The organism is Bradyrhizobium sp. USDA 4449 (assembly GCF_054056275.1).
In genome coordinates, this window is sequence record NZ_JBSRYD010000001.1 from 3,701,792 (window position 1) to 3,759,462 (window position 57,671).

At 58.8% G+C, this 57,671-nt stretch carries 46 protein-coding genes and 5 pseudogenes (1 of these 51 cut by a window edge); 42 read left to right on the top strand and 9 right to left on the bottom strand.

Features of this window, described 5'->3' with window-relative positions:
• The first annotated feature begins 29 nt into the window (after positions 1-29).
• Complete coding sequence (locus ACVIIW_RS17220) at positions 30-1,010, top strand: aldo/keto reductase (protein WP_456701807.1); 981 nt, start codon at positions 30-32, stop codon at positions 1,008-1,010.
• A gap of 180 nt (positions 1,011-1,190) precedes the next feature.
• On the opposite strand, the gene ACVIIW_RS17225 is transcribed toward ACVIIW_RS17220, so the two are convergent.
• Positions 1,191-2,144, bottom strand: coding sequence for a 3-keto-5-aminohexanoate cleavage protein (locus ACVIIW_RS17225; RefSeq protein WP_456701808.1), 954 nt, complete (start codon positions 2,142-2,144; stop codon positions 1,191-1,193).
• 116 nt (positions 2,145-2,260) lie between these two features.
• Here ACVIIW_RS17225 and ACVIIW_RS17230 point away from each other — a divergent pair, with 116 nt between their 5' ends.
• The 13 genes from ACVIIW_RS17230 to ACVIIW_RS17290 all read left to right on the top strand — a co-directional run bounded on the left by ACVIIW_RS17230 (position 2,261) and on the right by ACVIIW_RS17290 (position 17,707).
• Entirely contained in the window at positions 2,261-3,169 is a 909-nt protein-coding gene (locus ACVIIW_RS17230; RefSeq protein ID WP_456701809.1) for a LysR substrate-binding domain-containing protein, read from the top strand.
• A 187-nt stretch (positions 3,170-3,356) separates the two neighbouring features.
• The gene (locus tag ACVIIW_RS17235) at positions 3,357-4,634 is read left to right on the top strand and encodes a ribulose-bisphosphate carboxylase large subunit family protein (protein ID WP_456701810.1); all 1,278 of its coding nucleotides are present in this window, start codon (positions 3,357-3,359) and stop codon (positions 4,632-4,634) included.
• Positions 4,631-6,016, top strand: coding sequence for a four-carbon acid sugar kinase family protein (locus tag ACVIIW_RS17240; RefSeq protein WP_456701811.1), 1,386 nt, complete (start codon positions 4,631-4,633; stop codon positions 6,014-6,016). The genes ACVIIW_RS17235 and ACVIIW_RS17240 overlap by 4 nt, the downstream gene beginning before the upstream one ends.
• Before the next feature lie 82 nt (positions 6,017-6,098).
• The gene (locus tag ACVIIW_RS17245) at positions 6,099-7,979 is read left to right on the top strand and encodes a TRAP transporter large permease (protein WP_456701812.1); all 1,881 of its coding nucleotides are present in this window, start codon (positions 6,099-6,101) and stop codon (positions 7,977-7,979) included.
• A gap of 59 nt (positions 7,980-8,038) precedes the next feature.
• Positions 8,039-9,064 carry a TRAP transporter substrate-binding protein gene (locus ACVIIW_RS17250; RefSeq protein WP_456701813.1) on the top strand — a complete coding sequence of 342 codons (1,026 nt, stop codon included), beginning with the start codon at positions 8,039-8,041 and terminating at the stop codon, positions 9,062-9,064.
• A gap of 27 nt (positions 9,065-9,091) precedes the next feature.
• Complete coding sequence (locus ACVIIW_RS17255) at positions 9,092-9,877, top strand: SDR family NAD(P)-dependent oxidoreductase (protein WP_456701814.1); 786 nt, start codon at positions 9,092-9,094, stop codon at positions 9,875-9,877.
• A gap of 59 nt (positions 9,878-9,936) precedes the next feature.
• Positions 9,937-11,352, top strand: a complete 1,416-nt coding sequence (pyk, locus tag ACVIIW_RS17260) for a pyruvate kinase (RefSeq protein ID WP_456701815.1) — start codon at positions 9,937-9,939, stop codon at positions 11,350-11,352.
• A gap of 104 nt (positions 11,353-11,456) precedes the next feature.
• On the top strand, positions 11,457-12,113 hold the full coding sequence (gene otnC / locus ACVIIW_RS17265; protein WP_456701816.1) for a 3-oxo-tetronate 4-phosphate decarboxylase: 657 nt from the start codon (positions 11,457-11,459) through the stop codon (positions 12,111-12,113).
• 121 nt (positions 12,114-12,234) lie between these two features.
• Positions 12,235-12,738 carry a hypothetical protein gene (locus tag ACVIIW_RS17270; RefSeq protein WP_456701817.1) on the top strand — a complete coding sequence of 168 codons (504 nt, stop codon included), beginning with the start codon at positions 12,235-12,237 and terminating at the stop codon, positions 12,736-12,738.
• Between the two features lie 333 nt (positions 12,739-13,071).
• On the top strand, positions 13,072-14,199 hold the full coding sequence (locus tag ACVIIW_RS17275) for a substrate-binding domain-containing protein (RefSeq protein ID WP_456701818.1): 1,128 nt from the start codon (positions 13,072-13,074) through the stop codon (positions 14,197-14,199).
• Between the two features lie 47 nt (positions 14,200-14,246).
• Positions 14,247-15,827 (top strand): sugar ABC transporter ATP-binding protein, encoded by a 1,581-nt coding sequence (locus tag ACVIIW_RS17280; protein WP_456701819.1) that lies wholly within the window; start codon positions 14,247-14,249, stop codon positions 15,825-15,827.
• Between the two features lie 16 nt (positions 15,828-15,843).
• A complete protein-coding gene (locus ACVIIW_RS17285; protein ID WP_456705182.1) occupies positions 15,844-16,818 on the top strand; it encodes an ABC transporter permease in 975 nt (324 codons plus the stop codon).
• Positions 16,819-16,855: 37 nt separating this feature from the next.
• The gene (locus tag ACVIIW_RS17290; protein ID WP_456701820.1) at positions 16,856-17,707 is read left to right on the top strand and encodes an NAD-dependent epimerase/dehydratase family protein; all 852 of its coding nucleotides are present in this window, start codon (positions 16,856-16,858) and stop codon (positions 17,705-17,707) included.
• A gap of 87 nt (positions 17,708-17,794) precedes the next feature.
• Here ACVIIW_RS17290 and gcvA read toward each other — a convergent pair whose 3' ends face one another.
• Positions 17,795-18,688: a transcriptional regulator GcvA gene (gcvA, locus tag ACVIIW_RS17295; RefSeq protein WP_456701821.1), complete on the bottom strand. Its 894-nt coding sequence runs from the start codon at positions 18,686-18,688 to the stop codon at positions 17,795-17,797.
• A gap of 220 nt (positions 18,689-18,908) precedes the next feature.
• Between gcvA and ACVIIW_RS17300 the strand changes: the two genes are divergently transcribed.
• The 9 genes from ACVIIW_RS17300 (at position 18,909) to ACVIIW_RS17340 (ending at position 29,953) form a co-directional block, all read left to right on the top strand.
• Positions 18,909-19,748 (top strand): transketolase, encoded by an 840-nt coding sequence (locus tag ACVIIW_RS17300; protein ID WP_456701822.1) that lies wholly within the window; start codon positions 18,909-18,911, stop codon positions 19,746-19,748.
• Positions 19,745-20,761, top strand: a complete 1,017-nt coding sequence (locus ACVIIW_RS17305) for a transketolase family protein (protein ID WP_456701823.1) — start codon at positions 19,745-19,747, stop codon at positions 20,759-20,761. The genes ACVIIW_RS17300 and ACVIIW_RS17305 overlap by 4 nt, the downstream gene beginning before the upstream one ends.
• Positions 20,752-21,696, top strand: a complete 945-nt coding sequence (locus ACVIIW_RS17310) for an NAD(P)-dependent oxidoreductase (RefSeq protein ID WP_456701824.1) — start codon at positions 20,752-20,754, stop codon at positions 21,694-21,696. Before ACVIIW_RS17305 ends, ACVIIW_RS17310 begins: the two co-directional genes overlap by 10 nt.
• Positions 21,693-22,547, top strand: a complete 855-nt coding sequence (locus tag ACVIIW_RS17315; protein WP_456701825.1) for an alpha/beta fold hydrolase — start codon at positions 21,693-21,695, stop codon at positions 22,545-22,547. The genes ACVIIW_RS17310 and ACVIIW_RS17315 overlap by 4 nt, the downstream gene beginning before the upstream one ends.
• A 65-nt stretch (positions 22,548-22,612) precedes the next feature.
• Complete coding sequence (locus tag ACVIIW_RS17320) at positions 22,613-23,626, top strand: TRAP transporter substrate-binding protein (protein WP_456701826.1); 1,014 nt, start codon at positions 22,613-22,615, stop codon at positions 23,624-23,626.
• 40 nt (positions 23,627-23,666) lie between these two features.
• Positions 23,667-25,508, top strand: coding sequence for a TRAP transporter large permease (locus tag ACVIIW_RS17325; protein ID WP_456705183.1), 1,842 nt, complete (start codon positions 23,667-23,669; stop codon positions 25,506-25,508).
• A 60-nt stretch (positions 25,509-25,568) separates the two neighbouring features.
• The gene (tkt, locus tag ACVIIW_RS17330; protein ID WP_456701827.1) at positions 25,569-27,581 is read left to right on the top strand and encodes a transketolase; all 2,013 of its coding nucleotides are present in this window, start codon (positions 25,569-25,571) and stop codon (positions 27,579-27,581) included.
• A gap of 120 nt (positions 27,582-27,701) precedes the next feature.
• Positions 27,702-28,421, top strand: a complete 720-nt coding sequence (locus ACVIIW_RS17335) for a haloacid dehalogenase type II (protein ID WP_456701828.1) — start codon at positions 27,702-27,704, stop codon at positions 28,419-28,421.
• 50 nt (positions 28,422-28,471) lie between these two features.
• Positions 28,472-29,953, top strand: coding sequence for an aldehyde dehydrogenase (locus ACVIIW_RS17340; RefSeq protein WP_456701829.1), 1,482 nt, complete (start codon positions 28,472-28,474; stop codon positions 29,951-29,953).
• A gap of 172 nt (positions 29,954-30,125) precedes the next feature.
• Here the strand turns inward: ACVIIW_RS17340 and ACVIIW_RS17345 are convergent, their stop codons facing one another.
• The gene (locus ACVIIW_RS17345; RefSeq protein ID WP_456701830.1) at positions 30,126-31,757 is read right to left on the bottom strand and encodes a GMC family oxidoreductase; all 1,632 of its coding nucleotides are present in this window, start codon (positions 31,755-31,757) and stop codon (positions 30,126-30,128) included.
• Positions 31,758-31,974: 217 nt separating this feature from the next.
• On the opposite strand from ACVIIW_RS17345, the pseudogene ACVIIW_RS17350 reads away from it, so the two are divergent.
• Positions 31,975-33,060 (top strand): annotated as a pseudogene (locus ACVIIW_RS17350) (MFS transporter); the annotation flags it as partial.
• A 237-nt stretch (positions 33,061-33,297) separates the two neighbouring features.
• Here the strand turns inward: ACVIIW_RS17350 and ACVIIW_RS17355 are convergent.
• Positions 33,298-34,041, bottom strand: a complete 744-nt coding sequence (locus tag ACVIIW_RS17355; protein WP_456705184.1) for a GntR family transcriptional regulator — start codon at positions 34,039-34,041, stop codon at positions 33,298-33,300.
• 368 nt (positions 34,042-34,409) lie between these two features.
• On the opposite strand from ACVIIW_RS17355, the gene ACVIIW_RS17360 reads away from it, so the two are divergent.
• The 14 genes and pseudogenes from ACVIIW_RS17360 (at position 34,410) to ACVIIW_RS17425 (ending at position 49,860) form a co-directional block, all read left to right on the top strand.
• Entirely contained in the window at positions 34,410-35,525 is a 1,116-nt protein-coding gene (locus tag ACVIIW_RS17360; protein ID WP_456701831.1) for an isocitrate/isopropylmalate dehydrogenase family protein, read from the top strand.
• Positions 35,522-35,821, top strand: a complete 300-nt coding sequence (locus tag ACVIIW_RS17365) for a putative quinol monooxygenase (RefSeq protein WP_456701832.1) — start codon at positions 35,522-35,524, stop codon at positions 35,819-35,821. Before ACVIIW_RS17360 ends, ACVIIW_RS17365 begins: the two co-directional genes overlap by 4 nt.
• Positions 35,822-36,167: 346 nt before the next feature.
• Entirely contained in the window at positions 36,168-37,151 is a 984-nt protein-coding gene (locus ACVIIW_RS17370) for a D-2-hydroxyacid dehydrogenase (protein ID WP_456701833.1), read from the top strand.
• Between the two features lie 67 nt (positions 37,152-37,218).
• A complete protein-coding gene (locus ACVIIW_RS17375; RefSeq protein ID WP_456701834.1) occupies positions 37,219-38,844 on the top strand; it encodes an NADP-dependent glyceraldehyde-3-phosphate dehydrogenase in 1,626 nt (541 codons plus the stop codon).
• 491 nt (positions 38,845-39,335) lie between these two features.
• Complete coding sequence (locus ACVIIW_RS17380; RefSeq protein ID WP_456701835.1) at positions 39,336-40,874, top strand: aminoacyl-histidine dipeptidase; 1,539 nt, start codon at positions 39,336-39,338, stop codon at positions 40,872-40,874.
• Positions 40,875-40,921: 47 nt separating this feature from the next.
• Entirely contained in the window at positions 40,922-42,070 is a 1,149-nt protein-coding gene (locus ACVIIW_RS17385) for a sugar ABC transporter substrate-binding protein (RefSeq protein ID WP_456701836.1), read from the top strand.
• Positions 42,071-42,126: 56 nt separating this feature from the next.
• Positions 42,127-43,659 carry a sugar ABC transporter ATP-binding protein gene (locus ACVIIW_RS17390; protein ID WP_456701837.1) on the top strand — a complete coding sequence of 511 codons (1,533 nt, stop codon included), beginning with the start codon at positions 42,127-42,129 and terminating at the stop codon, positions 43,657-43,659.
• Between the two features lies 1 nt (position 43,660).
• A complete protein-coding gene (locus ACVIIW_RS17395) occupies positions 43,661-44,638 on the top strand; it encodes an ABC transporter permease (protein WP_456701838.1) in 978 nt (325 codons plus the stop codon).
• A gap of 38 nt (positions 44,639-44,676) precedes the next feature.
• Positions 44,677-45,599: pseudogene (locus ACVIIW_RS17400) on the top strand (SMP-30/gluconolactonase/LRE family protein).
• A gap of 45 nt (positions 45,600-45,644) precedes the next feature.
• Complete coding sequence (locus ACVIIW_RS17405) at positions 45,645-46,394, top strand: SDR family NAD(P)-dependent oxidoreductase (protein ID WP_456701839.1); 750 nt, start codon at positions 45,645-45,647, stop codon at positions 46,392-46,394.
• 46 nt (positions 46,395-46,440) lie between these two features.
• Entirely contained in the window at positions 46,441-47,442 is a 1,002-nt protein-coding gene (locus tag ACVIIW_RS17410) for an MBL fold metallo-hydrolase (protein ID WP_456701840.1), read from the top strand.
• Positions 47,443-47,536: 94 nt separating this feature from the next.
• Positions 47,537-48,817 carry a glycerate kinase type-2 family protein gene (locus ACVIIW_RS17415; protein WP_456701841.1) on the top strand — a complete coding sequence of 427 codons (1,281 nt, stop codon included), beginning with the start codon at positions 47,537-47,539 and terminating at the stop codon, positions 48,815-48,817.
• Positions 48,818-48,950: 133 nt separating this feature from the next.
• Positions 48,951-49,343: a LysR family transcriptional regulator gene (locus ACVIIW_RS17420; protein WP_456701842.1), complete on the top strand. Its 393-nt coding sequence runs from the start codon at positions 48,951-48,953 to the stop codon at positions 49,341-49,343.
• Positions 49,258-49,860 carry a LysR substrate-binding domain-containing protein gene (locus ACVIIW_RS17425; protein ID WP_456705185.1) on the top strand — a complete coding sequence of 201 codons (603 nt, stop codon included), beginning with the start codon at positions 49,258-49,260 and terminating at the stop codon, positions 49,858-49,860. Before ACVIIW_RS17420 ends, ACVIIW_RS17425 begins: the two co-directional genes overlap by 86 nt.
• A gap of 17 nt (positions 49,861-49,877) precedes the next feature.
• Here the strand turns inward: ACVIIW_RS17425 and ACVIIW_RS17430 are convergent, their stop codons facing one another.
• The 5 genes and pseudogenes from ACVIIW_RS17430 to ACVIIW_RS17450 all read right to left on the bottom strand — a co-directional run bounded on the left by ACVIIW_RS17430 (position 49,878) and on the right by ACVIIW_RS17450 (position 53,284).
• Positions 49,878-50,588 (bottom strand): dihydrofolate reductase family protein, encoded by a 711-nt coding sequence (locus tag ACVIIW_RS17430; protein ID WP_456701843.1) that lies wholly within the window; start codon positions 50,586-50,588, stop codon positions 49,878-49,880.
• Positions 50,585-51,279: pseudogene (locus ACVIIW_RS17435) on the bottom strand (SDR family NAD(P)-dependent oxidoreductase). Before ACVIIW_RS17435 ends, ACVIIW_RS17430 begins: the two are co-directional and overlap by 4 nt.
• A gap of 157 nt (positions 51,280-51,436) precedes the next feature.
• Positions 51,437-52,615, bottom strand: a complete 1,179-nt coding sequence (locus ACVIIW_RS17440) for an MFS transporter (RefSeq protein WP_456701844.1) — start codon at positions 52,613-52,615, stop codon at positions 51,437-51,439.
• The gene (locus tag ACVIIW_RS17445; protein WP_456705364.1) at positions 52,546-52,839 is read right to left on the bottom strand and encodes a hypothetical protein; all 294 of its coding nucleotides are present in this window, start codon (positions 52,837-52,839) and stop codon (positions 52,546-52,548) included. The genes ACVIIW_RS17440 and ACVIIW_RS17445 overlap by 70 nt, the downstream gene beginning before the upstream one ends.
• 34 nt (positions 52,840-52,873) lie before the next feature.
• Positions 52,874-53,284 (bottom strand): hypothetical protein, encoded by a 411-nt coding sequence (locus ACVIIW_RS17450; protein WP_456701845.1) that lies wholly within the window; start codon positions 53,282-53,284, stop codon positions 52,874-52,876.
• 71 nt (positions 53,285-53,355) lie between these two features.
• Here ACVIIW_RS17450 and ACVIIW_RS17455 point away from each other — a divergent pair.
• The 4 genes and pseudogenes from ACVIIW_RS17455 to ACVIIW_RS17470 all read left to right on the top strand — a co-directional run.
• A pseudogene (locus tag ACVIIW_RS17455) lies at positions 53,356-54,206 on the top strand (IS91 family transposase); the annotation flags it as partial.
• Positions 54,207-54,587: 381 nt separating this feature from the next.
• Positions 54,588-54,984, top strand: a pseudogene (locus tag ACVIIW_RS17460) (IS66 family transposase); the annotation flags it as partial.
• A 266-nt stretch (positions 54,985-55,250) separates the two neighbouring features.
• Positions 55,251-56,060 (top strand): effector protein NopP, encoded by an 810-nt coding sequence (locus ACVIIW_RS17465; protein ID WP_456701846.1) that lies wholly within the window; start codon positions 55,251-55,253, stop codon positions 56,058-56,060.
• 1,055 nt (positions 56,061-57,115) lie between these two features.
• Positions 57,116-57,671, top strand: partial view of a methyl-accepting chemotaxis protein gene (locus ACVIIW_RS17470; RefSeq protein ID WP_456701847.1) — the start only. 1,337 nt of this gene lie beyond the right edge of the window; only the first 556 of its 1,893 coding nucleotides appear in the window; it begins with the start codon at positions 57,116-57,118; the stop codon falls past the right edge of the window.

Here is a 57,671-nt window from a genome sequence, read left to right on the forward strand (position 1 = left end):
GGACTAACAAGCCAGCAAGGGTATCGCTCATGGATTACATGCGTTTGGGCCGCTCGGGCCTCAAAATTTCGCGGATCGTACTAGGTTGTATGAGTTACGGAGTAGGAGATCGAGGGAACCATCCCTGGACACTCGGTGAGAGCGAAAGTCGGCCGTTCATACAGAAGGCTCTCGACTGCGGCATCAATTGCTTCGATACAGCTAACGTATACTCAGACGGTACGAGCGAGGAGATCGTCGGCAAAATTCTAACGGAAATGGTGCCGCGAGACGAGATTGTGATCGCTACGAAGGTCTACGGTCGTATGCGGCCAGGGCCAAATGGGGTGGGTCTTTCGCGAAAGGCAATTCTAGCCGAAGCGGAGGCCAGTCTCCGCAGGCTCGGCACCGACTATATCGATCTCTACCAGATCCATTTTTGGGACAACGACACGCCAATCGATGAAACGCTCGAAGCGTTGAACGATCTCGTGCGCGGCGGTAAGGTCCGGTACATCGGCGCCAGCAACGCCTATGCTTGGCAATTTGCCAAAGCTCTCTATCGGGCCGACGCCAACTCTTGGGCACGCTTCGTGTCGATGCAATGTCACCTGAATCTCCTCTATCGAGAGGAGGAACGAGAGATGCTGCCGCTTTGTCGCGACGAAGGCATCGGTGTGATCGCTTTTAGTCCGCTGGCTCGCGGACGCCTTACCCGCCCCTGGACTGAGAAAAGTGCCCGTTCCGAGACGGACAACATAACGTCCCAGTTCTATGGACACGCCGAAGCGGCCGACCGGAGTATCGTCGACGTGCTGTCCGACATCGCAACGGAGCGTCGGGTAGCACCAGCGCATGTAGCTCTCGCCTGGGTGGCGGGAAAACATGGCGTAACGGCGCCGATCATCGGCGCAACGAAGCCTCAGCACTTGGACGATGCAGTTGCGGCCTTAGGTCTGAAGCTGACGTCCGAGGAAATTGCGCGGCTCGAAGAGCGCTATGTGCCTCACAAAGTTGTCGGCTTGAAGTGAGATAAAACCGAATCCAACGTCGAGGGAAGCGATCGGCAGATCAGAAGCAAAGCGATAAAAAAGTGCCGGGATCGACGAGATCCCGGCACAGTCAGGGAGAGCCCTCGGAACAGCGGAGCGAGGCTGGTCGTTCGCTTTAAGTCAGTGGTCTGCGGCTGAAGACGAGCAACAGGAGCGGCTTCAAGAGATCTCAAGCATCTCCCGGACGTCGTCAGGAGACGCAATCTCGCGACCGCAACCCGTTGCGATGACGCATGTCCGACGGACGAGCTCCTCGTTAGTCGGACAGCCATATTCGATATAGGGATAGTCGCCGATGCCCGGAGCGATGTTGCCGCCGCGCCTGGCCACTCCTTCGCACATAGCCAACAAGTTTCCGCCAACGATGTTGGCAGTCCAACTGTGGCGAGCATGCTTCGGTAAAAACGGCAAGAATGCATCCAGCCCTTCGATCGTGCCGGGATGGCCTGTAAGATAGGGGCCGTCGGTCATGTTGAGCAGGAAATAACCCGGTTCTGCTACAAGTCCCATTTCCATAAATGCGATCGCACGACGAACAAACCCGATCGACCAGCAGGTCATCTTTGGCTTTACGCCGGCGGACTTGAGAGAGCGAAAATAGTGCTCCACGGCGGAAGTGCGGTTTTCATAGATGCGATCGGAGTGTTCGAACATGAGATTGTTGCGATCGAACACGTCAAGATTGCTACTTCCGGTATCGATTGGGACAATATCGGGTTTGGTCTCCGGATCTTTGGCAAGCTCAAGAATGCAATTAATGCGCGCGTTCGGGTCAGTGTCGTTGGCAAAAAAGCCAAGCGTCGGCAGTATCAGTATGTCGCATTTCTTCCTGACTTTGCGAATGATCTCGGCGTTCTTCTCAGCCGTGTGAAGGGGCGCACCATCATCAGCTCGGGCGTGAAAATGCAGGATCGACGCGCCGGCCTCGCGACAGCGGGCCGCCGTTTCGGCTATTTCATCCGCCGTCCATGGCACGTGTGGGTTTCCATCCCGCATCGCGTATTCGTTCACGCGAGCTTCGACGATCATCTTTCTCAGCATTTGTTCTCTCGCGAGGTGCCGGCGGTGCTCGAGATCTCGTTCACGGCTGCCTTCCTCGGATGGATCAGCCATGGACGAGTTTCCGCAAGCAAGACTATGGCTCCGACGCAGAATGCCCAAACGACTTTTAGCAGCCCCCTTGTGACAAAAGCTCACAATGGCTAAACTTTGAGCTTTCGGGGTATCGGATGGTGCGTCCCAGGCCTTCGCTCAATGCGCTGCGTGCCTTCGAGGCAACGGCGAGATTGCGCAGCATGACTGCGGCGTCGCTCGAATTGTCTGTCACGCACGGGGCGATCAGCCGCCACATCCGATCGCTCGAGGAATTGCTTGGCGTACCGCTCCTGGTGCGAGGGTCGTCCTCCACAGATCCGACGCCGGAAGGGGTTCGCCTGGCGGAAGGACTGTCCGGCGCATTCAGCCTCATTGACGCTAGCGTAGAGCAGATCTTACCGGGACCACTGACGGTTTCATGTTCCGCCACCATCATGATGTATTGGCTGATTCCCCGCCTTGCGGCCTTTCACGAAGCTCATAGGGGCATCGATCTCCAGTTCAATCTGAACTACGATCAAGTGGATTTCATCCGTGACAAGGTCAGTATCGCCATCCGTTCCAGTACCATCGCGCCGCCGCGAGAGGTAGTTCTCAAGGAGCTTGCGCGAGAGTGGATTTCCCCGGTTTGCGCAGCTTCCTACGCAAAGGCCAACAACATCCAGGATCCGAACGATATCGCAGGTTGCCGTTTGTTGGGTACGCGGACGCGCCCCGAGGCGTGGGCAGATTGGCTCGATGAAATGCGGTTGAAGCAAGATATCCGCATTCAAGAGTCCTATGATCATTTCTATCTTCTCATCCAGGCAGCGCTATGCGGACTTGGGTTGGCGCTGGTCCCGACGATGTTCGTCCTTGAGGAGATCCACAGTGGACGACTGGTTGCCCCCTTCGGGAGCATCCCAGGTAAACGCACTTTGATGCTCTGGACGGCGCCGCATGTCGCAACTCGCCCCGAGAGCAGGGCGGTCTCCCAATGGCTTGCGCGCGAAATGTCGGCGACGGTGAAGAGCTGTGCAATGCTGGCTAGCGCTGGGGCCTAGAGAGGCGCGTCCGAAGCCTCCCAGAACTCGGCGCTCTGTGAGTTTTCCTCACAGGTCGCTTCACGAATATCGTTTGCCGTCAGGCCGTAGCCGGAGTGAAGATATCGTCATCCATCATCCGAAACGCTTCTTCAGTCGTACGGATGAATGAGACGAACTCCGGGAAGAAACGCAGCAGGGCGTCACAATGCGCAGCGACAATCCGCGATCCGAATTCACGGCGCGTTACCTGGTCGAGACTGGCGATAGTCTCGAGAGGGCGGCGGAAGTCATCGCGGGAGAGCAGTCGAGCGGGACATTTCTCTCCTTGCCCGGCGAAACGGACGAACTGAAGAAGAGGTCGCGCGCACGGGTGGTACGGGTAACCGAACTGCCATCCGTCGACACTCCGACCTTGCGTAGCGCCTTCGTCGAGCGGAGGCAGAAATCAAAGGCGTTTCGGCGCGGCGAGATCGAAATCGCGTTTCCGATCGATAACGTAGGCCGCAATATCCCGACGCTATTAGCGACAATTGCAGGCAATCTATTCGAGCTCGGCGAGACCACAGGGCTTCGGCTCCTCGATATAGGCCTGCCGGACGGCTACGCAGCCACTTTCCCCGGCCCGAAGTTCGGCGTTGATGGCACCCGGCGGCTGGCCGGCGTTTTTGGTCGGCCGCTCATCGGTACTATCTTGAAGCCAAGTATTGGCATGTCTCCGTCCGAGACTTCCTCGCTGGTCGACAAGATCTGCGAAGCCGACATCGATTTTCTCAAGGATGACGAGTTAATCGCAGACCCGCCTTACGCGCCGTTCGAAGAGCGTTTGAAGGCGGTTTTTCCTGTGATCGAAAGGCATGCCGACCGGTTGGGGCGTAAGCCAATGTACGCGATCAACATCAGTGGTTCGATCGACGACATGCGACGTCGCCATGATTTGGTGTTACAGGCCGGCGGAACGTGCGTGATGGTCAGCGTCAATTGGTGCGGCTTCTCCGCGATTGAACACCTGCGAACATATACTGATCTTCCAATTCATGGCCATCGCAATGGATGGGGTTTATTTACCCGCCATCCATGGCTGGGCTTCGATTTCCTGGCATTTCAAAAACTGTGGCGACTGACGGGCGTCGATCATCTGCACGTCAATGGCCTCAGGAGCAAATTCTGGGAGCCGGATGATTCTGTCATCCAGTCCGCAAGCTCATGTCTCGCCGCGTTTTCTGGTGTCAAACCGATGATGCCTGTCTTCTCTTCAGGGCAGTGGGCGGGGCAAGCCGGAGACACATTCGAGCGTCTTGGAAGTGTAGACCTCATGCATCTCGCCGGCGGTGGAATCATGGGGCATCCCGGCGGTATCGCTGACGGGGTTTTGAGCTTGCGCGAAGCCTGGGAAGCGGCGGCCCAGGGTATACCCGTGGCCGAATACGCAAAATCACATGCGGCGCTTCAACTCGCGCTGTCCAAGTTCGGGGGCGCATCGTGACGCAACCTCGCTATCGGTTGGCATTCTATGGCGACGACTTTACTGGATCGACGGATGCCCTTGAAGTCGTCGCATTTGCTGGGCTCCGCGCTGCTCTCTTTCTCCGGCCTCCAAGCCCTGACGTCTTGAAGCATTTCGGGGACATCGACGTGGTCGGCCTTGCCGGTGTGAGCCGCAGCATGTCCCCCCGGGAGATGAACGAGCATCTGGAAAAGGATCTACGCTACCTTGCATCTCTCCGTGCACCGATCGTGCACTACAAGGTATGCTCAACCTTTGACAGCTCGCCGGAGATTGGCAGCATCGGTCGGGTGATCGAAATCGCGAAGTCTATCTTCGGTGACCCAGTTCCGATCGTTGGTGGCACGCCATCGCTCCAAAGATATTGCATCTTTGGAAATCTGTTTGCCCGATCGGGAACCGATGGGAATGTCTATCGCATCGATAGGCATCCGGTCATGAGCGTTCACCCCGTGACGCCCATGAATGAAAGCGATCTGGCCCTTCACATTGCCCGGCAGGCAACTCTCAGAATCGAAAAGCTGACGTATCCCTTCTTAGACCAAGGTCATGACGCGGCCGCTCGGCAGTTCAATGATTTGACTGAGGGTGGGGCCGACGCCATCCTGCTGGACTCCGCGAATGCGTCCCAGCTTACGCAGGTCGGCCGACTTCTCACTGAATGGGCTGGGATTAGCGGAAGCGCATTTGTGATTGGACCGTCGGGTGTGGAGTATGCCCTGACGCAATGGTGGCAGGAGGCCGGTGAGATTCCTCCCGCCTCCAGCACCTACGGCAACCCGGCTTCGGTCGATCAGGTCCTGGCCGTGTCAGGTAGTGCCTCGCCCGTGACAGCGCTACAGATCAATGCCGCCGTGCGGGCTGGATTCGCAGAGGTACCACTCGACGCTGCTGCTCTACTCGATGATAGCCGACATGAGACAGCCGCGAGGCAAGTCGTCGAACGTACCGTCGCGCTGCTCAAGGAAGGCCGCAGCGTCATATTACACACCGCTCGTGGTCCCGATGATCCGCGCATCGCAAGGATGATCGATATGCTGGTTAGCGGCGGCATGTCACGAGAATTGGCCAAGCATGAAGGTGGCAGAGACCTTGGCCGGAAGATGGGGCAGCTCGTCAGTGACATCCTTGAGATGGTACCCTTAAACAGATTGCTGTTATCAGGAGGCGATACGTCGAGCCAGGTTGCACAGCTATTGGACATCGATGCTCTTGAAATTGATTCTCGCGTAAGCCCCGGCGTCCCACTCTGCCGAGCGAGATCAATCCGCGGACGTCTGGACGGGCTTCAGATTGCATTCAAAGGCGGCCAACTGGGCGACGAAGAGTTCTTCAAGCGCGGATGGCTGGGCCGGGTTTGATAAGAACGCAAAAGAGAAGATGCCGATGCGTGTCCGAACGATCGCTTCAGGCGGCGCAGCCGTGCAGGAGGGCCCGGGCGCCATGACCTCGCATACGCTCTTGCTAGAGGAGACGGAGAGCTCACGGCAAAACGTCCTGCATACAATCGCTGGCGGCGCCGACAAGCTGCTTGGCTACATTCTTGAGGCCTTTGTCACCATCCTGCTTACGGCCGAGATTCTGCTGCTGTTTGCAGGAGTTATGGCAAGGTACGTTTTCCTCAAGCCCATCATTTGGTCGGACGAGCTGGCTTCCATGCTGTTTCTCTGGCTCGTGATGCTAGGGTCCGCCATAGCGTTGCGACGCGGCGAGCACATGAGAATGACGGCGCTATTCGCGTACGTGTCTCCCAGAATGCGGGCTCACCTCGACGCAATCGCGCTGGCCGCATCGCTGTGCCTCGTCATCCTACTGTTCCCAGCCGCGCTCGAGTATGCACTCGAGGAAGCCATCGTTAGAACACCAGCGATGGATCTCTCCAACGCATGGCGAGCGTCCGCCGCTCCTGTCGGCTTCAGCTTGATGGGCATGTTCGCACTCCTTCGCCTCGTGCGGCTCGGTGATGCAAGACAGGTTGTCAGTGCGCTCGCCTTCGTTGCGCTTATCGTCGGGGTATTTTGGCTGCTTAAGCCTCTCTTTGCGCCTCTTGGCAACGCAAATCTCATAATCTTCTTTGTGGTAGTAGTGGCCTGCGCCGTCTTCGCGGGCGTACCGATCGCCTTTTCCTTTGGTCTGGCAACGTTCGGCTATCTCATGCTTACGACCAGAACCCCGCCGCTCATCATCGTCGGCCGCATTGACGAAGGTGTCAGCCATCTGATCCTACTTTCGGTCCCATTGTTCGTGTTTCTTGGTCAGCTCATCGAGATGACCGGCATGGCGCGAGCCATGGTTGCGTTCCTGGCCAGCCTATTGGGTCACGTGCGCGGGGGCTTGTTGTACGTGCTCGTTGGAGCGATGTACCTTGTCTCAGGCATTTCCGGATCGAAGGCCGCTGACATGGCCGCGGTGGCACCGGTCTTGTTCCCGGAAATGAAGCGTCGAGGCGCGAACGAAGGCGACCTCGTCGCGCTGCTGGCGGCGACAGGGGCTCAAACAGAGACGATTCCGCCCAGCATCGTTCTTATAACAATCGGCTCGGTCACCGGTGTCTCCATTGCGGCTCTGTTCACGGGCGGACTACTTCCGGGCATCATCCTGGCGATCACCCTCTGTTGCGTCATCGCATGGAGATACCGCAGCGAGGACCGCAGCCTCGTCCGCCGCGCCTCGGCAAAGGAAATCGGCAAGACATTCCTGCTTGCGGTGCCGGCAATTGTTCTGCCTTTCGTCATCAGATCCGCTGTCATTGAAGGTGTGGCGACGGCCACCGAAGTCTCAACCATTGGAATATTCTACTCGATCATCATTGGCGCTCTATTTTACAGGCAGTTCGACTGGCGGCGCATCAAGCCGATGCTCGTGGAAACGGCGAGCTTGTCCGGCGCGATCCTCTTCATCATCGGCACTGCGACGTCTATGGCTTGGAGCCTGACGCAATCGGGCTTCTCTCGCTCTCTCGCGGTTGCGATGAAACAGTTGCCGGGCGGGTCAATAAGTTTCATGGCAGTCTCGATCCTGGCCTTCGTCATACTTGGCAGTGTGCTCGAGGGTATTCCCGCCATCGTTCTTTTTGGTCCATTGCTTTTCCCAATCGCTCAGGCCGTCGGGATCAATCTAGTTCACTATTCGATGGTTGTCATATTGGCGATGGGTGTGGGTCTCTTCGCGCCACCGTTTGGCGTCGGCTACTACGCCGCGTGCGCAATTAGCCGGGTGAATCCTGATGCCGGGATGAGACCGATCCTTGGCTACATGTTGGCCTTATTGATTGGACTTGTGATCGTGGCGTCGATCCCCTGGATTTCAACGGGGTTCTTGTAAGCGCAGAGCGCGCGACGAGTGATCTCTAATCTAAGCAAGTAAACACATTGGAGGGAATGATGAAGAGTGTTGATCGCAGGACGTTATTGCAAGGAGCAGCGTCGGTAGCGTTGGCCGCGGGTGTCGGATTGCCCGTCAAGCCTGCGCGGGCTGCAGCGGAGTTTCGGCTCCGATGGGGGTTCGATCTCGCCGAATCGCACCCGATCACGGCGCGAGCTCGCGAAGCGGCCGATCGCGTGTTGTCTGAAACGAAGGGCCGGGTCGAAATCAATGTGTTTCCCAACAACCAACTCGGCGGCGACACGGACATGCTGTCGCAGCTGCGCGCTGGCGGGCTCGATCTGTTTCTCAATTCCGGGATAAACGTGCTCTCGACAATCGTTCCATCAGCGTCGATCTACGGATTGGGATTCATCTTTCCGGACTACGATGCTGTCTGGAAAGCGATGGACGGGGAGCTTGGCGATGCGTTGCGAACCAATATTAGCAAGGCAAACCTCGTGCCGATGACAAAGATGTGGGACAATGGTTTCCGCAACATCACGACCAGCACAAAGCAGATCAATACCCCGGCGGATCTGAAGGGCGTCAAGATCCGTGTCCCCGTCGGCGCACTGTGGACTTCTATGTTCCAGGCCTTCGGTGCCGCGCCGACAGCGATCAATTACAGCGAGCTTTACTCCGCGCTCCAGACAAAGATCGTCGACGGACAGGAAAATTCGCTGGCAAACATCTTTACTGCCAACCTGTTCGAAGTTCAGAAATATTGCGCTCTGACTGGCCACATGTGGGATGCGTTCTTCTGCGTGGCCAACAAGCGGAATTGGGAAGCCATCCCGCAGGATCTTCGTGACATCATCGCTACGGCCATCAACGATGCGGCCATGGCCGAGAGGAAGGATATGGCCGTGCTGGCCACGTCCTTGCGCGGTGATCTGACAAAGAAAGGCCTAATCTTCAATGAGCCGGACGTCGGCGCTTTCCGCGATGCACTTCGCGCAGCAGGCTTTTACAAGGAATGGCGGACCAAGTACGGCGAGGAGCTGTGGACGACGCTTGAGCGCACGACCGGGAAACTAACGTGAAGACGAAGAATTAGGAGCTGGACTGATATGAGATTGAATAACAGGGTGGCGCTCGTCACCGGAGGGGCGCGGGGCATCGGCTTTGCGATCTCAAAGGCGTTGGCGCGCGAGGGAGCACGCATTGTAATCGCGGATCTCAACCTCAATGGCGCGAAGGCGGCGGCGAACTCTCTCGAACATGCCGACCGGGATCACTTGGGGCTACGAGTGGACGTGGCGGATCAGGGGTCGGTAAGCGAACTGATGGACGAAATGGTCCGCCGCTGCGGGGGAATTGATATCCTGATCAACAACGCTGGAATTGGTGGCAACACGCCATTCCTCGATATCAAGCTCGAGGATTGGCAGCGTATGATCTCGATCAATTTGACCGGCGCGTTCATCGTAGCGCAGTCGGTGTCGCGCCAGATGGTCAAGCAAGGCCGTGGTGGCAAGATCATAAATATCGCGTCGCTCTCGGGGCAGCGCGGTGGGAATGGACGGGGAGCGTATGGTGCAGCAAAAGCCGGTTTGGAGTTGCTGACAAAGGTCATGGCGGTCGAACTTGCTCAGTACCGCATCAACGTCAACAACATCGCTCCGGGAGCAATTGAAACCGAGATGGCCAAGACCGCGCACGATCCGGCCACGCGTCGGGCCTATGAATATCTCATTCCAATGAGCCGCTATGGAACTCCTGAAGAGATCGCCGACGCAGCAGTCTTTCTGTCGTCGGATGAGAGCAGATATGTCCACGGTCACACGTTGAATGTCGACGGCGGCTTCCGTGAAGCTGGCCTGATGTTCGGGCCGGACAAGACCCCTCCGCGGTAGTTAGTCCTTGCAGGGCTGCTTCGTCGGAGCGAGCCCGGTATCATTGGGAGGCTATTCACGTGCGCCGAAGCCGCCGAGCGAAAATCGTAGCAACCGTCGGGCCAGCGTCCTGCGAGCCTGAGATGCTTCGGACTTTGTTCGAGGCTGGCGTCGATACCTTTCGCCTCAATTTTAGTCACGGGGCAAAGGAGGATCACGCCAAGGTACACGCGGCGATACGCGCTCTCGAAATTGAAATGGGCCGGCCGATAGGCATCTTGCTGGACCTCCAGGGGCCGAAGATCCGGATCGGCACATTACGTGATAGGAGCTTGATGATAGCGGCCGGTGAGACCATTCGATTTGTCCAAAAAGGCGCACTTGGCGATCGGACTGCTATCCCGTTGCCGCATCCCGAAGTGTTTGCGGCGGCGGCACCTGGTCACGACCTGCTGATCGACGATGGTCGGCTGCGCGTTCGCGTCAAGTCGCTCTTCAGCGACAGTCTCGAAGCCGAGGTAATCGTTGGCGGGAAGCTTTCCGACCAGAAGGGCGTTAACCTGCCGGGCACAATCCTCGACGTGTCTCCACTCACCCCAAAAGACCGATCCGACCTCGACTTCGGTCTTCGGCTCGGCGTCGACTGGGTCGCGCTGTCGTTTGTGCAACGACCGGGAGATCTCCTCGAGGCGAGGGGGCTCATCGGAGATCGGGCAGGGCTCATTGCGAAAATCGAGAAGCCGGCTGCGCTCGATCGGATCGATGACATCATCGGCTTGTCCGACGCGGTCATGGTGGCGCGCGGTGATCTCGGCGTGGAAATTCCCCACGAAGACGTCCCCGGCCGGCAAAAGGAGCTGGTGCGAGCCTGTCGTTTGGCGGTTAAGCCTGTGATCGTAGCCACCCAAATGCTGGATTCTATGGTGTCCTCGCCGTCGCCGACGCGCGCAGAAGCGTCCGATGTCGCCACGGCCATTTACGATGGATCCGACGCCGTGATGTTGTCAGCGGAGTCAGCCGTCGGCCGATATCCACGCGAGGCGGTGGAGATGATGGATCGCATCATCTGCAGCACCGAACGTCACAAAATGTATCGTTCCATCGTCGATGCCTTGCGTCCCGACGAGGAGCAAACGCCGCCTCACGCCGTGGCCGCAGCTGCGGCCGGCTTGGCGTCGGCGATCCATGCGGCGGCCATCGTCGTGTACACGTCCGGAGGCACGACCGCAGCACGCATCGCCCGCCGCCGTCCAGATGTGCCTGTGCTTGCCGTTACGCCGAGCTCGCACACCGCTCGTCGTCTGTGTCTTCTCTGGGGGACGCACAGCGTGTTCTCATCCGACGTGAGCAACTATGAGGAGATGGTGTCGCGCGCTGTCTCTACCGCGGTCGGGGAGCGTTTCGCAGAAGCCCTGGACCACGTGGTGATCGTTGCGGGTATCCCGTTCGCGCAAGCTGGAACCACGAACAATATCCGCGTCATCGCAGTACCGTGAATCTTTGAAGGGGCCCGTCTTTGAAGGCGGGCTGCGACCGGCCAGATCGGATTCACTCGAATGTGTGACGTAGACGCCGTAAGTCGACGAATGGCGGACCGACAGTGAGCGATAGCAAGTTGCGAGATGAAATCTGCCGCTTCGGCCGCTCCCTGTTTGAGCGCGGTCTCACGCCGGGATCGTCCGGCAATATCAGCGTCGGGCTCAATGACGGCGGCTGGCTAGTGACGCCCACCAACGCATCGCTCGGATTCCTTGATCCCGATCGGATCACACGGCTAGACGCGCAGGGAAGGGTCCTATCGGGGGATACGCCGACGAAGGAAGTCCCGTTGCACGCCGCGCTGTACCAGACCCGAAGTGCGACCCGCGCCGTGGTACATCTTCATTCGGCTCATTCGGTCGCGGTCTCGATGTTGCCCGAGGTTGATCCGCGCGCCGTCCTCCCGCCGATGACCCCCTATTACCTCATGAGATGTGGTCGGACCGCTCTGGTGCCGTACTATCGGCCAGGCGATCCTGCCGTTGCGAACGCGATCAAGGGGCTTGGGGGGAAGTATTCCTCCGTCTTGCTCGCCAACCATGGCCCTGTGGTTGCGGGCGATACGTTAGAAGCTGCCGTCTTCGCAACCGAAGAATTGGAGGAGACCGCGAGGCTCTACTTGCTGTTACGTGGACTCAACCCCCGCTACCTATCGCCGGAGCAGGAACAGGATTTGGCGAAGACCTTCAAGCTCTCATTTCCGGATATTTCCCACTAGGGGGGGTCATCAAAAACTTACAAAGAACCGAAGGGAAGAAGTTGGCTGTTGCATCGACGTTGGAGTGGCCCCTCGGGCCGACAGCGCCGAATCGTTCTCACCCCCACTGAGGGAGCGCGCTATGTCCTGGAAGTCGAGTTGGTGCATCGTGGCCAACAAGGGCCGCACGGTTCAACCGGAGTTTCAACGTCTTGTCGTAAAAGGCATAGGCGCTTCTGCCTTCGCGGCCGACAGCGGCCGATTTCGCAAGCTGTGCCAGCCTGACCTCGTCCTCGATGTGATCCGGAAGGTTGCGAACGCTGTTCAGGGTTTAAGGCCGCGTTGGGTGCATCGCACCCGCGACGCCGAACCAGAAGGAAATCAGGGCGATGCGAAAAGCGGAGCGCAGTTGCAGACCACAGTGGATTCTTTGCGTACCCATACTGCCGCCATCAACGCGCTCACAGCGACGATCATTAATGCTCAGGCGGCCTTGAATTGGCTGAGCGCTCAACCGCCAGACCTGGAGGAAGTCCGGCGAGCGCTGGATGCCATCGCTAACGACGGTAAGCGAGCGGGCGAGCTCGTCCTTCAACTTCGTGCGCCCATGTATAGGACCCTGGTGGATGATGTTCTTGATCCTTGAGCTGATACCCCTGGAGTCGCCAAGCAACGTCGCCTTTTGATCCTGCTCAAGCCTCCGGCAATGTGCGCTTGGCCTCGCTGCTAAGCAGCAAGGCAGACAGCATCCGCGTCCTGTCTCGGTTTCGCGTACAAGCGCCCGGGCTTGTGCAGCTTCTCCGCGCGCGCGGCGCCGGCGGATGGAGGGCACTGCCGCGCGCACTCGATGCATCTTTCTTGGTTCGCCACGAATCGGAAACGCTTCACGACTTCTCGTTCGGGATTGACAGCAAGCCTACGCGTCCATTAATGTATGCATTAATAAGTACATCGACGATTGCGTGATGGGAGGGATCTGATGGTTAATCTGTTCTCGAAGAAGTACGTCGTTGCTGCCGTTGCTGTCGCACTTGCCGCGATCGTGGCGCCGCCGGCTCATTCGGCCGATATCGCGCCGGCGCTCAAGGAAATCGAAGAGCACCCTGCGCCAGGGCCGAACGGCGAGAAGCCGGTGCTCGCGAGTGACATCAAGCTGACCGCCGACGAGATCGCGAAAGTAAAGTCGATGAACGCGACTGCGGCTATCGTGATGCACTATACCGCGTCCGATTGGGCCAAGGCTCAGATGGCCGGTCAAAAGGCGGCTCTCGACGAACTGGGTATCAAGATCATCGCAGTGACCGACGCCGGCTACAAGGCCGAGCAGCAGGTTTCCGATATCGAGACGGTCATGGCGCGTAAGCCGAATGTGATGATCTCGGTACCGGCCGAGCAGAGCGCTACGTCAGCCGCCTACAAACGAGCTGCTGCTGCAGGCATCAAGATCGTCTTTCTCGATCAAACCGGAGCCGGCATGGTGCCCGGAAAGGAATACGTAAGCCTCGTCTCCTCCGACAACCGCGGTATGGGGAAGGCAGCAGCGCTGCTCATGGCCCAAGCGCTCAACGGCAAGGGGAATATCGGATTGATCCCGCACGCATCCGACCTGTTCGCCACAAAGGAGCGTGTGGTCGGGTTCAAGGAGGCGATCAAGGCCTATCCGGAGATCAAGGTAGCAGTGGAACAGGGAGTGGGTGGGCCCGACTTCGCCGGTGAATCCGAGCGGATCGCGTCCGGAATGCTCACCGCTCATCCCGAGTTGAACGGGATTTGGGCGGTTTGGGATGTGCCAACCGAGGGCGTGTTGGCCGCGGCGCGTGCGAGCGGACGCGCACCCAAAGATCTGGCAATCACGACTTGCGATCTCGGGGTCAATATCGCGATTGACATGGCCAAGAACGGCTTCGTTCGCGGCACCGGATCACAACGGCCCTACGGAGCGGGCTACGCCGAAGGTATGCTCGCCGGCTATGCATTGCTTGGCAAGGAGGCGCCGGCTTACGTGGTTCTTCCCGCGCTCGCGGTGTCAAAGGAGAATCTCGTCGCAGCCTGGCCCAAATCCAATGGCACCGAGCCGCCCAAGGTGGTCACGGACGCGATGAAGTAGCAGGGCACGAGACCCGCCTCGATTTCCTCGACGTGAGGATCAGCGTAATGACCAAAGATACCGCCGCGGTCGAGATGACTGGAATCAAGAAGGCCTTCGGCGGACTCAATGTCCTCCGGGGCGTAGACTTCTCCGTCGATCGCGGCACGGTTCATGCGCTGATGGGAGAAAACGGCGCTGGTAAGTCCACGCTGCTCAAAATTCTTCAAGGTGTACTTGCGCCGACCGACGGCTCCATCTGCGTTTTCGGTCGGCCAATGAGCACCCATAGTCCCGAGATGTCTCGATCTTTGGGAATCGGAATGATCTTTCAAGAGCTGAGCCTCATTCCTTCCCTCACCATAGCGCAGAACATCTTTCTCACGCGAGAACCGCGACGATTCGGCATCTTCGTGGACGACCGTGCCGCGGCGACAAGAGCGCACGCTTTGATGGCCGAATTGGGACTCGATCTCGATCCGAACAGCCCGGTCGGGAAGTTGAGTGCCGGTCAGATGCAAATGGTCGAAATCGCGAAGGCGATCTCGCAAAACGCGCGGGTGCTCATCATGGACGAGCCTACCTCTGCGCTCAGCGCGTTCGAGGTGGAGCATCTGTTCGGCGTGCTGAAGCGCCTCACGGGGGACGGCGTCGCCATCATCTACGTTTCGCACCGCATGGACGAAATCTATCGCGTCGCCGAGCATGTGACGATTCTTCGCGATGGACGCAACGTCGCGACCGCCTCTCTGAAGCAGATGCAGATTCAGGATCTTGTCGAGCACATGATCGGCAAGCGCGTCGGGGCATTCGACTGGCGTCCACGGACCGTCGATCGTTCCCGACCGCCGGTCCTCGAGCTGCGCAACGTTTCCGGGGCGGAAAAGCCGATAGACGTCTCGTTCAAGCTGCACGCGGGAGAGGTGCTCGGTATCGCTGGCTTGCTCGGATCCGGACGGAGCGAACTTGCGCGCGTCATGTTCGGTATCGACCGGAAAGTCTCCGGCGACATCAGGGTCAAGGGGAGGCAGATCGAGATCGATCGGCCGCGCGCCGCAATGGACGCAGGGATCGCGTTGATACCGGAAAGCCGATCGCGCGAGGGGTTGATCGTTGCCCATAGCGTGCGAGCCAACCTCGCTCTCCCGAGGATCGACGATCTCGCTCGGGGGCCTTTGATCGACAATGCCGTGGAAACGGCATCGACTGAAAGTATCGTTCAGAAACTGAGAATCAAGGCTGAAACGGACGCTATCCCGGTGCGGACTCTCTCCGGCGGGAACCAGCAGAAAGTCGTGCTGGGCAAATGGATGGCCACTGACCCCGATATCTTCATTCTGGACGAGCCTACAGCAGGCATAGATGTTGGCAGCAAGTCGGAAATCGTCGAACTCATTCGCGGGTTAGCCGACGAAGGGCGCGCCGTCGTCATGATCTCCTCCGAGATTGCCGAACTGCTTGCAGTAAGCGACCGGGTCCTCATCATGAGTGACGGCCGTCTCGTCAGAGAAGTAACCAGGGACGAGATATCCAGTTGGACGGAGGACCAGGATCCGTCCGGTTCGGATGGTGGAACGCGCATCGCAAAGGCCGAGCACGGCTTGCAAGTGTTGATTCAAGAAGTCCGGCTCAATGCTCCAGCGCGCTGAAGAGAATGGCACGACGATGACAACAGCGTCCATAGATCCAGCCCGGAACAGGCGGAGCTTTTCGCTCATTGCTAACTGGAGGCAGTATGTCGTCTACATCGGCTTCGCCGTAATCTTCGCAGTCTTTGCGATTGTCTTGAGCGATCGCGGATTTCTGTCGACGAACAATCTGCTGAACATCACGCGCCAGACGGCAATCATCTCCATCATGGCGATGGCCATGACGTTCGTGTTGTGCGCCGGCGAGATCGACCTGTCGGTGGGCGCAATCGCCGGCCTGGCATCCGTCATCTCCAGTATGGCACTTAGTCGCTACGGCTTGATCCCCAGCGTCCTGGCCGGTCTCGCCACGGGTTTGCTCGTGGGGGCGGTAAACGGCGGACTCACCGCCTGGATCGGTATTCCTTCCTTCCTCGTAACCCTGGGGATGATGGGATTCGCGCGCGGGCTGGGTATGTGGACGAGCGGAACCTCGCCCGTGCCGGTCATCAACGATACGTTCATCGCGATTTTCGGCTCGGGCAACATTGGTCCCGTGCCGGTATTGGTGTTTTGGGTCGCTGTACTTGGGACCGTTGCTCACATCACGCTGCGTAGGACGCCTTTCGGTAGAAAAATCCTAGCTACTGGCGGCGGCGAAACCGCAGCGCGCTACAGTGGCGTCAAGACGCGCACCGTGAAATTCCAGGCGCTTATGATTACAGCAACTGCGGCATCGATCGCCGGAATGCTCTATGCGGGGCGACTCCAATCAGGGCGTTTTCAGCTCGGGGAAGGAGACGAATTGTCCGTCATTGCAGCCGTCGTTCTGGGCGGTACCAGCCTGTTTGGCGGAGCCGGGACCGTGGTGGGATCGATCGTCGGGGCTCTGCTGATTGGTGTGATCAACAACGGCCTGATTCTGTTGGGTCTCGATTTCAGCCAACAACTTATGGCGCGGGGCGTACTGATCGTCTTAGCCGTGGCGCTGGGTCGCAACCAGCGCTCTTGATCGGTCGAGAGCTTACTAGTCGAGAAGGAAAGTGCAGATGACCTTGGTGATCGTGACCGGCGGCAGCGGAAAACTGGGCAGGGCCTGCGCCCGTGATCTACTGGACCGCGGTTACAGCGTGATCAACGCCGACGTTTCGCCCCCTGAGCAGCGCATCTGCCCCTTCGTCGAGGTTGACCTCACCAGCCTGGACCGCACGGTCGAGCTACTGTCAGGTATGGATTGGAACCACAATCGTCGCGTCGACGCGATCGTGCATCTGGCAGCTATTCCGATGCCGGGCGTCAAGCCCAGCGGCGAGGTTTTCAGAATAAACACCTTGACCACGTACAACGTTTTCGAGGCCGCGCGGCGTCTTCAGATACGGAACATCGTCTGGGCCTCGAGCGAGACTCTGCTCGGCCTCCCGTACGAGAATCCGCCCCCTTACTTGCCGGTCGATGAGGACTATCCTGCGCGACCGGAGACCGCCTACTCGCTCTCCAAGGCGGTTGGAGAAGAGTTGGCGCGCCAATTTTGCCGGTGGGATGGCGAAACCAAGATTATCTGCCTCCGCTTCTCGAACGTAATGGATCCCTCTGAATACGCCGACTTCCCCTCGTTCGATCCGGAAGTCCGCAAGTTCAATCTATTCGGTTACATCGACGCACGGGACGGGGCGCAGGCCGTTCGGCTGTCGCTCGAGTCCGACTTGAAGGGAGCGGAGGTCTTTGTGATAGCAAATCAGGATACAGTCTTTGCTACGCCGAGCGCCGAACTCGCCGCAAAGTACTTTCCCGGGGTGCCATTAAAGAGGGCGGTCAAGGGCAGCGAAACGCTCCTCTCGATCGACAAGGCGCGCCGGATGCTCGGCTATGCTCCGGCCCATAGCTGGCGTGAATCCAAATGAGTGGCACTTTTCCCGCCGGACAGCGGCTAGATCGAGGGCCGGACCATGCGCATCTGCAGGCGTTGCGCGGACCGGACTCTGAGCGGTTCACGTGTCTGTTTCCTTGAGGGCACGCACCAGCCACGACCGGAATGTCGCGATCTTCGGAACGTTCGCGCGGGATCGTCGGTAGACGAGGCTATGACACTTTATCCGCCTGCCGGATGCGCCGAACGGCATCACAAGCCGCCCATCCTCCAGTTCACGCTGCACCAGAAGTCGGCTTTCCAAACAGACACCGAGGCCGTCCACGGCGGTGCTGATTGCCATGAACGATCGATCGAAGCGGGGACCTCGTTCGAGATCCAATTCGACCTTCTTTTCTTCGGCCCAGTGTCGCCACCTATAGAGATTGACCTCAGAGTGGATGAGGACGTGCTTCTTGAGGTCGGCTGCTGTGCGAATACGCGAGGCCCCTTTCATCAATTTGGGCGAGCATAGGACGACGATCGTTTCGAGAGGGAAAGGATCGACCCCGAGATACGCGGCAGGAACGAACGTCCCATAGCGAATGTCGATGTCGACCGCATCGCCTCCAAGATCGGCTGCATCGCCCGACGCGTTGAGTCTGAGATCGATTGCGGGATTGAGAGCGCCAAACCTGGACAATCGTGGCATGAGCCATTGGCTCGCAAAGCTCGGAACGGAGTGTATCGTGAGGATATCACTTTTACCCCGACGTGTGATCGTATGTGTCGCGGCTTCAATTCGTCCCAATGCCTCGGAGATCTCGTCGGCGTATTTGCTGCCGATGTCCGTGAGCATAACGGCTCGGTTGATGCGGTGGAAAAGCTGCACGCCGAGCGCGTCCTCCAGCGACCTTATCTGGTGGCTCACCGCCGAGGGCGTGAGCGTCAACTCGTCCGCGGCACGAAGAAACGATCCGAGGCGTGCCGCAGCCTCGAAAATTTGGATGGCACGAAGTTGCGGAAGTTCAGACACGTCGAATGAGCCCCATTCATCTAACTGATGGTTTAATTCTTTTGTTGCGAATGGACAAGGGGGCTACGGTCTCGAACGAAACAGCGGATGGATAACCGCCGAACGGAGAAACGCCCAACCTGCTCGCAGTCGAGCGGATCTCCGATCATGCGTAACGGGTTCGCAGCGCGAAGGACCTTTCGGCCTTCGCTGCCTTACAACGCAACACGGGAGCGGCGATATGACAGGCCAGGGCCACAACATTTCATTGAGCGAAAGAGCCCGTCGCATCAGGTGCCACGCGCTGCGCATGGGCGAAGTGCAAGGACAGGGTTACATCGCGCAAGCGCTCGACATCGCCGACGTCCTGGCGACGGCCTATTTCCACGCCATGCGCTACAAGCCGGAAGACCCGGAATGGGACGGCCGCGATCGCTTCCTGCTCTCGAACGGCCACTATGCCATCGCCCTGTATGCGGCGCTGATCGAGGCCGGGATCGTACCTGAGAGCGAACTCGAGACGTATGGATTCGATGACAGCCGACTGCCCATGTCTGGAATGGCGAGCTACACGCCGGGAATGGAGATGTCCGGCGGTTCGTTGGGGCTCGGTCTAACCATCGCGGTTGGCAAGTGTCTGGGTCTCAAGAGACGCGGAGCCGACAGTCGCGTGTACACGCTCTTCTCCGACGGCGAGCTCGACGAGGGCTCAAAGTGGGAGGCTATGATGTCGGCAGCCCACTACAAGCTCGACAATCTCATCGCCATCGTGGACGTCAACAATCAGCAGGCCGATGGACCGTCCAAGCAGATGATGGGCTTCGAGCCGCTCGCCGACAAGGTACGGGCATTCGGTTGGTTCGTGCAACGGGTCGACGGCAACAATCTCGACGCGGTTGTCGCGGCTTTCGATGCGGCGAAGACGCACGAAGGACCGCGGCCTCGAATGATCATCGCCGACACGCTGATGGGAAAAGGGGTTCCGTTTCTGGAGGCTCGTGAACGAAACCATTTCATGCGGGTCGACGCGAACGAGTGGAAACTGGCGCTAGAGGCGCTCGGCGAAGGGAGTTCGGCATGAAGCCGAAAAAGACAAACGGCGTGACGGCACCGAGCAAGCCGCGGCTCACCACCTCCGCGATGATCGCTTCGATCGCAGCCGAGGGCCAGGCGACGAAGCCGGCTCCTTTCGGTCACGCGCTTATCGAGGTCGCCCGCCGACGTCCGGAGATCGTTGGAATGACGGCAGATCTCGGCAAGTACACCGATCTCCACGTCTTTGCCAACGAGTTTCCCGATCGCTACTATCAGATGGGCATGGCCGAGCAGCTGCTTTTCGGCAGCGCATCGGGGCTCGCGTCAGAGGGGTTCATTCCGTTTGTCACGACCTACGCCGTCTTTGCGTCGCGTCGCGCCTACGACTTCATCCATCAGACGATTGCGGAGGAGAACCGCAACGTCAAGATCGCCTGCGCGTTGCCCGGCCTGACCTCCGGCTACGGGCCCAGCCATCAGGCGACGGAAGATCTCGCGCTGCTCCGCGCGATGCCCAATATGACCGTCATCGATCCCTGCGACGCCTTGGAGATTGAGCAGGTCGTGCCGGCGATTGCCGAGCACCAGGGTCCCGTCTACATGCGGCTTCTGCGGGGGCAGGTGCCGCTCGTGCTCGACGAGTACGGGTACCAGTTTGAGCTCGGTAAAGCGAAGCAATTGCGGGACGGCGAAGACGTCCTCATCATAGCGTCGGGCCTGCTGACGATGCGCGCCCTGGAGGCCGCGAAGCTGCTCGCGACCGATCGCATCAAGGCGGCCGTGCTGCACGTTCCGACCATCAAGCCGCTCGACGCGGAAGCCATCGTCGCGGCATGCCGAAAACCGGGTCGGCCCGTGGTTATTGCCGAGAACCATTCGGTCATCGGCGGATTGGGCGAAGCCGTCGCTGCGCTTCTGATGCGCGAGCGCGTATATCCGGCGTTTCATCACATAGGACTTCCGGACGAATTCCTGGCCGCCGGCGCACTTCCGACACTTCACGATCGCTACGGCATTTCCGCCAGCGCGATCACGAACAGCATCAAGTCATGGCTTTGATTGAGGACGACATGCAACAGCAGAGCTCACCCGCTTCCGGGGCGAAGCACATCGGCTTCATCGGGCTGGGATCAATGGGCTCCCAGATGGCGCGCAATTTGTGCGCTCGCGGCTTTCGCGTGAAGGGCTTCGACGTTCGAGCAAACGCGCGCGGGGCGTTTGAAGAGAACGGAGGGACGTGGGCCGAGTCCGTGCGGGATGTGGCGGCCGGCTGCGAGTTCCTTCTGCTGATGGTGGTCAACGTCGGTCAGGCCGAACAGATTCTCTTCGAGTCCGGAGCCGTCGATGCATTGCCGGCGAGCGCGACGGTCGTCCTGATGGCCACGTGTCCCGCGGCGGAGGTTGAGCGGATCGCGGCTCAGGTTGAGGCGAAGGGACGACGCTTCGTCGACGCTCCGGTATCAGGCGGGGTCGCGGGCGCGGCATCCGCCGGACTCACGATCATGGCCGCATGCAACCCCGATACGTTCGAGCTCGCGAAGCCTGTACTGGATGCGATGGGCGACAAAGTACACCACGTCGGCGAACGCGCCGGGCAAGGCGCATTGGTCAAGACGATCAACCAGCTCCTGTGCGGAGTGCACCTTGCCGCAGCGGGCGAGGCCGTGGCGCTTGGAGCGAAGGCGGGCATAGATCCGCGCATATTGATAGATATCTTCTCGCAGTCTTCCGCCTCGAGCTGGATGCTGCGTGATCGTGGGGCGCGGATGGTGGCGAGCGAACCGAAGGTTACGAGCGCGATCGACATCTTCGTGAAGGATCTCGGAATTGTGCTGGATGCGGGTCTCCGGCTCAAGGCGCCGACTCCCCTCGCATCGGTCGCTCAGCAAATGTTCCTGGCGGTATCCGGACAGGGGGCGGGACAGATCGACGACAGCCAGGTTGTCCGCGCCTATCGTGCCATGACAGCCGATGCGGGAGCTAGCGAACCATGAGCGTTGTCACCGGACGGTTCGCCGATTTGAAGGAAGTCACCCTTCACTATCTGACGGCAGGACAGGGCGAAGCAGTGGTGCTTCTCCATGGAATTCCGCAGACTTCGTTCGAATGGCGCTTCATTCTCCCGAAGTTGGCCGAGAAATACCTCGTCATTGCTCCGGATCTAAGGGGGCTTGGTGACTCGACTCGTCCTGTCTTCGGATACGACAAGAAGACGATCGCTGAAGACGTATGGCAGCTGGTCCATGACCATCTCGGCATAAACCGCCTCCACCTCGTCGGGCACGACTGGGGTGGGCCAGTTGCGTTCTCTCTTGCCGCTCATCATCCGGAAGCCGTTTCACGCCTTGCTGTTCTGGACGTCACGATTCCCGGTGACGGAGCTGAGATGTCTCAGGGTGGCAGACGCTGGCACCATCCTTTCTACCGCACGCCGGATCTACCTGAAGCACTTTGTGCCGGGCGGGAAGAACTGATGATGGACTGGTTCTTCGAGAACTACGGTCATAGGGCGAACTGCATCACGGAGGAACACAAGCAGGAATACTACCGCACGTACAAGAAGCTCGGGGCCTTCCGAGCGATGTTCGGCTACTACCGCGAGTTCGCGAAGGACGCCTCCGATAATCGCGAAGTCCTGGAACGCAATGGCAAGCTCAAGATGCCTGTTCTCGCTCTTGGGGGAGACAAGGCATTCGGGCGTGGACTGGAGACCTTAGAATCTCTGAAGCGCGTTGCCGCGAAGGTACGAGGCGGCATCATTCCCGATTGCGGCCACTGGGTCGCGGAGGAGCAGCCTGAATTCGTCGTGCAGGCTTTGCTGAAGTTCTTTGCCGAGAAGGATTGAGTAATTCGCTGCGATGCAGCCCGCGGCGCAGGTCGGTCAACAAAGCTGCTACCAAGGAGGAGACCATGAGGAAGCTTTCGCGCCGCGGACTTATGTTGGGCGGGACGGGCCTGGCGGTGGGCTTCGCAAGTCCATCTATCTTGAGGGCCGAGCCCCAGTTCAAGATGAAGTTCGCCAACATCATGCCGACGGACCATCCACTCAACGCCCGAATGAGGGAAGCGAGCGAGAAGATACTCAAAGGTACCGATGGGCGGGTCGACATTCAGGTCTTTCCAAACAGTCAGCTTGGCACCGATGCCGACATGCTAAGCCAGCTAAGGTCCGGCGCCCTCGAGTTTTTCGGGTCGTCGGGTCTGATCGTCGCCACCTTGGTTCCGGTAGCAGCCATTACAGGCATAGGCTTCGCGTTTTCCGACTACACGCAAGTCTGGAACGCCGCGGACGGATCTCTTGGCAAGCACATCGTGGCGAGCTTTGCCAAAGCCAACATCGTTGCGTTCGACAAGATGTGGGACAACGGCTTCAGGCAGACGACATCTGCGCGCAGTCCGATCAAGACCGCGGACGACCTCAAAGGGTTCAAGATTCGCGTCCCGCCGAGTCCACTTTGGACGTCCCTTTTCAAGTCGCTGGGCGCATCACCCACCTCCATCCCATGGGGCGAAACGTATTCGGCATTGCAGACGAAGGTCGCGGACGGATTGGAGAATCCGCTGGCCGGAATCTACTTCGCGAAGATGTATGAAGTCCAAAAGTACCTATCCGAAACAAACCACATGTGGGATGGCTTTTGGTTCCTGGCCAATAGGCGAGCATTCGATGGGCTCTCCGCGGCCGACCGCGACCTAGTCGTTGGCACCGTCAATGACGCGGCCGTCAAGCAGCGGGCCGACGTCGCCGCTCTCAATAGTTCATTGCAGGGTGAACTAACGGCGAAAGGTCTCGAGTTCGTAAAGGTGGATTCCTCCTCCTTCCGCGCCAGGCTACAACAGTCCGGATTCTATGGAGAATGGAAGAGCAAGTATGGAGAGGAGGCCTGGTCTTTGTTGGAGGCCGCAAGTGGCAAGCTGAGCTGAGGAGCGCACGATGTCGACAACCGGCGAGCGGCATGCGGTGATGGACGTAGGAGTTCAATCGGCGCCAGTATCGCGCCTGGTCATGCCATTAGTAACCGTCACCGAATTTCTCGCCGGCCTCGTTGTGGCCGTCGAAGTCGGCATACTTTCGGTAGGTGTCGTGGCGCGGTATGTCTTTCACAATCCGATCGTTTGGACGGACGAGCTGGCCCAGATCCTGTTTGTCTGGCTTTCTATGTTGGGTACGGCGATCGCCCTGCACCGAGGCCAGCACATGCGGATGACTGCGCTGGTCGATCGCTTTCCAAGAGCGGCTCGCGCGAATTGCGAACTACTGGCATTGCTTGTCTGCGTAGCGATGATGCTGCTCGTTTTCATTCCATCGTTCGACTACGCACACGAAGAATCGTTTGTCATCACTCCCGCGCTAGAAATCTCGGGCTCGGCTAGGGCCGCTGCGCTGCCCGTCGGCTTTGCCTTGATGATCATCTTCGCTCTGGCTCGGCTCAGTTCGATCTCCGGCTTCCGACGCGTGGCGACGACGGCCTGTCTGCTTGCCTTCGTGGTGGCCAGCGCTTGGTATCTACGCGGCGTTTTCCACACATTAGGAAATCTCAACCTCGTCATATTCTTCGTCGGACTTGTCGGCGTGGCGGTCTTCCTTGGTGTGCCGATTGCATTCGCCTTCGCGATCGCCGCGCTCGGCTATATAGGTCTATCGACCAATGCACCATTGCTCACCGTTGCTGGTCGGCTCGACGAAGGCATGTCGCATCTGATCCTCCTTGCCGTGCCCTTGTTCGTGTTCCTTGGAATGCTCATGGAACTGACCGGTATGGCGAAGGCCATGGTCGACTTCCTCGCTGCGCTGCTGGGGCACGTCAAGGGCGGATTGAGCTACGTCCTGATCGGCGCGATGTATCTGGTGTCCGGCATCTCCGGATCCAAGACCGCCGACATGGCAGCGGTGGCGCCGTCGCTGTTTCCAGAAATGAGGAAACGCGGGCAACGCGGCGGCGAACTCGTGGCCCTATTGGCTGCGACGGGAGCCCAGACCGAAACGATTCCTCCCAGCCTCGTATTGATCACGATCGGATCGGTGACGACCGTGTCGATCGCAGCACTCTTCACAGGCGGTCTGGTTCCGGCCGTCGCTGTGGGGGCATGCCTTGCGGCCTTAGTCTGGTGGCGCAACCGCAAGGCGGACCTTTCCGACGTGACGAGACCGAGCCGCAAGGAGGTTCTCAAGTCCTTCGTCTTCGCGATGCCGGCCCTGGCCCTACCCTTCATAATAAGGCTGGCGGTCGTCGAAGGTGTTGCCACTGCCACGGAAGTCTCCACCATCGGTATCGCCTATTCGATTCTCGCCGGCCTTCTGATCTACCGGCGTTGCGATTGGTCCAAATTCCCGAAGATGCTCGTCGACACGGCCGCCTTGTCGGGTGCGATCCTTTTCATCATAGGAGCGGCGACCACCGTCGCCTGGTGCCTCACCCAGTCCGGCTTCTCGCGTGATCTTGCCAAGATGATGTCGTCGCTTCCAGGGGGCGCGCCGACCTTCATGGCAGTATCCATTGCCATGTTTGTGATCCTCGGAAGCGTGCTTGAAGGCATTCCCGCGCTCGTGCTGTTCGCGCCTCTGATGTTTCCGATCGCGAAGAGCGTCGGCCTTCACGAGGTGCACTATGCCATCGTGGTCATTCTCGCGATGGGAATCGGGCTGTTCTTGCCGCCATTCGGCGTCGGCTATTACGCCGCGTGCGCGATAGGCCGCGTGGATCCAGCGGAAGGCATCCGGCCCCTCTTGGGCTACGTGGCCGCCCTTCTGATCGGCCTCGTGATCGTGGCTTGCATCCCCTGGCTTTCCACCGGTTTCCTCTAAGCCGCGCGGTCCCCGCAATTGCAGACGAGCGACCACACCAGATGAAGCGAGAGTAGACCTATGAACGTCGTTGTTCAAACACAAGTGCCTTCCGACGCAACTCTCAACAAGAAGATGGCGGACGCCATCAGGATACTGTCGCTGGACGCGATCGAACGCGCCGGCGACGGCCATCCGGGGGCTCCGCTCGGCTGCGCGGAAATCGCTACGGTTCTGTTCACCCGGCACCTGAAGCTAAATCCGGCCGATCCAAACTGGTTCGATCGCGACAGGTTCGTCCTCTCGAACGGTCACGGTTCGATGTTGCTCTATTCGCTGCTTCACCTCAGTGGCTACGAGGCGGTCACGATGGAACAGATCAAGTCGTTCCGAAAATTAGGCTCGATCTGCCACGGCCATCCGGAATACGCGACGGAGCACGGCATCGAGGTGACAACCGGGCCACTCGGCCAGGGGTTCGCGAACGGCGTGGGAATGGCCGTCGCGGAAGAACATTTGCGTAGCGTGATCGGACCAGGCGTTGTCGACCATTTCACGTATGTTCTCGCCGGCGACGGTTGTCTAATGGAAGGGGTCGCTCAGGAGGCCCTTTCGCTCGCTGGGCATCTGAGATTGGGAAAGCTGATCGTGCTGTGGGACGACAACTCGATCACGGACGACGGTAGCACTTCGATCTCGATCAGCGAGGATATCCGGACCCGCTTCAGGGCTGCGGGTTGGCAGGTTCTCGATGCGGACGGACACGATATGGAGGCGATCGACAGTGCGATCGCCCACGCCAAATCCGATTCCAGGCCCAGTCTGATCGCGTGCGCCACGATCATCGGCCGCGGGTTCGTTCGGCTGGAAGGGCAGAGGGGCGCCCACGGCAGCCGCGTCTTCAAGGAGGATACCGAGGCTGCGCGCGAGCGCTTGGGCTGGACGTCCCCACCGTTTGTCGTTCCGGAAAGCGTTTTGGCGGGTTGGCGGAGCATGATCGAGGCGCGCAACGGCGGAGAGTATCGCGCCTGGCAGGGGCGGCTCGCCGAGCTGCCAGAGGGCCAACGCGCCCTTGCGGAACGCCTGGCCCGGCGGGAGCTGCCGACGGGCTGGGAGGAATCCCTGCGGCGTTACAAGCGATCGGCGATCGATCTGCCCGCCCAACCGTCTATTCAATCCTCCGGAGAGGCGGTCGCGAGCGTATTTGCCGCGATCCCCGAGTTGGTGAGCGGCGCTCCGGATCTGGAAGGACCGACGGGGCACAAGCGCGAACTGCGCGCCTTCACCGCCAGCGACAGAGGAGGGCGCTTCGTCCACTACGGAATACGCGAGCACGCAATGGGATCGATGATGAACGGCATGGCCGCTCACGGCGGTATCGTCCCGATCGGGGCGACCTATCTGGCCTTCTCCGATTACTTGCGTCCCGCGATCAGAATGGCCGCGCTCATGGGGGTGCCCAGCGTATTCGTCTACAGCCACGATTCGATCGGAATTGGGCAGAATGGACCTACCCATCAGCCCGTCGAAATATTGGCCTCACTCAGGGCGATCCCGAACATGCTGGTCATGAGACCGGCCGATGCGGTCGAGGTCGCCGAATGCTGGGAGATGGCGCTGGCGAGGCGCGATGGTCCCTCGTCCTTGATCCTCTCTCGCCAGGCTTTGCCGCCAGTTCGCCGGGGCCATACAGACGAGAATCTCTGCGCGCGGGGAGCGTACGTGCTCGCGGAGGCGGTCGGCGGTCCCAGACAGGTCAGCCTGATCGCTACCGGTTCCGAGGTCTCGATCGCGCTTGAAGCCAGGGAGCTATTGGAAAAAGAAGGGATATCGACGGCGGTGATCTCGATGCCGAGCTGGGAGGCATTCGAGCGGCAAGACGAAAGCTATCGGCGCAGCACTCTTGGAGGCGGGGACATACTCAAGGTGGGAATCGAGGCCGCCGTGCGTCAGGGCTGGGAGCGTTATCTCGGAGAGACCGGTATATTCATCGGGATGACAGGCTTCGGAGCGTCGGGGCCCGGAGAGGAACTCTTCCGCCGCTTCGGCATAACGGCCGAAAATGTCGTCGGCGCAGTGACGCGTCGCTTCTAGATCCGCCTTGACGGATGAAGTGCCCCACGCGCATAATGTATGCATTAACGAATTCGTCGGCTGCCGCAAGGCGGGAATTCACCCGCTCTCGCCTTCGCCGCCGCCAAGGTCGCAAGCAAGATGAAAAATTCGATCAAGGACGTCAAAGCCATCGTGTTCGACACCTTCGGAACGGTGGTCGACTGGCGGGGCAGCATCATCCGCGATCTAACCGCCTGGGGAAACAACCAGGGCATCCAGGCCGACTGGACGGCGCTGGCGGATCGCTGGCGGGACGAGTACGAGCCGGAGAAGAACCGGGTGCGAAACGGAGAGATCGGCTGGACCAATCTCGACGAACTTCACGCGCATGCGCTCGAAAAAGTGGCAGCGCAACTCGGCATCAAGGACCTATCTCCGTCTCAGATGCAGCACGTTAACTGCGTCTGGCACAGGCTGGACGCATGGCCCGATGCGGTCGAGGGCCTCACGCGCCTGAAGCGGAAGTTCGTGATTGGCCCGCTCTCGAACGGAAACGTCGCGCTGCTCGTCAACATGGCGAAGCACGCGGGGCTCCCCTGGGACAACGTTTTTTCATGCGAGCTTTTCCGTCACTTCAAGCCGCATCCGGAGACCTATCTTGGAGTTTGCCGGCTGATGTACCTCGAGCCTGGCGAGGTGATGATGTGCGCCGCCCACAACTACGATCTCGCGGCGGCTCGCAGCGTCGGGCTGAAGACCGCATTCATCCCGCGTCCGACCGAGTATGGACCCGGGCAAAAGACGGACTTGGCCCCAGCGGGAGACTGGGACGTCGTCGCAACTGACATCATCGATTTCGCGCGGCAGTTGGGGACCTGAGCCACCGGGGAACGCAGTCGCGGAAATCGTAAAAACCAAACGGTGAGAGCATGCAATCCTACAAGATGTTTATCGGCGGCCGGTGGGTCGATGCAGCCGGTGGCGAGCGGTTCGAAAGTCAGAACCCCTTCACCGGTAAGTCCTGGGCGACGATCCCGCGGGGAAGCCAAGTGGACGTCGATCAAGCCGTCGCAGCCGCCAAATCGGCGTTCGCGGCCGGGCCTTGGCCGAAGCTGACACCAAGCGAAAGGGGCCATCTGTTACGTGGTCTGGGCGATCTCATTGCCGAGAACGCCGAAATGCTCGCGCGTGTCGAGGTGACGGACAACGGAAAGCTCATCAACGAGATGGCGTTCCAACTGCGCTATATTCCACAGTGGTACTACTATTTCGGCGGGCTCGCCGACAAAGTCCAAGGCGCCGTCATTCCTATCGACAAGCCCCAGACGTTCAATTTCACGCGACAGGAGCCCCTGGGCGTGTGCGTGGGCATCACCGCGTGGAATTCGCCTCTGCTTCTTTTGGCATATAAGCTCGCACCAGCACTCGCCGCAGGCAATACCTTCGTCGCCAAGCCGTCCGAGTTCACATCAGCCTCGACGCTCGAATTCGCCAAGCTGGTCGAGAAAGCGGGATTTCCGGCGGGAGTCTTCAACGTCATCACCGGCTTCGGAAGCGAAATCGGAGATGCTCTGACGTCCCATCCGGATGTGGCCAAGATCGCGTTCACAGGCAGCGAAAACACCGGTCGGCATATCGGTCAGGTTGCGGCCCGCACGTTCAAGAAGGTCACGCTCGAGCTCGGTGGAAAGTCTCCTCACATCGTCTTCGACGACGCGGAGATCGACAATGCGGTCAAGGGCGTGATCTCCGGAATCTTTGCTGCGACTGGTCAGACGTGCATCGCGGGTTCGCGCCTGCTGGTCCAGCGAAGCATTCACGATCGTTTTGTCGAGCGGATTGTCGAGTTCGCCAAGCGTGCCAAGAAAGGTGATCCGCTGCTGACGAGCACACAGGTCGGCCCGGTCACCACGCCTCCGCAATACCGCAAGATCCTCGAATACATCGGAGTCGCCAAGGACGAGGGCGCGACGTGCGTGCTCGGAGGCGGTCCGGCAACTGGTCCGGACGTCGGAAACGGGGGCTATTTTGTCGAGCCAACCATCTTCACTGGCGTCCGTAACCAGATGCGGATCGCGCAAGAGGAGGTCTTCGGACCTGTACTGGCTTGCATCCCGTTCGACGACGAGGAAGAGGCGCTCGCGCTCGCGAACGACACGACGTACGGCTTGGCCGCCGGCTTCTGGACCCGCGATATTCGCCGGATCCTGAGGATGTCTGAACGACTGCAGGCGGGAACGGTTTGGGTGAACACCTATCGAGTGATCAGCTATTTGTCGCCACTCGGAGGCTACAAGCACTCGGGCATCGGCCGAGAAAACGGACTCGACGCGATCCAAAACTATCTTCAGACCAAGAGCGTCATGATCAGCACGGCTGAAGACGTAGCAGATCCGTTCGTAATGCGTTGACGGTTTCTGCCAGCTAGAGCTGGCCCGAAGCGCTTCTTCAACTGCAAACGGCCGCGCGAAGGTCCGCGGGATCAACGTGTCCTTTCCGCTGGCAGGCCGGTCGTCTGCTTTCCTCCCCTGGAGAACTTGGCCGCTGCCCTCGGCAGCGGCCATTTTTCTCGAAAGGAGGCCGTCATGCCGCCAAATCCGAGCCGGCGGCGCTTTTGCCGCGGATCAAGTCCGAGGCCTTTTCGGCGATCATTAGCGTCGCAGCGTAAGTGTTGGCCGATGGCATCATCGGCATGACCGATGCGTCGACGATCCGCAGACCCGACAGGCCGTGCACGCGAAGTTCGTTGTCGACTACAGCGCCCGGATCGCTTGCCGGGCCCATGCGGGCGGTGCCCACGAGATGGTAGCACGTGCTCCCGTTCCGGTAGGCGAAGTCCAGCAATTCGTCGTCCGATCGCACGTCAGGCCCCGGAAGCGTCTCGTGGGAAACGAAGTTCGTCATCTCGGGCGTCGACAGCAGTCGTCGGATCAGCCGTAGGCCACCGAGCGTGGCGTGCCGGTCGGCCGGCTCGGCGAGGTAGTTGGGCTGAAGAATGGGATCGTCGAAAACGTCGACCGATCGCGCGCGTACATAGCCAGAACTCTGCGGCCGGTGGGGCCAGGCGCCTGCCGTGAATCCCGGGTAGTCGTCCAAAACGTAGACCTCCCCCTGCTTGTAGGAGCCGGGCGTAAAGACACATTGTAAATCTGGCGTATCTAGACCGTCGAAGGACTTCCAGAATACATGGACCTGCGAAGGTGTGGTCGCAAGGATGGTCGGCCGTCCCATTGCCCATCGGGCGATCTGGCCCCCCAATAGGTAGCCGCGCGACAACTCGTTGAGGGTGATCGTACCCTTCCTGGCTCGTACCACGACCCGCACGGCGTAATGATCGCGAAAGTTCTCGCCGACCCCCTTGAGCTCGTGCCGAACTTCCACACCGATGCTGCGAAGCAGATCCGAAGGGCCGATGCCCGAAATCTGCAATAGGCGCGCGGTGTTCGCAGTACCGCTGGATACAATGACTTCGCGGCGCGCCCGCACCTCAAGGGGCGCATCGCCACGTCCCCTCAAGTAGCGGACCGCTACAGCCCGTCCCGATTCGATGACCACTTCACATGCGCGCGCCCCCGTCCTCAAATCGAGATTTGTTCGACCAAGTGCCGGTTTTAGGAACGCTTTCGCGCTGCTGATACGCAGCCCTCTGTTTATCGTGCGCTGGAAATATCCTACGCCCTCTTGCCGTCCCCCATTGTAGTCAGCGTTGAGCGGAATTCCCAAGCCAGCGCAGCCCCGGATGAACGCCTCGGAAGCCGGGTGAATCCAATCCATGCGGCTTACGGGAATGCCGTCGTCGATCGGTGGATCACCCTCAATTCCGATCCTGCGAACCGAACGGCGGAAGTAAGGCAGAACATCGTTCCATCCCCAGCCCCGGTTGCCGCGTTGGGCCCATCCGTCGAAGTCCGCCGGTTGCCCACGGTTGTAAACCATGCCGTTGATGGACGAGCCGCCTCCGAGCGTACGGCCTTGCGTCGTCGAGATAGCCCTACCGCCAGTTAGCGCCGTTGGCTCGGTCTTGAACTGCCAGGTGCAGGAAGGGTCAAAGAGCGTCTTGATGAAGCCTGCTGGTATGTGGATGAACGGATTGCGATCCGCGGGGCCGGCCTCGAGAACGCAGATGCTCGAACTGCCGTCGGCCGAGAGGCGATTTGCCAGGACACAACCGGCGGCTCCAGCCCCGACGATAATATAGTCGAATTCCTCGGGCATCGTATCCCTTTCTCACATCGTTCTTTACTCGCCAAGGTGCCGCGTAACCTGGCTCGGGAAAACCCTTGCAGCAGCGGCTCGTTTCTGCAATTGTGACAATAATGCATACATTAAAGAATGCTGTAAAGATTGCGAAGGAGGATAGCAGATGAGCTTGGAAATGCCCGCTCAAGATCCCAAGGACGATCCGCTCTACAAGAAGGTGACGCGCCATGTAATGCCGTTGCTGATCACCTGCTACACAGTCTCCTATCTGGACCGGATCAACATCGCGTTCGCCAAGCCGCAAATGATGGGGCAACTCGGTCTCAACGAAGCCATCTACGGGCTTGGTGCCGGCCTTTTCTTCCTTGGTTATGCGGCATCGGAAGTTCCCAGCAATCTACTGCTCCACTACTTCGGTCCGCGACGTTGGCTGGCTCGAATTCTCCTGACCTGGGGTCTGATCTCGATGGGAATGGCCCTCGTCTGGTCGGAATACTCGTTCTACATCCTGCGCATCGCACTCGGAATCGGCGAGGCGGGTCTGTTTCCCGGCGTCATCTTCTACATGATGCGCTGGTACCCCACGGAACGTCGCGCGACCGTCACTTCGCTGTTCTATCTGGCCGCGCCGCTCGCGGGTATCTTCGGTGCACCGCTCTCTGGGTTAATCATCGCGAACATGCACGGCGCAGGTTCACTCGCCGGTTGGCAATGGATGTTCATTCTGGAAGGCCTTCCTGCCGTCGTTTTGGCGTTCGTCGTCTGGTACAAGCTCAGGGACAACATTGAGGATGCGCCTTGGTTGACGCGGGACGAGAAGGTTCGCCTGCGCGCAAACATCGAATCGGAGAACACCAGGAAGCCGGCGCTCGGAATTGCCGGGGTCTTCAAGAACATCGACGTGCTCATGCTGGCCGTCATTCTCTTCGGCATCGTGCTCGCACAGTCGGGGGTGTTCTTCTATTTGCCCTCCCTCATAAAGGGGGCGGGCGTGACCGACACCGTCCAACTTGGAATCTACTCCGCGATCCCGTACGCCGGAGCGGTCGTCGTGATGCTCCTGGTCGGCCGCAGTTCGGACCGCAAGAGGGAGCGAGGTCTGCACTTTGTCGGAAGCTGTCTGTTCGGCATCCTGGGCTTCCTGATCAGCATCTGGTTCAAGGACAGCCTTGTTATGGTTCTCCTGGGACTGAGCATGGCTCTCGGCGGCGTCATGGCCACGCTGCCCGTGTTCTGGAGCCTCCCGACCGCAGCCCTCAAGGGCATCTCCGCAGCCGCTGGAATAGCCTTCATCAACTCCATTGGCCTGACGGCGGGCTTCTTCTCGCCGTTCATAATCGGATACCTCACCCAGTCCACCAAAACCCTCGACCTGGGGATCTACTGCGTCGCGGCGATCTGGGGCGTTTGCGTGGCCGTGTCTGTCGCATATTTCCTACGGCAACGCTCGCGGTCGATGCCGGGCGACGGCACAGACGAGTCTGGGAACCGCATCTTGAGGCCGATGCGCGCCCGTTTTGCCGGGCGCGCAGCAACTTCCGAGAGCCGCCACGACCTAGCCGATCTTGGCCAAGAGGTCGGTCAGAAGACGCCCCGCCCGCTCGCGGTGTTCCCGATGGATGCGCACCGCGGCTTCCGCATCGCCCTTGGCGATGGCTTTGACGAGGGCGGCATGTTCGCGGTTCGACTGCGTGGGTTTGGGCCGAAGTCGCAAAGTCAGCAGGCGCGCGCGATGTGCTTGCGACCAAAATTGATCGACGGTCTGAATCAGGCGGCCATTACCGCAGCTATTGATCAGTGTCCGATGGAAGTCCTCGTCCGCCTGCGCCCATCGCTCCAGATCGTCCCGCTCCAGCGCGGCGTCCATGGCCTTGACGGCTTTGTTGAGCGAGGACAGTGCGTCTGCATCGATCCCGCGCTTGGCAACGAGCCCGGCCGCCGTGGACTCCAGGCTTGTAATCACCTCGTATATCTCGCGCATGTCGTCGGCAGAGACTGGGAGAACGCGCATTCCGTGTCTGGCGCGTATCTCGACGATACCCTCCGCGCGCAGTCTGACCATTGCCTCTCTCACGGGAGTACGGCTCATACCCAGCCGAGCCGCCGCCTCGAGTTCGAGAACGAAGCTGCCCGGAGCGATCCCGCCACTCAGGATAAGCTCCCGCAGGCGGGAATAGGCGACGTCTGCCTGGTTCGATCGAGTTCCGCGTGAGGGCGTTGCTCCCGAGCGTCCTCGCGGCGGGAGTTTCCGTTCGATTGCCTTGCGATCGGGCGAATTTCTTTGAGGCTTGGTGGTCATTACGGCCCGCTATGTGTCGTTCTTGTGCGTTCTTCCGGTGCGACAAACGAGTTTCGAGGCACCATGTGCTTTGCGGCCCAGACTAGGCACGCTCCGCGGAAAAAGAGAAGCGCGTGTCTGATCTTCCCTCAAAAAATGCGTGGATGATAGGCGCTCCGATTCGACGAATCTGCGTCTTGGGTATCGAGAATCCCACCGTCGGTGCTTGCGACAAGCGCGCGGTCGGGTTACTGTACATTAATGCATGCGTTATCGCATTCGAAAGTGGTATACTCGCCGTCCGGCCAGCATATTGCCTGTCCACGTCGGCGTAACGCTCGCATGCCGGCGCGATCATTCCGACTTGAACGCAGATATGGAGACGCCCTTTGACCACCTCATCGAACTACCTGGATATTGCGGTACTCCCCGGCGACGGCATAGGACGCGAAGTGATGGCGGCCTGTCTGGAATTGCTGGCGGCCGTCGAAACCAAGGCAGCCGGAGGGCCGGCCCTAAAAACCACGATCTGGAACGCGGGCGCCCAATATTACGCGACGAGCGGCGAAGCCTTGCCGGACATGACGCTCGATGCCTGCCGAAAGGCGGACGCCGTCCTGTTCGGGGCAATGGGGTGGCCGGATATCAGGCATGCGGACGGTACTGAGATTATTCCGCAGCTGGATCTGCGTATGGCGCTGGATCTTTACGCCGGCGTCAGACCCATTCGCTGGTTTCCGGGGCTGCCTAACGTTCTGTCGGACCCCCGGGCGCGCGACATCGACTTCGTGCTTATCCGAGAACAGACGGAAGGACTGTTCTATGCCAGGGGTAAGGGAGAGCTGATCGACGATCGCGATGCCTATGATACGATGCACATCAGCCGGACTGGAACGGCGCGAGTCAGCGATTTCGCCTTCCGTGTTGCCGAGCGACGGCGAGCGCGCGGCAAGAGAGCCAGAGTCACCTGCGTCGACAAGGCCAACGTGTTTGCCTCGATGGCCTTCTTTCGAAAAGTTTTCGGCGAAGTGGCGGCTCAGCACAGCGGTATCGAAGCGGATCACGCCTACGTGGACGCCATGGCTCTCACCATGGTGAAGAAGCCGTGGACGCTCGATGTCATGGTGACGGAGAACATGTTCGGCGACATCCTTTCGGATCTCGCCGCGGGTTTGATCGGAGGCATGGGGATGGCTCCTTCCGCCGACGTCGGCGATAAGCATGCCCTGTTCCAGCCGGCTCACGGCACAGCGCCGGACATCGCAGGCCAAGGAAAGGCAAATCCCTGCGCGATGTTCCTATCGGCAGCGATGATGCTCGACTGGCTCGCCGAAAAACACAATGAACCTCGCCTCGAGACACGAGCGCGCTTGATCGAGAGTGCGGTCGAAATCGCGCTGTCTTCCGGCGCCGTTCCGATGGAGCTTGGCGGCACGGCGGGCTGCGCCACGGTTACCCGTGAAACGATCGCGGCACTTTCGAGCGCCATGAAGGAGGTCGCATGACGGGAGGGTTCGTAGTCACCGTTAGCTTCTCGATCAAGGCCGAATACCGGGCGGATTTCCGCAAAGCAATGTCGAAGAACGCTGCCGATTCTCTCAAGCTCGAGCCGCAATGCCGTCTTTTCGAAGTCTGTGAGGCGAAGGAGGGGGCTGAGGTCTTCCTCTACGAACTTTACGACGTCAAAGACGCCTTCGACGCTCATCTCGCCACCGAACATTTCCGGAGCTTCGACCGGTTGGTTTCCCCATGGGTGGTCGACAAGCGCGTAACGACCTACTCGAAGGTCGACCCTGATTAGTAGGAAGGACGAACTGAAGCTGCCGCTAGGCTGCATCGCAGATGATTCCCCCATGGATCTCGCCGGCGGCGCATGAAAGGCTGAGTGCGCTCCTTTCAGTCGAGGTCGAGCCTCAACGCCGCGGCACGAGCACAAAAGAACATCTGCGAGGCATCGAGACTTTCCAGATCAGTTGACCAGAAATCATCTATCCGGAGGTATTTTTCGTTTTATCTCATCGGAAGCATCGTCCCATATAGTGGGAGAACCGCCGCTGACGTTGGTTGATTTCTCGCCGCGCGCTAGATCGCCGCAGTGACGCGCTATCGGATCCGGAAGTTTGTACTGTTCGGCAGAGGGACGAAAGATGATTCATAACCAATTGGCCAAGATCGTGTTTCTCGATCGCGACACCATGCCGTCTCAAGTCAACCTGCGACCATTCGCTTTCCCGCACGACTTGCGCGAGTTTTCTGCCACGAAGCCAGATGAGATCGGCGATAGAGTGGCAGACGCGCATATCATCATCACCAACAAGGTGCCGCTGAGCGCAGCAACGGTCGCTAGGGCGCGCAATCTCAAGCTCGTCGCTGTCGCGGCAACGGGGACCGATATCGTGGATCTTTCGGCCTGCGCTGCGAGAGACATAACCGTATCGAACATCCGGAACTACGCGACAAATACCGTCCCCGAACACACCTTTGCACTGCTGCTGGCATTACGCAGAAGCCTAGTCGCTTACAGGGATTCCGTGCGTTCTGGTCGCTGGTCGGCATCCGGCCAGTTCTGCTACTTCGATCATCCGATCCGCGACCTGGCCGGATCGGTTCTTGGCATCATTGGCGATGGCGCGTTGGGCAGAGCGGTTGCGGACATCGGTCGCGCATTCGGAATGCGAGTCCTCTTCTCGTCCTACAAGGGTATCTCTGGAATGGGACCGCTGTACACGCCATTCGAAGACGTCCTGCGCATGAGCGATGTGATCACCCTCCACGCACCCCTTACGTCCGCCACGCGAAACATGATCGCTGCTCCCGAGTTCGCGCTGATGGACCGCAGACCCTTGCTAATAAATACCGCAAGAGGCGGCCTTGTGGACGAAGCTGCCTTGGCTGAAGCTCTTCGCTGTGGGCACATTGCCGGCGCTGGATTTGATGTTGCTACCGTCGAGCCTCCGCCCGACGATCACCCGCTCGTGCGTTTGACCGATCTGCCGAACTTCATTCTTACCCCGCATGTGGCATGGGCAAGTCGAGAGGCCGTCCAGTCGCTCGCGGATCAGTTGGTAGACAACATTGAAGCATTTTGGAGCGGCCGTTTGAAGAATGTCGTAGGGCCGCCTGCGGCCTAATCATATTCAGAACCTCCAGGACCAATGAACCGAATGTGACAGCGAAGAATTGTTTTCTGGAGGTGTTATGGATTTCGGCCATCTGAATCGATTGTTTCCTACCGCTGATGATCCTGGCTTGCGCGAAGTTGCGATTGCACCCGTCGAGCAGCGCAGAATCCTGGTTGGTGGCGAGCTCCACGATTGGACGGGGCCGACTAAGAACGTCCTCTCGCCTGTACTCGTGCGGGGGAGCGATGGCGAATTGACGCAGATGCGGTTAGGTAGCCATCCGTCAGGGAAAGTCGAATCGGCTCTCGCCGCACTCGACGCAGCGGTAGCCGCCTACGACAACGGTCGTGGCGTCTGGCCGACGATGCGCGTTGCAGATCGTCTCGCCGCGATGCAGAAATTCGTCGCCCGTATGAGCGAATGTCGAACACTCGTCTCGCGTCTTATCATGTGGGAGATAGGAAAGACGCTTGCTGACTCGGAAAAGGAGTTTGATCGAACGATCGAGTACATCAGGCAAACCATCGAAGCTCTACGCAACCTCGATAATGCCAATTCGCAGTTCCAGATCGTCGATGGGGCGGTCGGCCTAGTGCGCAGGACGCCATTGGGCGTTGTTCTGTGCATGGGGCCCTACAACTATCCGCTCAACGAGACGTTTGCGACGCTGGTTCCTGCCCTGATCATGGGCAATACCGTCGTGTTCAAGCCGCCGCGCAACGGCGTTCTATTATTCGAGCCGCTATTGGAAGCGTTTCGTGATGCATTCCCGGCTGGCGCTATCAACTTTGCTTACGGCGAGGGAGCCGAAATCATTCCTGCCCTCCTTGGTACTGGGCAGGTGAATGTGCTGACGCTTATCGGCTCGAGCCGGGTAGCGGATCATCTCAAGAAAGTCCATCCAAAGACGAACCGTCTGCGCGCAGTTCTTGGACTCGATGCCAAGAACGCCGCAATCGTCATGCCTGATGCCGACATAGCACTTGCTGCGCGCGAATGTCTGATGGGAGCACTCACGTTCAATGGTCAGCGCTGTACGGCTCTGAAGATGCTACTCCTTCATCGCGATATTGAACAAGCGTTTATCTCGGAGTTCGTTCAGCGTCTGGACGAACTTAGAGTTGGAATGCCATGGGAATCTGGGGTGACCTTGACGCCGTTACCGACTCTGGAAAAGGCGAGACAGATGACTGCGCTGCTCGATGATGCCGTCAGCCTCGGCGCACGCGTTTGCAATTCGGGGGGAGGCGCGGCAGCCGGCACTCTGTTTTATCCGGCGGTTTTGTATCCGGTCACGCCGGCAATGCGATTGTATCGCGAAGAGCAGTTTGGTCCATTAGTCCCAATAATGCGCTTCGACGATCCTGATATTGCACTTGACTACGTTGCGACCTCGGACCACGGTCAACAGGTCAGCCTGTTTGCGCGAGATCCTAGCCTAATAGGTCGGATGGCGGACTCGCTCGTCAATCAGGTCTGTCGCGTGAACATTAACTGTCAGTGCCAGCGCGGACCCGATGTGTTTCCTTTCACCGGAAGGAAGGACTCCGCCGAAGGTACGCTGTCGGTTACTGATGCGCTGCGCTCGTTTTCTATCCGCTCCATGGTGGCAGCGAAATACACGCCGCCCGCGCGCGATATCCTCAATGCGGTTGTCGAAGGCCACCATTCTAGCTTCATCCATACAGATTTCATCCTCTGACCTGATTCGCGCTTTGCGCAGGACGACGTCCCTCGAAGGGCAGGCCTCCGCCTCTGTTCTCGATTCCGTGCGGCAAATCGCTTGGGCCCGGATCGGCGGTGAGCAATATTCCGTTCGAAACTCCTAGGATTGCGCCTGCTTTGACCTGTGTCCCACGGTCGCACGCTGGTGGATCGGCCCAAGGCAGGCGCAGCGGAAGCGTTTATCAACCCAGCAACGCTACTCGTGGCGGTCATAAATCACCAATGACATTTAAGGGCCCTTCTGTCGAGTTGGCAGATGGGTCGTCATCCTCGGCTTTCACCCAAGCGGATGAAAAGCCTGGCTCCGGTGTGTCAATCACCCAGAGTTGCTCCTTGCCTTGAGCGTACTCGCATGAATGCGGTTCACCTAACTGGGCAAGTAATTCGTTTGATGCGAAATTTATAGTTCTTATCATCATAGTCTGAAGCGAGCGCATCTAAGCGGCGCCGGAAGATGGGAGGAAGATGATGTCTGCGCACCAGACCTTGACCGATAGTGTGAACGGACGACGGACCGAGAACCGAGCCGTTGGTGGTCAGACGAACGACGTCCTTTCCGGCCTTAAACCCGAAATCTTCTTTCGCTATTTTGAAGAGATCAGCCGCATCCCGCGAGGCTCGTACAACGAGAAGCAGGTGAGCGACTATATAGCCAGGTTCGCGCGAGATCGTGGGCTCGAATACTTTCAAGACGACATTCACAATATCCTCGTGAAGAAGCCTGGTACGCGTGGGTACGAGAGCGCAGCTCCCGTAATCTTCCACGGTCATACCGATATTGTGTGCGAAAGCGATGAAGGCGTGGACCACGATTTCGAGAAGGAGGGCATTAAACTCCGCATCGATGGTGACTTCATTCATGGCACGGGCACGACCCTCGGCGCGGACAACACGGTGGGCGTCGCCCTCGCCTTATCGGTGCTGGACTCGACGGATATTCCACATCCTCCCTTGGAGGTCGTACTCACTGTGCAGGAGGAAGTGGGAAAGGGGGGTGCGCAGCATTTCGACGCCTCTCGCCTCACTGCGAAGCGGTTGATCGATTTTAACTGGCACGATCCCAAGAGCCTATTCGCGGGTTGCGCGGGCGATATCTCGGCCCGCTTCCGGATTCCCATCGAATGGCAGAAACCGCCGGCTGGCCTCACGACCCTGCGCGCGTTCGTGAAAGGGCTCAGCAGCGGTCACTCGGAGTTCGACATTCATCTCGAACGTGCGAATGCGATCGTCCTTCTCGCCCGACTCCTTGGCGCGCTCATCGATGAGCTGCCGACAAGGCTTGCCTTAGTTAAAGGAGGCGTCAATCGGTACGTCATCCCCGGCGATGCCGAAGCGATCCTGCTCCTGCATCAAGCTGATTTGGACCGCGCGAACGAAATCGTCAGGAGTGTTTCGGCGGATCTCAAAAAAGAGTTCCTCGTCAGCGACCCCAAGCTCGAGGTCGGGTTGGAGCGCCACACTGAAGCTGTGGAGCGTGTCTTCTCGGACGTCACCGCCAACTCGGCCGTGCAGGCCATCACGCTCACGCCGAATGGCGTCCAGAGCATGAGCCTCACCATTGCCAACCTGGTAGAGAGCTCGAATACGATCGCCTTGCTGTCGACAAGCGACGAGGAGGTGGAGATTGTTTCGACCATTCCGAGTGCGATCAGTTCGCGACGGTACGCGATCCTGAAACGCATCGAGCGACTGGCTGCACTGATGGGACGCGGAACAAAGGTTACGACGTTCGCCGATTGCCCCGAGTGGCCTTACAATAAGGACTCGAAGCTCTTGGCTGTGGCGACCCGCGCCTATGAGGAGACCTTCAAGGTCAAGCCGCATGTAGAGGTGTCCCACTCGAGTCTCGAACTCGGCCTCTTCAACAAGAAAATTCCCGGTATCGACATGATCTCGATCGGGCCCGAGGCGTTCGACGTCCATACGACCCGAGAGCGCCTCAATCACACGACTGTCGAACCAATTTGGCGGCTCTTGAGGGAAATCCTCCGCAATCTGAAAGAGTAGCGGCAGGACAACGCATCGAGCGAAACGGATCGTTTGCGACGCTCCGCGTGGGCGGAGCGTTCGGCGAGGGCTGCCCGCGCTTTGCGCGTGCAGCAAGTGCAGTACGGAAAAAACATCGGAGGGGAAACATGAGACGTTCTATTAGCGTGCCGTTTGCTGCTGCCTTTATGGCGGCGATGATCGTTCCGGGGGTGACGCGTGCCGCTGACTACGGCGCCGTATTTCCCGGAATTCTCATGGACAAAGTGATTCCGGCGACCGGTAAGGAGGCGAAGCCGCAAGCCAAGAGCAATCGGCCACTCAAGGTCGGCTTCCTGCCGACGGCCATGGACACCTACTATCAACGGGTCTTGGCTGGCGTTAAGGAGGAGATCGACAAGTTAGGCGGACCTGGCACGATCCAGTTGCTCGTTCAGGCGCCAAAGAGCCAGTCCGCGACGGACGATCAAGTCCGCACGATGGAGGCTTGGATCAACGAGCACGTCGACGCGATCGCTGTCGCTCTCTACAACGAGGGCGCGTTGGAACCCCTGATCCGGCGGGCGACTGAGGCCGGCATTCCCGTGTTCCTGTTCAATTCGCCCGTCGCCGACGATCCATACTATGTGAGTGATATCGGATACGACCAAAGCGACGGTGGACGTGCTCAAGCCCAGTGGATCGTAGACCACTACAAGGACAAGGGCGACGTCAAAATCGCCATCTTGGAAGGGCTGCCCGGACCGCATACGGCTCAGCGCATGAAGGGCTTCAATGAGATCATCTCGAAATACCCGAACCTCAAGATTGTTGCGAAGCAGCCTGCCGGCTGGGTGCGAGCGCAAGGTCTCAGCGTGACGGAGAACATGCTCACCGCGCATCCGGACATCGACATTCTCGTCGCGCTCTACGACGAGATGGCGTTGGGCGGCCTCCAGGCGCTGAAGGCAAGGAAGCTGAACGGCAAGATCGCGATCGTTGGGTACGAGAACATGAAGGAAGCCAATGACGCGATCAAGGTCGGCGACTTTGCCGCGACGGTGGATACCGGCGCCAAGGAAGAAGGGCGCAATATAGTCCGTGCCGTCGAACAGTTCGTCATGAAGGGCGAGGGCGTTCCGAAGAAGATCTTCGTCGCTCCGAAGACATACGATGCCAACAACATCGGCACGTTCAATCCGTCCGACTACATCTACGTCGCGAAGTCTACGAAGTAGTGGCTGAGGAGAGAGCCGCGCGTTGCGCGGCTCTCTACGTTGGAAGGATCTCTCTAATGAGTCAATCGGAACAAGCTCTGAAAATCACGGGCGTCGGAAAGAGATTCGGCGCGACCAACGCGTTGTTCAATGTTTCGATGACCCTCGCCAAAGGCGAAGTGCTCGGCCTGGTCGGGGAAAACGGTGCCGGCAAATCCACGCTGATGAAAATTCTAGCCGGCGCTCACGTCCCTGACCAAGGAGAAGTCGAGGTCAACGGCGTACGCGTCGATATTCGCGAGCCGGCGGATGCCCAGCGAGTTGGAATAAGTATCATCTACCAGGAGTTGAGTCTATTTCCCGATCTGAATGCCGTCGAAAACATCTTCATCGGCCGTGAAATCTCAATTGGCGCGACGCCAAAGCTCACTTCGCCACTTCGAAAAAAGACTATGCGCGACCGCGCGCAGCAGATCTTGAGCCAGGTGCTGAATGTCGAACTGGACCTCGCTTGCCCGGTCGGCTCACTCACGCTTGCCCAGCGCCAGATCGTAGAGATCGCTCGGGCGTTGAATTCGAACGCGAACATCCTAATCATGGACGAGCCAACCGAAGCACTCGAAAGAGCGGAGAGAGAGCGGCTTGTAAGGATCATCAACGACCTCAAGCGGGCAGGTAAATCCGTCATATACGTATCCCATAAGCTGGACGAGGTCCTGACGATCTGTGATCGCGTGATCGTCTTGCGCGATGGAGCGTGCGTCGCGGACCTGCCGGCATCGGCGCTTGACGTTAGCAAAGTGATCAGCCTGATGATCGGCGGCTCGCTTGGAAAGCAATTCCCGGCCAAGACGAGTCCAGGCGTGGATCCAATCCTCAGGGTAGAAGGGCTCTCTCGAAAAGGAGCCTTCCAAGACATTTGCTTCAACCTACGTGAAGGAGAGATTTTAGGCATCGCGGGATTGGAGGGATCAGGCAAGAGCTCCCTCGTAAGGGCATTGTTTGGAGATGGGGCAGCAGATGCTGGCAATATTTCCCTGAAAGGGAAGCCAGTCGCGATCGATTCGATATCATCCGCGATGCGCAGCGGCATTGCGTTTCTTCCCGCCGAACGAAAGACGCAAGGCATTTTTGCCGAACACAGCGTCGGGTGGAATTTGACTGCTCCTAGTCTGCCCAAGCTCGGCGGCATCCGCCTAAATCGACGCGCGGAGCGAAGCTGGTGCATCAAATATATCAAAGAGATGGGAATTAAATCCGAAGGTCCTCACCAGCCGATCGGGCGCTTGAGCGGCGGCAACCAGCAAAAAGTGCTGCTTGCAAGATGGCTATTGACCGAGCCCGAAGTGATGCTGCTCGAGGAGCCGACCCGCGGAATCGACATCAAGGCCAAGGCAGACGTCTACCAGTTGATCGTAGCCAGTTCTCGGATGGGCAAAGGGATCATCGTCGTGTCATCCGATAGCACGGAGCTGATCGGACTGTGCCACCGGATTCTCGTGATGTTCGAGGGAGAAGCTGCCGGAATTCTGGATGCGTCTTCCACGAGCGAAGAGACTATCGCCTCGCTTTCAATTCAACGGACATATGAGGGGAATCGTGGAGGATAGGTTGTCGGCTCAAACTCTGGACGTGAAATCGCTCGGCTCAAGGTTCAAGCTCTCCGGGGGCGGTAGTGGCATCTTGATCGCATTGATCGTGTTGATCGCCGCGCTCGGCTTGGCGTCGCCGCGTTTCCTGAGTCTGGGAAATCTCACGGATATCACGCGCCAGGCCGTTTTCGTCGCAATCATAGCATTCGGCGCGACGCTCGTGATCGCCATGCGCGGCATAGATCTTTCGGTCGGCTCGACCCTTGCCTTCACGGGTCTAATCGCTGCGGATCTCATGAACCGCGGATTCAATCCATTCGCCAGCGTCGCGGCAAGTCTCGCCGCTGGAACGCTGATCGGAATTGTAAACGGTGTGTTGGTCGCGAAAGTCAGGATTGCCGACTTCATTGTAACCATGGCGATGATGGTCATGACGCGCGGTTTGATCATGGTCTACACTGAAGGCATTCCGCTCACGGGTTTGTCTACCCCGACCTTTCAGGTGTTCGGACAAGGCTTCGTCTGGCTTGTACCAATGTCGGTGATAATCACCATCGCGACGTTTTTGGCGATCTATTTTCTGCTCTATCAGACGCGGTTTGGGCGCTACACCCTGTCGATTGGCAGCAACCCCGAAGCCGCGCGTCTGGTCGGTATAAGGATCGATCGCATCAAGATCACCGTGTACGCCCTGACGGGATTTCTGGCGGCTCTTTCGGGTGTTCTTCTCACATCTCGCCTTGAAGCGGCGATGCCGGAGGCTGGCGAGGGATATGAACTGGACGTGATCGCAGCCGTGGTCATGGGAGGAACGAGTCTAGCCGGAGGAAAGGCGTCTCTGTTGGGTACCGCAGCCGGTGCGATCCTCATGGCCGTGGTACGCAACGGCCTCAATATTCTGAACGTCAACACCTTCTGGCATCAGGTCGTGATCGGCGCGATCATCCTGATGGCTGTGTGTGCCGACAAGTTTGGCGGGCGGTTGAAAGAAGGCTAGGGCGAGGAGAATCTGCTGTGGGTTTTGCTCTCGGCCCGATTGAAAATAGCTCGCGGTATCCGGTCGCCGGCGTTGAGGTGCTGGATAGGCGATTTACCTACAAAATAGGCAATGCGCCGATTGAGCGCCTTGCAACCGGCTTCGGCTGGGTAGAAGGTCCGGTCTATTTCGGCGACAGCGGCTGTCTTCTATTCAGCGATATCCCGAACAATCGCATCTACCGATGGCTCGAGTCCGATGGACATTTAGGAATATACCGAAGTCCCTCAAACTACGCCAATGGCCATACCCGCGACGGGGCTGGACGCCTCGTGAGCTGCGAGCATCTCAGGCGCGTCACCAGAACGGAGTTGGACGGCAACATAACGGTACTCGCGGATCGTTATGAGGGAAAACGTCTTAGCTCCCCCAACGACGTCATCGTGACGTCGGATGGCGCCGTCTGGTTCACCGACCCGGGATACGGAATTGATAGCGACTATGAAGGCATCAAGCAGGAAGCCGAGCTCCCTCGAGCGGTCTATAGACTCGATCCGAGCGGCTCACTACGGTGGTCGCTGACGACTTCGTCAGGCCGAACGGCCTGGCGATGTCGCCTGACGAGTCTCGGCTCTACGTGGTCGACAGCGGCATCACCGACGGCGGCCCCTCCCATATTCGCCAGTTCGATGTAGTTGATGGACGCTTGAAGAACGGGTCCGTGTTTGCAGACGAGTTTGCTCCTGGTTTCACTGATGGACTTCGCGTCGACGTTCACGGAAACATCTGGTGCAGTATGGGATGGGCCGATCCTGTCGAGGACGGGGTTCGCTGCTATTCTGCGGAAGGCGCGCTGATCGGGAAAGTACATCTTCCTGAGACCTGTGCGAACATCTGCTTCGGCGGCCGCCACAAGAATAGATTGTTCATGGCGGCAAGCACTTCAATCTATGCCGTGTGCCTGAACACGACAGGGATTTGACCGGGCTCGACGTGCAACAGGCGTCCTGAATAGGGGGATACGAATATGCTCGAAGGCAAGATTGCCATAGTTACCGGAGCGGCCAAGGGAATGGGGGAAGTTCACGCTCGCGAATTTGCGAAGCAACATGCGGCAGTCGTGCTAACCGACGTTGACAGGGACAACGGTGCCCGGGTCGCCAGCGAGATATCGTCATCGGGAGGCAAAGCCATCTTCGTCGCCCATGATGTAGTTGATGAAGGGTCATGGATCAATGTCATCAAGGAGGCACAGCGCGCTTTCGGATGCGTCAATGTCCTCGTCAACAATGCCGGGATACTGATTCGGAAGACGATCGAGAGTCTCTCTCTCGTTGACTTCAAGAGACTGTACGACGTGAACGTCGCCGGGACGTTTCTCGGATGCAAGTTGATCGTTCCCAGTATGAGGCAGGCCGGTGGCGGCTCGATTGTCAACGTTTCCTCGGTGTCAGGTATCGTGGCGAATATGCCCGGCATGAGCGGCTACTGCGCCACGAAAGGCGCGATCCGCATGTTGACCAAGGCTGCTGCTGTCGACCTATGGCAGTATCGGATCAGAGTAAACTCAATTCATCCGGGGACAATCAGGACCCCGCTCAATGAAGATTACTTCTCAGATCCGGATCAGACACGGCTCATTCTGGGAAGCACGGTTATGGCAAGACCCGGAGAATGCTCTGAAGTCGCGGCAGCACTCACTTTTTTGGCCTCCGACGGATCCAGCTATATGACCGGGTCTGAACTGGTGGTCGACGGCGGTATGATCGCGGTTTAGTGCGCATAATTTCAAGACGCAAATATCATTCTGTGGGAGCGACAAAATGGAATCGAGGTCTAACCACTCGCGAGTCAGTCGCCGTGATCTGGTCAAGGGAGCTGCGGGCGGGCTCGGCGGAGCGATACTAACAGGACCGGCCGCTACGCCCGGCGAGGCGAAGGTAATCAAGTTTGATAAGCAGGCACCGTCCTACTATCGCTTCGCACTCGGTGAAGCGCAGGTTACCGTCCTGTCCGATGGCCCACTTCCACTTGGCGATCCGCGTGAAAGTTTTCTAGGGGTGCCAAAGGAAGAGGTCGTGCAGATGCTGGAGAAGAGTTTCCTCCCGATCGACGACGTCGTTCTCGAGCAAAATGCCCCGGTCGTCAATCTCGGCAACAAACTTGTGCTTTTCGACACGGGTATGGGGTCGCTCAAGCAGTTCGGTCCTACTACCGGTCGTTTGAGAAGTAGCTTTGCAGCGGCCGGGATCGCCCTCGAGGATATTGATGCCGTCGTGTGCTCTCACGCTCATTGGGATCACGTCGGTGGTATTTGGAGCGATGATGACAAACCAACATTTCCGAACGCTCAGATCTATATCAGCCAGGCTGACTACGAGTTCTGGACCGACAAGAGCAAGCTTGGCACTGACGTCGATGGTTTGGTGAAGGCCGCAATCCGCAATCTGCCGCCGGTGCGCGACCGGATCGTGTTCTTTAAGGATGGAGAGCAGTTCCTGCCAGGGATACACGCAATTGCCGCGCCCGGTCACACTGTGGGGCATCACTGCTTCATGATTGAGTCGGCGGGAAAATCGTTCTGCTATGGCGGAGACCTGACGCACCACCCTGTGCTCTTGTTCGAAAAGCCGAAGATGGAGTTTGCCTTCGACACTGATCCAAAGTTGTCGGCACAATCACGCGTCAGAGTCTTGGATATGTTGGCCGCAAACAAGACGCCGTTTATGTCTTATCATTTCCCCTGGCCTGGGGTTGGTCATGTAGGAAGGGACGGCGATGGTTTCAGGTACTATCCAGAGCCGATGCACATGTCGTCTCTATAGGGCCGGCATTATCCTTGTACCTGCGAGGGCGAACTGCGTCGTTCACGACGATTACCGTGGGCTCGCTTCGAAGAAGAATTGAGCATTTTTTGAGATGACCGACCGGCGTGTGCTTCTGCGTGCCATGTTCGATGCAGCCGTTGCTGCCGCGGATCCCCGTGTTGTGCTCGCTCCCCATCTCCCGCGGGAGCCAAAAGGTCGCGTAATCTGTCTCGCAGCCGGCAAGGGTGCGGCGGCTATGGCGGCAGCCACCGAGCGGCACTATCTCGATGATTTGCACCTTGATCCGAATCGACTGATAGGCATCGCCAGCACACGGCATGGCCATGCAGTGCCTACGCGTCGTATTAGTGTCGTCGAGGTCGGTCACCCAATACCCGACGAAGCAGGTTTGGCGAGCGCCCAGAAAGCGTTTCAGTTGGCAAGCAGCGCGCTGCCAGAAGATCTCTTACTCGTTCTATTGTCAGGTGGTGGTTCGGCGAATTGGGTTGCACCCGCAGATGGCGTCACCTTCGACCAGAAGCAGCAACTAACGAGGGCTCTATTGCGCTCCGGCGCTCCTATCGATGAAATAAATGTCATTCGGAGGCACTTGTCCCGTATCAAAGGTGGGCGCCTCGGTCGGGCAGGGAAGCTGGCCGAGATCGTCACACCAGCAATCTCTGACGTCCCACACGATGATCCTTCTGCCATCGCATCCGGGCCGACTGTGCCGGATCTGACAACCCTCGCGGATGCACGTGCAATCGTCTACAAGTACGATTTGCAGGTAGGCGATAAAATTCTGCGCGCGTTGCGGGATCCGAGAAACGAGAGTTGCAAGCCTGACGATCCATGCTTCGACCGTGCGCGCTTTAAATTGATTGCAAGGCCCAGGGCGTCGCTCGACGCCGCGATCGTCCATGCCAAAAAAGCCGGTTACGAAATCATGGATCTAGGTGCCGATGTCGAAGGCGAAGCGCGCGAAGTGGCCGCCATACACGCGAATCTCGCGCTGGACATGCGCCGAAACGGACGGCGGGTCGCTATACTGTCTGGCGGTGAGCTCACTGTTACAGTGCGCGGAAATGGGCGAGGAGGTCCCAATCAGGAGTATGCGCTCTCGCTAACCGACTCACTCAAGAATGTCACGGGGATTGCGGCGATTGCTGCAGATACGGACGGTGCCGATGGCGGCGGAGGTGCGGCGTCCGACCCAGCCGGGGCTATCGTGGATGAGCGAACGTTCAGCAGGATGAAATCACTTGGGCTCGACATTCAGCACTTTCTCGATGAAAATAACGCCAGCGCATTCTTTGCGGCAACCGGCGACTTACTGGAGACAGGTCCAACGCTGACCAATGTGAACGACATCAGAGTCATTTTGGTCGACTAGCACCTGCTTATCTCCGAGCTTGGCGCACAATTCAGGAAAAATGCGGTTGTGAACCTCGTATTTGTGTTGCCGATGCGTGAGGTCAGCCCCCGCAGTTTATGTGGGCCTTCAGAACGAGGACCATAGATAGTGCATGGCTCGCCTTACACTCACCCGTTCCGACCTTGGGGACTTGAACCTGTTCAGAACGATCGCGCGCGCCGGCGGCTTCCGTCGTGCCGCTCTCGAACTCGATGTCTCAGGATCGGCACTCAGCCATGCGATGCGCGGACTTGAGACGAGGCTTGGTGTTCGTCTGGCCAACCGCACGAATCGAAGCGTCACGCTGACGGAAGCGGGCCAGAAGCTATTGGCGAGCCTGGAGACGGGGCTTCGAGGCTATCGAGAGCGGGATCGAGAGCCTCAACCTTCATCGGGGTACACCGTCAGGTCGTCTGCGGATCAATGTCCTCACCGACGCAGCTCGGCTTGCTTTCGGCCCGAACCTCGCAAGATTCATGTTGGATTACCCGGAGGTGAAGCTTGAGATAGTCGTTCAGGACGAGTTCATCGATATCGTTGGCGGCAGCTTTGATGCCGGCATTCGCGTCGGCGGGTCCGTTCCTGAGGATATGATTGCTGTACCGGTCGGCGCAGATCTTCGCTGGATCATGGTCGCTTCGCCAGATTATCTGGCGCAGGGGCCGCAATTGAAGACTCCGTCGGACCTGTCTTTCCACCGATGTGTTGGTCAGCGCACTGGTACAGGAGCGATCTACCACTGGGAGCTCGAGAAAGGCTCTGACTGCGGACAGGTTTCAGTGGAGTGGGCGATCGTCGTCAACGAGACGGCGCTCGCGATCGAAATCGCAGAGACCGGTACCGGCATAGCCTATTGCATCGAACGGCGCGTCCAGGATCAGCTCAAATCCGGGGTGCTGAAGGAAGTGCTGCCGAAGTGGAGTTCGTTTGGGCCCGCCTTTCATATCTACTACAGTAGCCGCAGGCAGGTGCCGATCGCGCTCCGCGCCCTGATTTCCTTCTTGAAGAACGAGGTGCGGTGACTTCACGCGCGTCACGGTCATTGACTTTTCCGAGGGTACTCCATCTTGTACCGAAGATGCATCACGCCGGTCTGACGCATTTCCGACGAAATCGTCGACAATCGAAGCCGGCCGGCAAATCCGTCTGGCCGCGCCCCGAATATGGTTTGACAACCGGTCCGACCACAAATTGCTGGGAAGAGGAGCAAGCTGATCTCGTCGACGAGGCCTGCCTCAAGGAATTCTGCGTTCCTGTGTGCGCCCCCCTCAAGTATCAGCCGCTCGATCCCGAACTTTGCGTTGAGTATCTCAAGCCCCTGGAAGAGATCGATCTTCTCGCCGTGGGCGATAATATAGGAAATGCTGTCCGAGGCCAGGTCGACCAGATGTGCGTCCGGAACGTTCCGCCCCAGCAGAACAATCGTCGCCGCCCCATAGGTCGTCGGTCCGGTCCAGTGAAGCTTGCCGTGGGGGTCGATCAGCACGACATATTCCTCAGCACCGCTGCGCGCCACACGAACCGGACGCTCGACGGCGGGCGTATCAATCGGCGCGTGCGGCCCGCCGTCAGCGAATTTGGCTCCGACCGCTCGTCCCACGATCCAGGCGTCTGCGCTCAACTGTTCGTGCACACGGTCATATTCCGCGATCAGCGCGTCGTTGGGCTGTCCGGTGGACGGGGCCCACTGCTCGACAAGAAGTTGACCGTCAAGCGGGCCCATCATCTGGCAGATCACATAGGGCTTCATGCGCCCGTCTCCTTTGCTACAAAATCGTCGAAGCGTTCCTTCCAGGCGGGATGCCAGCGCGACAGGGCGGGACGGTTCTCCGTCATGTCCGTGGCGCCCCATAGAATCCGCGCGGCGTCGAGCTCTGGTGTGACGGCACCGTCCGGACAGATGACATAGAAGTCACCTGACTCAACTCGAGGGATCATTAAGTCGATCACCTGGTCGGCCGTCCACGTGCCGGCTGGCTGCTTCCCGTCGGGCGCGTGAGTCATTCCGGTGTAGGTCCATCCAGGAACAAGCAAATGGGCCGTCACGGCGTCGCTCTCTCCCCGCAGTCCGTGAGCCAGTTGCTCGGTCAAGGTCTTCACGCCGGACTTGGCAACATTGTAAGCGGGAAAGCCCGGCGGATTGGTGATGCCCTGTTTGGAGCCCGTGTTGATGATCGCGCCGCGCGATTGCTGAGCCAGCATTGCTTCGGTGCGTGCACGCCATTCACGACGCCCCAGAGGTTGACCTCGATGATCCGACGCCAATCGCTCAACCCGGTCCAGTTACCGTCCTCCCGACCAATGGCGGCATTATTCATCAGCACCGAGACCTCGCCGAAGGCGCCGATGGCTAGGTCGCGCAAGCGCTCCAAATCATCGAAGCGAGTTACGGTCCCAGCTAGGTGCCGGACCTCGGCATGAAGGCCGCTCGCGACGCGCACCAACTCAACCTCGTCCTGATCGAACAGGACAGGACCTGTCGCATACCGAGGGTAGCAAAGCGTTCCGCCGCCGCACGCCCGATGCCGCTGGCTGCGCCGGTAATGACGGCGACATTGCCTGCGGCAAACAATGCGGGTCGTCCATCTCTTTCGTGCATCAGTGGTTCCTCGTTTTGAGTATGAAGAAGTGCTGCTCCTGGGCCGCCCTGCATCCCGGCGATTGGAAACCCAACGCGCCGGGTGAGACTTGAGTGACGATTGGCGCCGCAAAGTGTTTCTGACCACGCCGCAGATCGCCCAGAGCCTCGACGTTGATATCGGGTTCTTCTACCAGAGCGCACCTGGCACAGATACCAGCAGAGGCCAGGCGGCTCGTCGTGCCCGCTGGGAGCCGTGCAAGCAGTGCAGATATGACCATTACAATAAGTCCCGCGCCTGCGAGCGCCGAGCCAACGAGACCGGTCGAGGGCCATCCGCAACCGGCGCTGATGGCCATTCCTCCAATCCAGGCTCCGATAGCGTTGGAGAGATTGAATGCCGAATGATTCATGGCCGCCGCCAGCGATTGAGCATGTCGCGCGACGTCCATCAGACGCGCTTGAAGAGCAGGCACCAGGGCGAACCCGATGCCGATCATGAGGAGCGTGAGGCCAGCGGCAACGGGGCCTTGCTTCACCGCCGCGGCGAAGGCAGCAAGGAAGACCACATTCCATATGATGATCCCGAAAATTGATGGGATCAACGCGCGATCAGCAAGCCATGCTCCGGCGACGTTGCCGGCGATCATACCTAGCCCCCAGAGCGCCAGGAAAACCGGAACATGCGCGGCGGTGACACCCACAACCTGGGTCAGCGTTGGAGTGATGTAGCTGTAGACCGCGAACATCCCGCCGAAGCCGATCGTGGCCACCCCGAGTGTCAGCCAGATCTGCACGTTGGAGAAAGCGGAAAGCTCCCGCCGCAGGCTGGCCTGCTTGTCGGCAGCGACCATGCGGATGAATATGCGGATCAGGCCAATTAGTGCCAGCCCTCCGACGGCCACCAGCGCAAACGCTGAGCGCCAGCCGAAAACTTGGCCTAGCCACGTGGCCACCGGCACGCCGACGACATTTGCGGCGGCGAGACCGAGCATAACGCGGCCGATTGCCTGGGCCCGGTTTGACGGCGGGACCATGGCCGCTGCCACGATGGAAGCCGTACCATAATAAGCGCCATGCGGGAGACCGGCGAGGAATCTAGCCGCAGTGAGCCCGAGGACTCCTGGCGCTAGTGCCGACGCGGCATTGCCGAGCAGGACAATCGAAGCAAGCACCACCAACAGCGGCCGCCGCTCCATTCGAGCGTGAGCACGGCGAGTAATGGAGAGCCGACGACCACGCCAAGCGCATAGGCGCTGATGAGATTACCCGCCTTGGGTATTGAAACGTCGATGGACTCGGCCATGCCGGGCAACAAGCCCATGGCGGCGAATTCGCCGGTGCCTATGAATAATTCTCCCAGGGCAAGGACGACCTGTGCAGCAGCGAGCCCGTGCGGAGCCGTGATTGCGTTATGTTTCATAGCCGAAGCAATTCTCTTGTCTGTGCGATGGCAGTTAGACCGCCCATGAAGCGAAGATGTCCGACCGCATATGCAGCCGCTTAGTTTCGACCGCGATACCAAACGCCCTGAGACGCACGCTTGGCTGTCGACCCACAATGAGGCTTATCCAGCCGTCCAGCATGGCGTTGGCGAGGCGATTGTGTCGACGCGCACGTCGCTCGCGTACAAACTCGCGTGTGAGCTCGAGTGTGTCGTCTGATGCATCTGCGGCAAGCTCGGTGATAACGATAGGCTCAACCAGAAGCCAGAGCTGTTCAAGACGGTAATCGACGCGCAGGCCGCAAGCTTCGCTCCAGACGACGTCAGTCTTGGGTACAATGCCTGATACGACATCGACGGGCTTGGCGGTCGCGGTGTTGAAAATCGACGGCCTTACCTCGCCGAGTACCGGTCGCAGACGCACGCGGTTGCTCCGACGTTCCAGGGTTAAGCTGGGCCGGCCTGCAATTGCGCGGAATAGTGCGTCGCGGACTTATTCTGTTCCGCACAGCTGCAGAGACCTTGCGGACCATCGCTGCCGACCCCAAGCACCTCGGTGCCGAGATCGGGTTCTTTTCCGTCCTTCATACTTGGGGGGCAGAACCTCCCTTCACCATCCCCACCTCCATCGCGTCGTTCCTGGAGGAGGACTGTCTCCAGATGGCAGCCGCTGGATCGCGTGCCGGCCGGGCTTCTTTCTTCCCGTGGCCGTGCTTTCTCGCCTGTTCCGGCGGCTATTTCTCAACGCCCTGCAAAAATCGTTTGATACTGGCGAGCTACAATTCTTCTCGTCGCTGGAAGCGTTGCGTGATCCGGCTGCGCTTCGGCGTTATCTGAACGAGGTCCGCAGAATCAATTGGGTTGTCTACGCCAAGCCGCCATTTGGTAGCGCCGAACAGGTTGTGCACTATGTCGGCCGCTACACGCATCGGGTGGCGATCAGCAACAGCCGTATCGTCGATATCGAAGTCGGCAAAGTGCGCTTTCGATACAAGGATTACCGCCGCGGAAGCCAGCAGAAAGTAATGACGCTGGACGCCGGGGAGTTCATCCGGCGTTTCCTCATCCATATCCTGCCCGAAGGCTTCAAACGCATTCGCTACTATGGTTTTCTGGGTAACCGCTACCGCAAGCAAAAGCTCGCTCGCTGCCGTGAACTGCTCGGAATGATATCCGCCGATGCTCATTCGAACCCGGAAGAGCCATCCGATTGCCCCGCGAAGGCTGAGCACTGCAATGCCGCTTCCTTGCGTCAATGTCCATCCTGTCATCAAGGCCATATGGTGTGCGTCGAGGTCTTGCAGCCAGGTTCGTTCAGCGCCACTCGTTCACCGGACATTTGTTGATGCGAGACCTCAATCAACCAAGAACCGCCACCTTATTGCGCAATTCTTCCGGCCGCCGTGGCAGCCGATAGATGCCCTGTTGTCGTTCTTCCGACGTCAACCCTCCGGCGTTTCGCATTTTTCGGCTACTTCGCTTCCCAGATGTCCCTTCCACCCAGTACTTTCGGGTAATGTCCCTTTGGACTTGTCTCCAGTCCAGGTCACGACGTCCACAAATAACGGCGCAGTGATTCAACACCCATAGCTGCAGCGGCGTGCCCGCGGCTTCGTCCAACACGTTTTTAGATTACCGGCGCCGCTCGCGAGTGCTCGTGTTGGGTACCGAACCGCGCGCCGCCAATCTAAAAACGCTCTCTACTATGTCGAGATTTACATAAGCTCGACGACCGGCCGCTGAACGGGTTCCCGCCGCGGCCAGCTGTGATTACGCCTCAAGCGACCGGCGAAGCGAGCGTCCCCAAATCCATCTGGTGGTCTTCGCCGGCATCCTGCAAGCCGATTCCGACAAAGCCGCTGTTCGACCCACCCAAGAACACACTGCCCATTACGTCGGCGTGTTGCGCTATGCCATGCCCGGAGAGGCTTTTTCGACTCGAGCGCGACATTAACGGCTGTGAGGCTAAGCATCGGCGCGCCCTCCGCCAGGAACAGAGCAGCCGCTTCTCGACGACATGCACGCCTGACCGCTGCTCGAGCGGAAACCCTCTCGCGCTCGTCCGAGGTGCTCAAGCCTATCAATTATATGCTCAGGCGCCGGGACGGCTTCGCTCGCTTCCTCCATGAGATCGCCCAGCCGATTCCTGATGGCGCGTTCATCGTGGGAACGGAGCTTCGCTCACGCTGATCTCAAGTTCGGCCGAGTTATGAAGACGCTCCGGCGAGCGCGGCGCCGAACTGCGCGCTCTCGCGGCTCGCTCTACCGTTTCGGAGAATTTTGCTTCCGTTTATTTGTCGGGGTCAGCTTACGGACAGCTAAGCTGCTTATCGGCGGAGCCAGGTCTAATGACCTGAACACAATGCAACAGCCATAGGAGTGTGGTCGTCATGGACGGTCGAATTAACAGTTGGTCCGATGTTCCATCCGCTGATGAGTATCATTATGCGAGCTCCCCGGAGCACGGGAATGCTGACTATTTCGCGGACGCGTTCGGTAGAATGGGATTGCAGGATTCGGGTGCCAGCTCATCCTCGCAGCCGAGTTATCACCTGACTTCAAGATCTCCCGTTGTCGAGATCGACCAAGCCGAATTCCGGGAACGGGTGAGGAGCTTTCATGGTGACGAGATCAATCATATCGCCAACAATCCGCAGGAATACTCGGAATTTATATCCGAAAGAGCTAGGCGGACCGCGCACGTTGCTAGCAATTACGGGATCCGAAAGGATTCTGATGCCGCGCGATATTACAGCTACCAATTAGGAAATAGGAGCGTCGGTCTCCAAAGAACGGAAGCCGGGTTTCCTATGGCGACTGAGTTCACCACCGACCGGTGGCAACATCAGTTCCCCGGACGAACTCACGTCACATCAATCGTGGATTTTCAGGTTGCTCATCCGCTCGTTGGAAACGCTGGCGATATTCTGCTCGAGCACCAACTACAGCAAGACGGCGAGCGGCCGCTTGTGAACTGGCGTCCTGCCAGTGACGAAGCGAGAGCCCGTGCAGAACAAATGGGCTTCGTTGATGTAGATCACAATGATATGGTACTTGATCCCACCCAGTCCAGACAGTGGAGATATAGGGATGGTGAATGGCAGCGTGCAACCAATTCGCCGATGTATCTCTCCAAAGTCAAAACGGCGAGCGACGATGAACCTTCACCAGAGTCCGACTCGGATGGAGACTTTATGTGAGGTGAAATCTCCACCAATTCATTGAAGTGGAGCAGGAGCGGAGACCAGCCAATACCTGCGGCTTACGATAGAGCCTTGCAGCTCAATCCGTGAGGTGCACTGTACTGACCGTACCACGGCAGTTTACGAGAGTTGGTGCCTATAATAGCACAAGAGAAAACCCCGGCTTCCAACCGGGGTTTTCGACTGTGGCCCGGGCGGGAGGAGCGGATTGCCTATGGCAGGCGCGAGCGTCATTGTGTCCTCGGCGTCAGAATTGCTTTGGTCTTTCCGGGTTCGCTGGGTGAGCAAGGCTTTGTTAGCCCTTTTTCGCAGTGTTCGAGCTAAATCTTCGAGCAACGAGACCATCCACCCGGTTCGCCGACAGCGGACGCATGGCAAGATCCAGTTATAGCCGAGATTGAGGTTGAAATCGGTGGTGGCGAGCCGGGAATTTAAAAAGCATCCCCGCATCCGAGAAGCCAACCCTGAACAGCTCAAGGTTTCGGCATATTGGCGGCTCCGATGCTAAATTCTCGCGCCGTCACGCGTTGATTGATCTCCTGACTTTTCCAGGTGGGTCGAATGCGAGATCCACTCAGCTAACGACCAGCGCATCCAGTCAAGTGCCGATCGAGCCAGCCCCTCCGGCAGAAGACGATCCGCCTTTATTCGATCCATCCGTGGGGCGTCGAAGTCGCAAGACGAAATGGCGGAGTCTTCGAAATATTTTTGGATGGCGCCTCGCAGCACGGTTCTCTCCGCGCAAGTTTTATCGCCATTCTGCGCGTGAATCCTGCGGGCATGAGTGGCAGACCGCAGAATTTGTGCGTCGGATTATTACTGCTATGTTGCCAAATGCGTGCCATCCCTGGCCATTCGCGCATGTATGATTCATATGACAATCGAGTTCAATCTTATGTAACCAATCAAAAGTAGGGGTTTGGCGGAACGTTATTGCATTTATTGGACATCTGATGCCCGCTCTTAGAACCGTCAAACGGCTCCCATCAATAATTCTTCGTCAGCTTCGACCGAGTCTGCGCACCCAGATTGGGTTTTTGGGAATCGTGAGCGTGCTTGTGACTGGCGCGACTTGCGTTACCGGAATCAGTTATCTCGCGAAGGCGCAGAGTGATGTAAGCCAGAGCACCAATCTCCGCGCTCACCTAACGTCCCTTTCCGAGGCATTTCTTGAGTCCCAGCAGCTAGCGTTGGAGTTTTTGCGCAAGCACGACGAAGCCGTGATCGTTCGACAAGCCGAGAGCGTCAATAACGCACTGGCGGACCTTGGCCAAATCGAGGAGCGGGCCGATTCCTTGCCCGAGGGCGATCCCTTGAGAGACGTGAAGTTCCTTCGCGCTGGAATCAACCTTTATGCGACTCGTTTTAATAACATCGTGTCCGCGCAGCGGGTGCTCGGGCTTACGGAAAATGACGGCCTCCAGGGTAAGCTCCGCGAAGCGGTACATCAGGCTGAAGCGCGGCTCGCACATTTCAATAAGCCGCACCTGACCGTATTAATGTTGATGATGCGACGGCACGAGAAGGATTTCATGCTGCGTCATGAAGAGAAGTATGGTGATGAACTGGAAAGGCGCGTCGTCGAATTCGAGGCCGCGCTTGCTGCTT

Coding starts and splice junctions, on each gene's coding strand:
- ACVIIW_RS17275 (WP_456701818.1), top strand. CDS start 13,072: ATGGTTAATCTGTTCTCGAAGAAGTACGTCGTTGCTGCCGTTGCTGTC.
- ACVIIW_RS17355 (WP_456705184.1), bottom strand. CDS start 34,041: ATGACCACCAAGCCTCAAAGAAATTCGCCCGATCGCAAGGCAATCGAA.
- ACVIIW_RS17225 (WP_456701808.1), bottom strand. CDS start 2,144: ATGGCTGATCCATCCGAGGAAGGCAGCCGTGAACGAGATCTCGAGCAC.
- ACVIIW_RS17340 (WP_456701829.1), top strand. CDS start 28,472: ATGCAATCCTACAAGATGTTTATCGGCGGCCGGTGGGTCGATGCAGCC.
- ACVIIW_RS17315 (WP_456701825.1), top strand. CDS start 21,693: ATGAGCGTTGTCACCGGACGGTTCGCCGATTTGAAGGAAGTCACCCTT.
- ACVIIW_RS17270 (WP_456701817.1), top strand. CDS start 12,235: ATGTCCTGGAAGTCGAGTTGGTGCATCGTGGCCAACAAGGGCCGCACG.
- ACVIIW_RS17230 (WP_456701809.1), top strand. CDS start 2,261: ATGGTGCGTCCCAGGCCTTCGCTCAATGCGCTGCGTGCCTTCGAGGCA.
- ACVIIW_RS17290 (WP_456701820.1), top strand. CDS start 16,856: ATGACCTTGGTGATCGTGACCGGCGGCAGCGGAAAACTGGGCAGGGCC.
- ACVIIW_RS17445 (WP_456705364.1), bottom strand. CDS start 52,839: ATGAAACATAACGCAATCACGGCTCCGCACGGGCTCGCTGCTGCACAG.
- ACVIIW_RS17305 (WP_456701823.1), top strand. CDS start 19,745: ATGAAGCCGAAAAAGACAAACGGCGTGACGGCACCGAGCAAGCCGCGG.
- ACVIIW_RS17370 (WP_456701833.1), top strand. CDS start 36,168: ATGATTCATAACCAATTGGCCAAGATCGTGTTTCTCGATCGCGACACC.
- ACVIIW_RS17390 (WP_456701837.1), top strand. CDS start 42,127: ATGAGTCAATCGGAACAAGCTCTGAAAATCACGGGCGTCGGAAAGAGA.
- ACVIIW_RS17440 (WP_456701844.1), bottom strand. CDS start 52,615: ATGGAGCGGCGGCCGCTGTTGGTGGTGCTTGCTTCGATTGTCCTGCTC.
- ACVIIW_RS17300 (WP_456701822.1), top strand. CDS start 18,909: ATGACAGGCCAGGGCCACAACATTTCATTGAGCGAAAGAGCCCGTCGC.
- ACVIIW_RS17285 (WP_456705182.1), top strand. CDS start 15,844: ATGACAACAGCGTCCATAGATCCAGCCCGGAACAGGCGGAGCTTTTCG.
- ACVIIW_RS17345 (WP_456701830.1), bottom strand. CDS start 31,757: ATGCCCGAGGAATTCGACTATATTATCGTCGGGGCTGGAGCCGCCGGT.
- ACVIIW_RS17430 (WP_456701843.1), bottom strand. CDS start 50,588: ATGAAGCCCTATGTGATCTGCCAGATGATGGGCCCGCTTGACGGTCAA.
- ACVIIW_RS17255 (WP_456701814.1), top strand. CDS start 9,092: ATGAGATTGAATAACAGGGTGGCGCTCGTCACCGGAGGGGCGCGGGGC.
- ACVIIW_RS17280 (WP_456701819.1), top strand. CDS start 14,247: ATGACCAAAGATACCGCCGCGGTCGAGATGACTGGAATCAAGAAGGCC.
- ACVIIW_RS17410 (WP_456701840.1), top strand. CDS start 46,441: ATGGAATCGAGGTCTAACCACTCGCGAGTCAGTCGCCGTGATCTGGTC.
- ACVIIW_RS17325 (WP_456705183.1), top strand. CDS start 23,667: ATGGACGTAGGAGTTCAATCGGCGCCAGTATCGCGCCTGGTCATGCCA.
- tkt (WP_456701827.1), top strand. CDS start 25,569: ATGAACGTCGTTGTTCAAACACAAGTGCCTTCCGACGCAACTCTCAAC.
- ACVIIW_RS17220 (WP_456701807.1), top strand. CDS start 30: ATGGATTACATGCGTTTGGGCCGCTCGGGCCTCAAAATTTCGCGGATC.
- ACVIIW_RS17375 (WP_456701834.1), top strand. CDS start 37,219: ATGGATTTCGGCCATCTGAATCGATTGTTTCCTACCGCTGATGATCCT.
- ACVIIW_RS17365 (WP_456701832.1), top strand. CDS start 35,522: ATGACGGGAGGGTTCGTAGTCACCGTTAGCTTCTCGATCAAGGCCGAA.
- ACVIIW_RS17405 (WP_456701839.1), top strand. CDS start 45,645: ATGCTCGAAGGCAAGATTGCCATAGTTACCGGAGCGGCCAAGGGAATG.
- ACVIIW_RS17380 (WP_456701835.1), top strand. CDS start 39,336: ATGTCTGCGCACCAGACCTTGACCGATAGTGTGAACGGACGACGGACC.
- ACVIIW_RS17320 (WP_456701826.1), top strand. CDS start 22,613: ATGAGGAAGCTTTCGCGCCGCGGACTTATGTTGGGCGGGACGGGCCTG.
- ACVIIW_RS17245 (WP_456701812.1), top strand. CDS start 6,099: ATGACCTCGCATACGCTCTTGCTAGAGGAGACGGAGAGCTCACGGCAA.
- ACVIIW_RS17415 (WP_456701841.1), top strand. CDS start 47,537: ATGACCGACCGGCGTGTGCTTCTGCGTGCCATGTTCGATGCAGCCGTT.
- ACVIIW_RS17310 (WP_456701824.1), top strand. CDS start 20,752: ATGGCTTTGATTGAGGACGACATGCAACAGCAGAGCTCACCCGCTTCC.
- ACVIIW_RS17465 (WP_456701846.1), top strand. CDS start 55,251: ATGGACGGTCGAATTAACAGTTGGTCCGATGTTCCATCCGCTGATGAG.
- ACVIIW_RS17420 (WP_456701842.1), top strand. CDS start 48,951: ATGGCTCGCCTTACACTCACCCGTTCCGACCTTGGGGACTTGAACCTG.
- ACVIIW_RS17335 (WP_456701828.1), top strand. CDS start 27,702: ATGAAAAATTCGATCAAGGACGTCAAAGCCATCGTGTTCGACACCTTC.
- ACVIIW_RS17235 (WP_456701810.1), top strand. CDS start 3,357: ATGCGCAGCGACAATCCGCGATCCGAATTCACGGCGCGTTACCTGGTC.
- ACVIIW_RS17250 (WP_456701813.1), top strand. CDS start 8,039: ATGAAGAGTGTTGATCGCAGGACGTTATTGCAAGGAGCAGCGTCGGTA.